The sequence below is a fragment of the Streptomyces sp. Root1304 genome (genome assembly GCF_001426405.1).
Taxonomy (GTDB): domain Bacteria; phylum Actinomycetota; class Actinomycetes; order Streptomycetales; family Streptomycetaceae; genus Streptomyces.
Genome location: NZ_LMEP01000024.1, coordinates 284,995 through 342,665, shown reverse-complemented (window position 1 = coordinate 342,665; position 57,671 = coordinate 284,995). Strand labels below are relative to the sequence as shown.

Below are 57,671 nucleotides of genomic sequence, written 5' to 3'. Positions count from 1 at the left end.
GGTCTCACTGGCGGTCACGTCGTCGCTCCCCCTGACGGTCACGTTGGCGCTCATGGAGTGATCCTCCCCGATGGGTTTTCCACAGGATCGACAGGCCCCCTTGTCCCGACCGATCGTTCGGTTACTCTAACTCCGTACGCGTCTCCCTGCCCAGCTCGACGAGGAGTTGGTCCATCCATGGCCACCGCTCAGCTGACCACCGACCGTCTGGCCGAGAAGCACCGGTCCACGCTCGACCAGGCGCTCGCCACCATCCGGACCCGTGCCTACTGGTCGCCGCACCCCGAGCACCCGAAGGCCTACGGCGCGGACGGCTCGCTCGACGCGGCCGCCGGCCTCGCCGCCCACCGGGCCACGCTGAACACCCGCTTCGAGCTGGACCAGCCCGGCACGGACGGCTGGACCGGCGGCGAGACCTCGCCCTACGGCCCCGCCCTCGGCATCGAGTACCCGCACGCCGACATCGACGTCCTGCTCCCCGCGATGCGCGCGGGCACGGGCGCGTGGCGGGACGCCGGGCCCGAGACCCGCGCCCTGGTCTGCCTGGAGATCCTCGCCCGGATCTCCGCCCGCACCCACGAGTTCTCCCACGCCGTCATGCACACCAGCGGACAGGCGTTCATGATGGCGTTCCAGGCCGGCGGGCCGCACGCCCAGGACCGCGGCCTCGAAGCCGTGGCGTACGCGTACGTGGAGCAGACCCGCACCCCCGCGGGCCGGGCCGACTGGTCCAAGCCCCAGGGCAAGCGCGACCCCCTGGAGCTGACCAAGGAGTTCACCCCGGTCGGCCGCGGCATCGCCCTGATGATCGGCTGCAACACCTTCCCCACCTGGAACGGCTACCCGGGCCTGTTCGCCTCCCTCGCCACCGGCAACCCCGTCCTGGTCAAGCCGCACCCGCGCGCGGTCCTGCCGCTCGCGCTCACCGTCCGGGTCGCCCGCGAGGTGCTGGCCGAGACCGGCTTCGACCCGAACCTGGTGGCGCTCGCCGTCGAGCGTCCGGGCGAGGGCATCGCCAAGACCCTGGCCGTGCGCCCCGAGATCCGGATCATCGACTACACCGGCTCCACCGCCTTCGGCGACTGGCTGGAGGCCAACGCGCGCCAGGCGCAGGTCTACACCGAGAAGGCCGGCGTCAACACGGTCGTGATCGACTCCACGGACGACTACAAGGGGATGCTCGCCAACCTGGCGTTCTCGCTCTCCCTGTACAGCGGCCAGATGTGCACCACCCCGCAGAACCTGCTGATCCCCCGCGAGGGCATCACCACCGACCAGGGCCCCAAGTCGTACGACGAGGTCGTCGCCGACCTCGCGGCGGCGGTCGGCGGCCTGCTCGGCGACGACGCGCGGGCGAACGGGCTGCTCGGCGCCCTGGTCAACCCGGACGTGAAGGCACGTCTGGAGGCCGCCGCCGGTCTCGGCGAGGTGGCGCTCGCCTCCCGCGAGGTGGTCAACCCGGAGTATCCGGACGCCGTGGTCCGCACGCCGGTCGTCGTGAAGCTGGACGGCTCGAAGCCCGACGCCCAGGCCGCGTACTTCTCGGAGTGCTTCGGCCCGGTCTCCTTCGCCGTCTCGGTGGACTCCACCGAGGACGCCCTGGAGCTGCTGCGGCGCACGGTCCGCGAGAAGGGCGCGATGACCGTCGGGGCGTACACGACCTCGGCGGACACCGAGCGCGCGGTGGAGGAGGTCTGCCTGGAGGAGTCGGCCCAGCTCTCGCTGAACCTCACGGGCGGGGTGTACGTGAACCAGACGGCCGCGTTCTCCGACTTCCACGGCTCCGGCGGGAACCCTGCGGCGAACGCCGCACTGTGCGACGGCGCCTTCGTCTCCAACCGCTTCCGGGTGGTGGAGGTCCGCCGCCAGGCCTGATCCACGGCCGCGTGGAGGCCCTCCGGGGCCTCCACGACGGCCAGGCCAGACCCCGCGAGCCCGGCCTGATCCAAAAGACAGGCCCTACGGCGCCTCGATCTCCGCGTACCGCTGCACCCACGCGTGCATGGCGATGGCGGCGGCGGCCCCCGCGTTGATCGAACGGGTCGAACCGAACTGGGCGATCGAGCAGACCATCTCCACGTGGGCGCGGGCCTCCTCGGTGAGCCCCGGGCCCTCCTGCCCGAACAGCAGCACACAGCGGCGGGGCAGCACGGTCCGCTCCAGCGGCACCGCGCCCGGCAGGTTGTCGATGCCGATCACGGGCAGCCCCTCGGCCGCCGCCCACGAGGTCAGCGACTCGGTGTCGGGGTGGTGCCGGACGTGCTGGTAGCGGTCGGTGACCATGGCGCCGCGCCGGTTCCAGCGCCGGCGGCCCACGATGTGGACCTCCTTCGCCAGGAAGGCGTTCGCGGTCCGCACCACCGAACCGATGTTGAAGTCGTGGCCCCAGTTCTCCACGGCCACGTGGAAGTCGTGCCGCCGCGTGTCGAGGTCGGCGACGACCGCCTCCCGCGTCCAGTACCGGTAGCGGTCGACGACATTGCGCCGGTCGCCGCCGGACAGCAGCTCGGGGTCGTACCGCTCGTCCTCGGGCCACGGCTCCGGGTGCGGTCCGACGCCGATCTCCGGGCCGAAACCCTCGTCGTACTGGACCGGCTCGGTCGCCTCGGCCGCTGACATCTCCTCGGTGGTGCTCACCCGACGAGGGTACGGGGACCGTGCTCCTCACCCGTACGGCGCTGCTCGGGCAGCGCCTCGGTGCCCGTCCGCCGCCGCAGCAGCCGGTCCCGTCCCCGTACCGCCCGGACGCCGAGCGCCACCAGGAACGGCGTCGGCAGGAACACTGCGTCGGCGGAGATCATCGCGAGCGAGAAGACCGGCAGCCCGAGGAGGACCGCGATCCCCGTGTGCTCCAGCATCATCGCGACGAGCAGGACGTTCTTGACCTTGCGGTGGAAGAGCGTGAACGGGAAGGCGACCTGCACGATCACCGTGCCGTAGGTCAGCAGCATCACCATGATCCCGCTGGTCCCGAGCAGCCCGGACAGCTCCGGCCAGGGCGTGAAGTAGTCGAGGTGGAGCGGGTAGAACAGCGCCGTGCCGTCCTGCCAGCGCGAGCCCTGGATCTTGTACCAGCCGGCCGTGGCGTAGATCAGACAGACCTCCGCCATGATCACGACGAGGGCCGCGTTGTGGGCGAGGTGGGCGAGGGCGTCGAGCAGCGTACGAGGCTCCCCCGGCGCGTACCGGCAGACCAGCCACCACAGGCCGTTCCCCAGCCACAGCACCCACAGCAGCACCGGCAGCCACCACTCGCCGCTGACCTCGCTGAACCAGGTCGTGGCGAGGAGGAAGCCGCCGAGCACGACCCACAGGAGCGGGCCGACGCGGTCCGGCCGCGGCGGCTCCCCGGCCCGCGCGGCGCGGGCCTCACGGGCCGCCCGCCGGGCGTCGAGGGACCACACCTGCGCGCAGCGCGTGAACACCAGATAGATCGCGGCGAGGTGGAGGACGTTGTCGCCGCCGTCGCTCACGAAGACGGAGCGGTTCAGCAGCGAGAGCACCCCGGCCATGAACACCACGGAGACCGCCCGGGTGCGCCAGCCCACCAGGAGCAGCACGGCGGAGAGCACCGCCAGCGCGTAGACGCACTCGAACCAGAGCCGGCCGTCCGACCACATGAGGACGGTGAAGGCCCGGTTGTCGGCGATCAGCCGGTGGGCCATCTCCCAGGACCAGGGGCCGTCGGGGCCGTACAGCTCGTGGCGGTGGGGCAGCTCCCGGAGCAGGAAGACCAGCCAGGTCAGCGAGAAGCCGATCCGGACGATCGCGCTCTGGTACGGGCCGAGGGAGCGGCCCGTGACGGCCTGGACGGCACGGGCGAGCCGACGGTCGAAGGGCTCCCTGGGCCCTTTCCCGTGCGTACGCGCGCGCGTGGCGGCAGCGGTGGGGGTGGGGCCGGGGGCGGCAGTCGGGTCGGGGGTGGGGGTGGGGGTGGGGGTGCTCATCGGCCCGCCTCCGTACGGCTCCGGTCGGCTGCGGCGGGACGGTCCTCGTCGGACACCGGCCACCAGGGGAAGTCCCGGTAGGAGGGGGCGGTGTCGGTCTTCTCGGTGCTCCACGCGGGCGCGGGGACGGGCCGGGTGACGGCGCGGAGCTGGACGCGCAGCACCTCGCCGTCGAGTACCCGTCCGTCGGCGCCCCGGAGGGCGGGGAGGGCGTCGATGCGGAGCATCGCGATCCGGCGCATGTACTGCTCCGAGAGCTCGCCGCGGAGCCCGTTGGGGCGGTTGTCGTCGGAGTGGGTGCTCAGATAGAAGTCCACGGCCCTGCGCAGTTCGTTCTGCTGGGTGTGGCTGGGCATCGGGTTGTGGCGGATCGCCTCGGCGTCCTGGGCGGTGAGGTCGGTCCAGCGGGTGGAGCGGCGGCCTCCGTCGGCGCCGGCGACCTCGGCGCGGACCTCGACGGAGACGTTCTGCTGGAGCGGGTTGGGCGCGAAGAGCTTCCAGTTCTGCTCGAACTCGGGATAGATCCAGTCGTCGACGGCCTGGCCGTGCCGTTTGGTCAGTGTGTTGGACGGCGCGACGTGCAGGAACACCATCGCGAGGTGGACGCAGGCGAAGACTCCGGCGACGGCGAGCGCCACCGCCAGGACGACCTGGTAGGGCAGCGACAGGGCCATGATTCCGCTGGTCGCGCGGTCCGCCGGGGGCTCCGGGTCCTGGCCGGTGGTGGGGGGTGCCGGACGGTCGTCGTCCACTCCGGCCGCGTCCTTCTCGACGTACGCGTCCATCCCGCCCCGATCCCGATCGGCCCACCTCGGTTATCCACAGGGTTGACACCATACGGGCCGTCGACTCACCATTGAAGTCATTCAACCGAACGATCGGTCGGTAGGGGGTCCGATGACCGCAGTGACGGCAGGGACGGCAGAGACCACGGGCGTGCCCGGCGTGTCGGACGCGGCCGTGGCGGCGGAGCAGGCCGCCCACGAGGCCGTGTTCGACGCAGCCGTGTCCGCCGACGAGCGGATCGAGCCGCGCGACTGGATGCCCGAGGCGTACCGCGCCTCGCTCGTCCGGCAGATCGCGCAGCACGCCCACTCCGAGATCATCGGCATGCAGCCGGAGGCGAACTGGATCACCCGCGCGCCCTCGCTGCGGCGCAAGGCGATCCTCATGGCCAAGGTGCAGGACGAGGCCGGCCACGGCCTGTACCTGTACAGCGCGGCGGAGACCCTCGGCACCAGCCGCGACGAGCTCCTCGACAAGCTCCACGCGGGCCGCCAGAAGTACTCCTCGATCTTCAACTACCCCACGCTGACCTGGGCCGACGTCGGCGCGATCGGCTGGCTGGTGGACGGCGCCGCGATCACCAACCAGGTCCCGCTGTGCCGCTGCTCCTACGGGCCGTACGCCCGCGCGATGGTCCGCGTCTGCAAGGAGGAGTCCTTCCACCAGCGCCAGGGGTACGAGGCGCTGCTCGCCCTCTCCCGCGGCACCGAGGCCCAGCACGCCATGGCGCAGGACGCCGTGGACCGCTGGTGGTGGCCCTCGCTGATGATGTTCGGTCCGCCCGACGACGAGTCCACCCACACGGCCCAGGCGATGGCGTGGAAGATCAAGCGCCACACCAACGACGAGCTGCGGCAGCGCTTCGTCGACATCGCCGTGCCCCAGGCCGAGGCACTCGGACTCACCCTCCCCGACCCCGACCTCCGGTGGAACGAGGAGCGCGGGCACTACGACTTCGGGCCGATCGACTGGACCGAGTTCTGGGACGTGCTCAAGGGCAACGGCCCGTGCAACGACCAGCGACTCAGCAGACGGCGCCAGGCCCACGAGGACGGCGCCTGGGTCAGGGAAGCCGCCGCAGCCCACGCGGAGAAGCACAAGAACACCGGCAAGCACGGGGAGGCACAGGGATGACGAGCGACGGTTGGCCGCTGTGGGAGGTGTTCGTGCGCTCCCGCCGCGGGCTGTCCCACACCCACGCGGGCAGTCTCCACGCACCCGACGCGGAGATGGCCCTGCGCAACGCCCGCGACCTGTACACCCGCAGGAGCGAGGGCGTGTCGATCTGGGTCGTCCCCTCCACGGAGATCACCGCCTCCTCGCCGGACGAGAAGGACCCGTTCTTCGAGCCGTCGGCGGACAAGCCCTACCGCCACCCGACGTTCTACGAGATCCCGGAGGGGGTGAAGCACCTGTGAGCACCACGGACACCCACGAGAACACCACCACCGGGACCGCCGGGGTCACGCCCGCCACCGCCGGGACCGCCTCCGCCGAGGCGGCGCTCGCGGGCGCCGCGCTCGCCCTCGGTGACGACGCCCTCGTCCTCTCCCACCGCCTGGGGGAGTGGGCCGGCTCCGCCCCCGTCCTGGAGGAGGAGGTCGCCCTCGCCAACATCGCGCTCGACCTCCTCGGCCAGGCCCGCGTCCTGCTCTCCCTCGTCGGCGACGAGGACGAACTGGCCTACCTGCGCGAGGAGCGTTCCTTCCGGAACGCCCAGCTCGTCGAGCAGCCCAACGGCGACTTCGCCCACACCATCGCCCGGCAGCTCTACTTCTCCACCTACCAGCGCCTCCTCTACGCCCGGCTCGCGACCGGCGAAGGCCCCTTCGCCGGCCTCGCGGCCAAGGCCGTCAAGGAGGTCGCCTACCACCAGGACCACGCCGAACACTGGACCCTCCGCCTCGGCGACGGCACCGCCGAGAGCCATGAGCGGATGCAGCGGGCGTGCGACGCCCTGTGGCGGTACACCGGCGAGCTGTTCCAGCCCGTCGACGGCCTCGACGTGGACCACGCGGCCATGGAGGCCGCCTGGCTGGCCTCGGTCACCGACGTCCTCGGCAGGGCCACCCTCACCGTCCCCTCCGGGCCGCGCACCGGCGCCTGGGCCGCGGGCGCCGGCCGGCAGGGCCTGCACACCGAGTCCTTCGGCCGGATGATCGCCGAGATGCAGCACCTGCACCGCAGCCACCCGGGGGCGACATGGTGACCATGACCGCCCTGGAGGAGGAGCTGAGCCGGATCGCCGGCGCCGTCCTCGACCCCGAGCTGCCCGTCCTCACCCTGGCCGAGCTGGGCGTGCTCCGCGGAGTCCAGGTCACCGGCCCCGGCCGGGTCGAGGTCTCCCTCACCCCCACGTACACGGGCTGCCCCGCCGTCGAGGCCATGTCCTCCGACATCGAGCGGGCACTCCACGCGCACGGCGTCCCCGACGTCTCCGTCGTCACCGTCCTCGCACCCGCCTGGTCCACCGACGACATCAGCGAGGAAGGACGGCGCAAGCTCGCCGAGTTCGGCGTCGCACCGCCGCGCCCCCAGGGCCCGGCCGGCGGCCCCGTGCCACTGACCCTGGCGATCCGCTGCCCCCACTGCGGCTCCACCGACACCGAACTCCTCAGCCGCTTCTCCTCGACCGCGTGCAAGGCACTGCGCCGCTGCACCGCCTGCCGCGAACCGTTCGACCACTTCAAGGAGCTGTAGATGGAGTCCTCAGGCGTGGGCGGCCCCGCCGCCGAACGGGCCGGGTTCCATCCCCTCACCGTGAGCGAGGTCGAGCGGCTCACCGACGACTCCGTGGCCGTCACCTTCGCGGTCCCGCCCGAACTCCACGAGACGTACCGGCACCACCCCGGCCAGCACCTCGCCCTACGGCGTACGGGCGAGCAGGGCGAGGAGATCCGCCGCACGTACTCGATCTGCGCCCCCGCCTCCCCGGCCGGCGAGGCCCCCGTCCTGCGCGTCGGCATCCGGCTCGTCGACGGCGGCTCGTTCTCGACGTACGCCCTGAAGGAACTCGCCGTCGGCGACCTCGTCGAGGTCATGGAGCCCCGAGGCCGCTTCTCCCTCACCCCGCGCCCCGGCCACTTCGCGGCCGTCGTCGGCGGCAGCGGCATCACCCCGGTCCTGTCGATCGCGGCCACCCTGCTCGCCCGCGAGCCCGAGGCCCGGTTCTGCCTGATCCGGAGCGACCGCACCGCCGCGTCCACGATGTTCCTCGACGAGGTCGCCGACCTGAAGGACCGCTACCCCGACCGCTTCCAGCTGGTCACCGTCCTCTCCCGGGAGGAGCAGCAGGCCGGGCTGCCGTCCGGGCGGCTCGACCGCGAGCGGCTCACCGCACTGCTGCCCGCGCTGCTGCCGGTCGGGACGATCGACGGCTGGTTCCTCTGCGGGCCCTTCGGCCTCGTCCAGGGCGCCGAGCAGGCTCTGCGCGGCCTCGGGGTCGACCGCGGCCGCGTCCACCAGGAGATCTTCCACGTCGACGACGGCTCCGCGCCCGCCCCGGTCCCGACCGCCGACACCCCCGCGCACGCCAGCCTGACCGCGACCCTGCACGGCCGCTCCGGCAGCTGGCCGGTGGAGCGGGGCGAGACGCTCCTCGACACGGTGCTCCGCGCCCGCGCGGACGCGCCGTACGCCTGCAAGGGCGGGGTGTGCGGCACCTGCCGCGCGTTCCTCGTCGGCGGAGAGGTCCGGATGGACCGCAACTTCGCGCTCGAACCGGAGGAGACGGAGGCCGGATACGTCCTGGCCTGTCAGTCCCACCCGGTGACCCCGGACGTGGAGCTGGACTTCGACCGCTGACGAAGACCGGGCGGCACCGCCCATTCCCTTCCACTAGAACCTGTTCTATGTTGACGGACCGTCAGCAGAAGCAGGGGCAGCAACGGGAGGGCAGGGCAGTGGACTTCACCTTCACCGAAGAGCAGCAGGCGGCCGTCGAAGCGGCCAAGGCGGTCTTCTCGGGCGTCGCGCCCGACGCGGTGCCGAGCCCCGCCCTCACCCCGGGGGCGGTGTCCGAGGACCTCGACCGACCGCTCTGGTCCCGGCTCGCAGCGGCCGACCTGCTGACCCTCACGGTCTCCCCGGAGCACGGCGGCGCCGGACTCGACCCCGTCGCCCTCTGCCTCGTCCTGCGCGAATCCGCCCGCGTCCTCGCCCGCGTCCCCCTCCTGGAGACCAGCGCCGTCGCGACGACCGTCGACCGGTACGCCTCCCCCGGGACCGCCGCCCGGCTCCTCCCGCGCGTCGGCCGCGGCGAGCTCGTCCTCACCGCCGCCTCCCAGGGGCGCACCGGCCACGACCCCGCCGAGCTGGCCGTCACCGCCCACCGCGACGACGCCGGCTGGACCCTCGACGGCGTACAGACCGCCGTCCCCTGGGCGCACGGCGCCGACCTCATCGCCGTACCCGCGCACACCGCCGACGGCGGCACCGTGCTCGCCCTGGTCCCCCGTACGCACGAAGGCCTGGGCCTGACCGCGCAGTACTCCACCAACGGCGAACTCCTCGCCGAGCTGCACCTCGACTCCGTGCACCTCGACGCCGACGTCATCGACGCCGAGGGCGCCTGGGAGCGGCTGCGCGGACTCCTCACCACCGGCACCTGCGCGCTCGCCCTCGGCCTCGGCGAGGCGGTTCTCGCCATGACCAGCGAGTACACGGGGAAACGCGAGCAGTTCGGCCACCCCGTGGCCACCTTCCAGGCCGTCGCCGTGCAGACCGCCGACCGCTACATCGACCTGCGCGCCATGGAGGCCACCCTCTGGCAGGCCGCCTGGCGTCTCTCCAGCGAAGCCGAAGCGCCGCTGCCGGCCGACGGCGACATCGCCGTCGCGAAGATCTGGGCCTCGGAAGGGGTACGCCGCGTGGTGCAGACCGCACAGCACCTGCACGGCGGCTTCGGGGCGGACACCGACTACCCGCTGCACCGCTACCACGCCTGGGCCAAACACCTGGAACTGTCGCTGGGCCCCGCCGCCGCCCACGAGGAGGCCCTCGGCGACCTCCTGGCCGCCCACCTCCTCGGCTGAAACCGGCGAAATGCCGGAAGCCCCGGGGGCCGGGCCCCGGGGCTTCCGATCCGCCGAGCCCCCGGGGGCTCGGAACGCTCAGAGGACGAAGGCGGGGCTGCCGTTCTCCGTCACCATCGGACGCCCGGCACCGTCCCAGGCGAGCATGCCGCCCTCGATGTTCACCGCGTCGAAGCCCTGCTGCACCAGATACTGCGTGACCTGCGCCGACCGGCCGCCGACCCGGCACATCACATGGGCGCGGCCGCGCTCGGCGACTACCTCGGTCACCTCACCGAAGCGGGCGACGAAGTCGCTCATCGGCACGTGCAGCGCACCCTCGACGTGCCCGGCGGCCCACTCGTCGTCCTCCCTGACGTCCAGCACCAGGGCATCGGCCGGCACGGAAGCCGCGTCCACCGAGGGCAGCGGGGAGAAATTCATGGGACCGGCCTTCTCTCGTCAGTACCGCCCGCGGGACAACGGGCGCACGGAAAAACCTACTGCACCAGCCCCGCCAGCTCGTCCTCACGCTCGGTGACCTGCGCGAGCAGCTGTTCCGCGATCTCCTCCAGGAGACGGTCCGGGTCCTCCGGCGCCATCCGCAGCATCGCGCCGATCGCGCTCTCCTCCAGCTCGCGCGCCAGCGCCGACAGCATGTCCTTGCGCTGCGCCAGCCACTCGAGGCGCGCGTACAGCTCCTCGCTCTCGCTGAGGCGCTCCTCGGCCGGCACGGGACCGGCCTCCCACTCGGCGGCCAGCTCACGGAGCAGCGCCTCGTCGCCGCGGGCGTAGGCGGCGTTGACGCGGGTGATGAACTCCTCGCGGCGCTTCCGCTCGTCCTCCTCGCGGGCGAGGTCGGGGTGCGCCTTACGGGCCAGCTCCCGGTAGAGCCTGCGGGCCTCCTCGGCGGGACGGACCCGCTTGGGCGGCTGCACCGGGCTGTCGGTGAGCATCGCGGCGGCCTCGGGGGACAGGCCGTCGGAGTCGATCCAGTCGTGGAACAGCTCGTCCACCCCGGGCATCGGCAGGACCGCGGCCCGCGCCTCCTCGGCCCGCCGCAGATCCTCGGGATCGCCACTACGTGCCGCCCGGGCCTCGGCGATCCGCGCGTCGAGCTCGTCGAGCCGCGCGTACATCGGACCGAGTTTCTGGTGGTGCAGCCGCGAGAAGTTGTCCACCTCGACGCGGAAGGTCTCGACGGCGATCTCGAACTCGATCAACGCCTGCTCGGCCACCCGCACAGCCCGCTCAAGCCGAGCCTCGGGCCGCTCGTCCCGAGGCGGCTCGGCCTCGGAACCCTCGTTCGCACCCTGGTGCACGCTCACGTCCACGCCCGCCTACGTCCTCGTTCCGGCTCGTCCCAACCAGCCTACGGTCCCACTGGGGGGCCTCCCCCCTCCCCTCCCCTCCCCTCCCCTCCCCCTCCCTCCCCTCCCCCCCTTGTGGGCATCAGCCCCCACGCAAGACGTGACGTGGGCACCGGTCCCGTCACCGCCGCGGGCCCTGGGCGCGCCACGGCAGCAGGCCCCTCATCACCGCCGCGACTCCCCGACGCACCGCGCGATCCGTCGTGGGCCGCGGCCTCCCGCCGCCGGGTTCGTTCAGACGCCCTGTTCCGCTGCTATGCGGCCTGCTCGGACGGCGGTGAGCAGGTCGGCGTGGTCGGCTGTGGTGCGGTCGGCGTACGAGACGGCGAAGGTGGCCACGGCCTCGTCGAATTCCTCGTTCTTGCCGCAGTAGCCGGCTATCAGGCGCGGGTCGGCGCTGTGGGCGTGGGCGCGGGCGAGCAGTGCGCCGGTCATGCGGCCGTAGTCGTCGACCTCGTCGGTGGTGAGTGTCGCCGGGTCGACGCTGCCCTTGCGGTTGCGGAACTGGCGCACCTGGAAGGGGCGCCCCTCGACCGTGGTCCAGCCGAGCAGGATGTCGCTGACGACCTGCATCCGCTTCTGCCCGAGCACCACCCGTCGTCCTTCGTGGCCGGGCTCGGGCACGGTGAAGCCCGCGGTCGGCAGGTGGGGCAGCAGGGCGGACGGTCTGGCTTCCTTCACCTGGAGCACCAGCGGCTCGCCCCGGTGGTCCAGGAGCAGCACGACGTAGGAGCGGGTACCGACGCTGCCGGTGCCGACGACCCGGAAGGCCACGTCGTGGACGGCGTATCGCGCGAGGAGCGGCAGACGGTCCTCCGAGACGGTCTTCAGGTACTCGCCGAGGGAGACGGCGACGGCCGCCGCCTCCGCGTCGGGGACCCTGCGCAGCACCGGGGGAGCGTCCACGAATCTGCGGCCGCCGCCCTCGATGTCGGTCACCGCTTCGGTGGAGCGGGCGGCGAACCGTGCGCTGGTGTTGTTGCGGGCCTTGGCGGAGACCCGTTCCAGGGTGCCGATGAGGTCACGCGCGTCGGTGTGCGAGACGAGTTCCTCGTCGGGTATCGCGTTCCACGCGTCGAGCGCGGGGAGCCGGGCGAGCAGGCGCATGGTGCGCCGGTAGGCGCCGACGGTGTCGAACGCCGCGGCCCGGCACACCTCCTCGCTCGCGCCGACCTCCCGGCCCGCGAGGACCAGGGAGGCGGCGAGCCGCTTGAGGTCCCATTCCCAGGGGCCGACGATCGTCTCGTCGAAGTCGTTGAGGTCCATGACGAGCCGGCCGCGGGCGTCGCCGTAGAGGCCGAAGTTGGCCGCGTGGGCGTCGCCGCACAGTTGGGCCGGGATCCCGGTGACGGGGGTGCCGGCGAGGTCCTGGGCCATCAGGCCCGCCGAACCGCGCAGGAACGCGAAGGGGCTGGCGGCCATCCGGCCGACCCTGATCGGGGCCAGCTCGGGGACCCGGCCGCGGTTCGACTCCTCGACGGCCCGCACGGCGTCCGGGCGGTCGGCGGCGAGGGCCGGGCGGCAGTGCGCGGAGCGTGGGACCCGCTCGCGCAGTTCCTTGCCCCGCGCCTTGGGAGACGCACCCGCGGCCCCGGACCCCGCGGCGGTTCCGGTGAACTCGGTCCCCGCGAGGGAACCCGCGAGGGAACCCGCGATGAGGGGTGTTCCGGCGGGGGAGGTTCCGGTGCCTACGGCAGCTCGGCGCGCGAAGCCCGGTACGTGCGGCACCCGTCCGCCGTCCGGTCCTCCGTCCGTACCGCGCTGTCCCGGCACCACGGCCTGGATCCCGTCCATGGCACGTCCTCCCCCGATGCGAATCCAACATCATCCGGCTCCGACGGTACCGCCGGACCGAAGAGGTCGTCTCCCCCTGTGGACAACCTCCGCCGGACCCTGTGGACAACTCCCGGAGGGGCGTCCTCAGACCGCTACCGCCTCCTCCATCTCCTCCTCCATCTCCTTCTCGACCTCGGCTTCGGCCTTCGCCCGCGCCGGCTCCGTCATGCCCTGGGCCTGCCCCTGCGTCTGTCCGGCCGCCTTCGCCCGCTTGGACTCCGTGAGTCCGGCGGCGACGACGAGGACCGCACCCGCGAGGAACCAGAGGGCGAGGACGAGGACGTGGCCGCCGACGGCGTGCCCGTCGAAGTACACATGGCCGCGTACACCCTCGACGAAGCCCGCGCCGTTCCAGAAGGAGTGCAGCGCACCGAAGAAGCCGGGCTGGAGTTCCGGCCGGTAGATGCCGCCGGAGCTCGTGAAGTTGAGCATCACGAAGAGCACCATCACGCCGAGCGTGGTCCAGCGGCGCAGGAAGGTGTGGAGCCCGACGCCGACCAGCAGGATGCCCGCCGCGTACAGCCAGGAGATCGCCCAGACCCCGCCGATCCCCTGGTCGACCAGGTGGAACACCGGCCCGGCGAACACCGTGCCGATCAGGCTGACGACGAGCGACATGCCGGCCGCGAGCAGGACCCTGATCCGCATGGGAAGTACGGCCCCGGCTCCGCCGATGACGGCGACCGAGGCGTACGCGCCGATGCTGAGCGCGACGAGCAGGAAGAAGACGCCCTGGCCCGTGGGGTCGCCGGAGGCGACGGGTGCGACGTCGGTGACCTCGAGCGGGGCGTCCTGCGCGGCGGCGACCTTCGTGAACACCTTCTCCACGGCCATGGCGCTGGTGTCGGAGGACGCCGAGGCCACCAGCAGTTCGGGCTTCTCCCCGGGAACGTAGGCGCCGAAGCTGTCCTGCTCGCGGAGTGCGGTGACGGCCGTGGCGCGGTCGGCGACCGTACGGACGTCCAGGGCGCCGTCGCCCTTGTCGTGGAGCGTCTGCGCGAGGACCTGGGCGGCGGGCCCCGAGCCGACGACGTCGACGCGCAGGGCGTGGGGTGCGGGGGCGTGGAAGGCGCCGAGGTAGGCGAGTCCCATGCCGACGCACATCAGCAACGGGGTGAGCAGATGCCCGAGGACATGCCGCAACGCGCCGGTGGTGTTCGGTCCTGCTGACACCGAGACCTCCATGGTTGGCTTTTACAACTAAAGAACCGTTGTACTATACAACTGAAAGCGCGTGACGGACGAACGGTGTCCGCACGACGACGAGGGAGCCCACCATGACCGGCGGCGCACAGCCACCCCGCGAGGCGTCCGTGGACGTCATCCAGCGCGAACTGACGGCCTTCGCCCGCCGCGCCCGTGCGGCGGCGGCCCGGGTCCACCCCGAGCTCCCGCTGGTCTCCTACACCCTGCTCGCCCACATCGAGGCGCAGCGCGGCTGCCGCGCCACCGATCTCGCGGCGCACTACCTGCTGGACAAGTCGACGGTCAGCCGTCAGGTCGCCGGCCTGGAGAAGCTGGGCCTGGTCGAGCGCCGGCCCGCGCCCGACGACCACCGGGTGCACGTCCTGCACCCCACCGAGGCGGGCACCGCCACCCTCGCCACGGCCCAGACGAGCCGCCTCGCGGCCTACCAGGAACGTTTGCAGGACTGGTCCGCCGAGGACCTCGCCCGCTTCGCCGCGTACCTCCTCCGCTACAACGCAGCGAGCACGATGGACGCAGCGGGCGCGGCGGGCACAGCAGGCACGGCGGGCACACAGCAGCACCCGTCCGGTCCGGGTGACGCTTCGGGCCCCGCCCCTCGCTGACCCTCCGGCGGCGCCGGGGCCCGCCCCGCCCTACAGCCCCGCGTCCCTCGCGAGCAGTGCCGCCTGGACCCTGTTGTCGCAGTCCAGCTTGGCCAGGATCCGGCTCACGTACGTCTTCACCGTGGCCTCGCTCATGTGCAGCCGTCTCCCCGCGTCCGCGTTGGAGAGGCCCTCCCCGAGCAGCGCCAGCACACCGCGCTCCTTCTCGCTGAGGCCCGCCACCCGCCCGCGGGCCGCCTCCGCGCGGGCCGCCTCCCGGCCCGAGGCGAGGCGCTCCACCACGTGTCGGGTCGCCGCCGGCGACAGGTACGCGTCCCCCGCCGCGGCCGCCCGCACCGCCCGGATCAGCTCCGCCGGGGCCGTGTCCTTGAGCAGGAACCCCGCCCCGCCGTGCTCCAGCGCCCGCAGCACGTTCTCCCGCTCACCGAACGTCGTCAGGACGATCACCCGGGCCGCCGGGGCCGCCCGGCGCAGCTCCGGCAGCGCGGAGAGGCCGTCCAGCACCGGCATCTGGATGTCCAGCAGCACCACGTCGGCCGCGTGCGCGCGGGCGGCCTCGACCGCCTCCCGGCCGTCGGCCGCCTCGCCGACGACCGCGATCTCCTCGTCCGAGTTGAGGATCATCCTGATCCCCGCCCTGATCAGAGGCTCGTCGTCGGCGATCACGACCCTGATGGGCTGCCCTGCCACAGCTGTTCCCCCACGCTCCGGTACGAGCCTGCGGGCGCTACCGCGCCTCGATCTCGTACGCCTTCTTCTCGATCAGCTTGCCGTCCTTGAAGCAGAACCGGTAGACGGGCTCCTTGTCCACGTCCTCGCTGAACTCCGTGGACATCAGCACCAGGCACTCCGCCCCCGCCGGCTGCGCGGGTCCCTTGCCCGCGAGGCCCGCCGTCGCGATGGTGTCACCCGAGGGAAGCAGCTCGCGCGCGTCCTTCTCCGCCATCCCGACGTCCACCGCGTCGTACTGCTCGGGCTCGATCATCCCCTTCTCCAGCGAACCCATCAGGAAGTAGAGGCCGAAGCCCGCCGCGACCACGAGCAGGACGAGCGCGGCGAACGCGATCCCGCACCCCAACGCGACCGAACCACCCGTGCTCCTGCCCCTGCCCCCACGCACCGCCATAGCGAGCTCCCGCTCCATGAACGTCCAGTCGGTCGGTCCGACCACGACCGGACGACCATCGCCCACCAGCGGCTTCGTGGTCTGCTGCCGGAAGTCGTCGGCCGCATCGACCAAAGGCGCCGCATCGGCGACGGGCGCCGCCCCGTACGGCAGCATCCCGGCGACCCGGAACCCGCCGCCGTCCGCCGGGCCCGCGTGACACATGCCGCCCACGAGACGGGCCCGCTCGGCGAGGCCGTCCAGCCCCTGCCCACCGCTCACCACGTCCTTCGACGGACCCTCCGTGGGCTGCTCGTTGACGACCTCCACGACGAAGGTGTCGGGCTCGTAGCGCAGTTCGACGGCGATCGGGGTTCCCGGCGCGTACTTGTAGGCGTTGGTCAGGGCCTCCTGCACGATCCGGTACGCGGCGTGGTCCGCCGCCGGCGCCAACGACCGCGCCTCCCCCGACCGCCGCAGATCCACCGCCGTACCGGCCGCCCGCGCCGACCCCACGAGCCCCTCGATGCCCGCGATGCCCCGGGCCGCCCGGCCCGTCTCGTCCCCGGCCCGCCCGGGCCCCCCGGAGGCCGCCGCCGGTCCGTCCGGGGCCCCGACGCCGTCGCGGAGTATCCCGACGACCTCCCGCAGCTCGTGCATCGCCGTCACCGAAGCGTTCCGCAGGACACCCACCACCTCGCGCTGCCGCTCGCTCAGCTCCCGGTCCACCTCGAGGGCTCCCGTGTGCACGGCTATCAGGGCCAGTTGGTGGCCGAGGCTGTCGTGCATGTCCTGGGCGATGCGCTGCCGCTCCCGCAGCCGCGCCTGCCAGACCACCATGGTCCGCTCCCGCAACAGCTGCGCGTTGCGCTCCTGGAGCGCGTGCAGCAGGGTCCGCCGCTGCGTCCAGTACCGGTGCGCGAGCCCCGGGGCCAGGGTGGTGCCCAGGTAGTACAGGGTCGCCATGAACGAGACGGTGAGCACCCGCTGTGGTTCCCAGACCCCCAGGAGCGTCCCGCCGACGTTCAGGACGAAGGCGGCGATGAAGGCGGCCAGGGCCCGCCCCGCGCCCGCGATGTACCGTCCCGACGACCAGCCGACCACGAGCAGCAGCGGGCCGAGGCCGGGCAGGAAGGGCGTGAGCCCGGCGGTCAGGACGAGCACGCTCGCGGGGAGTCTGCGCCGCACCAGGGACAGCGCGGCGGAGCAGGCGGCGACGCCGGCCAGCTGCCATCCCTCGCCGCCGAGGAGATCCTCGGTTCCGGCGCCGAGCAGCGCGAGCACGGCGGCGAGCGCCAGTTCACCGGTGGTCCTGCGGCCCGACCACTGCCCCGGCACGGCGAACCAGGCCCACGCCGCGCCGACCGCACCCCTCACCCCGGCGACCCGGCCCCGACCGCCGGACCCGAGCCCACGCCCGAGCCCACGCCCAAGCCCGAGCCGCCGCCCGAGCCCACGCCCAAGCCCGAGCCGCTGCCCGAGCCCACGCCCGATCCCAACCCGCCGCCCGATCCCGATCCCGAGCCCACCACTCTCCGACTCCCGCCGGGACCTCGACCCCTGCTCCTGCTCCTGCTCCTGCTCCGACTCCGGCTCCCGCTCCCCCTCCGACTCCGCCCCCAGCTCCAGCCCCGCACCCGGCCCGGTCCTCGGCCCCGACTTCGACATAGCGTCCACGCTCGCACCCTAGGCATCCACCCCACCGCCCGGCTTCCCCCTTTCGTCGCGCCCGGCGGCGACAAAAGTCGCAGGAGAGAGGCACCCCCGGGCGACCGAAGGCGCTGGCGGGCCGTCCGTCCCGACAGGCATGATGGGCACATCAGTTCCACACGTCCCGGAGCGAGCGGACGCTGCACGGCGAACGGACGCTGCACGGCGGAACGACATCGGGGCGCCCTGGAGGTCAGAACGTGTCACGCCAGCTGCTCACCGTCGCCCAGGACGGGACGGGCGACTGCCGCACCATCGCCGAGGCCCTCCGGGTGGCCCGTACCGGAGCCGTCATCAGCGTCGCTCCCGGGCGTTACGAGGAGAGCCTGACCCTCGCGACCTCCCTGACGCTGACCACGACGGAGGGCCGGGGCACCGTGGAGCTGGCGCCCCGGCGCGGCTCGGCGCTGACCCTGGCCTGCGACTCCGCCATGGTGAACTCCCTGGTGCTGCGCGGCCACGACGACGAACTCCCGGTCGTGGACGTACCGCGCGGGCAGCTCCTGCTCGACCGGTGCGACGTGTACGGGGCTTCGTGGGCCGCGCTGTTCGCGCGGGGGTCCGGTTCGCTCGCGGTGCGGCAGTGCCGGGTCGAGAACCCCAAGGGCGCCGGTGTGGTGACCACTTCGGCGACCGAGAGCCTCCTCGAGGAGTGCGTCGTCGAGCACCTCGGCACCTCCGCCGTCGTCGCCGGCGAGCAGGGCCGGGTGTCGGTGCGGTCGGGCCGGCTCCGGGACGCGCGCGGCAACGGCGTCCTGGCCAACGGGCGCGCGGACGTGCGCGTGGAGGAGTGCGAGATCTCGGCCTCCGACAAGCCGGGGGTCGCCGCCGAGGAGGAGAGCAGCGTCACCGTGACGCGGTCGACGGTGGCGGACTCGGTGGTGGGCGTGTTCGTGAACACCACGGGCACGACCCTCCTGGAAGACGTGACCGTGCGGAACACCACCGGGCACGGCTTCGTCGTCGGTTCCGGTGCCGCGCCCACCCTGCGCCGCTGCCGTACGGACCGGACCGCGGGGCACGGGCTGCTGGTGACGGAGCGGAGCCGCGGCCTGTTCGAGGAGTGCGTGTTCGGCTCCGCCCGGGACGCGGCGATCCGCGTCACCGACTTCTCGTCCCCGGTGCTCACCGGGACCACCGTCCGCGATCCGGAGCGGATCGGGGTGCTCCTCGAGGAGAACTCCGTCGCGGAGATCGACCGCCTGGAGGTGAGCGGCAGCGGCGGCAGCGGCGTGCTGGTCCGGGCGAGCGCCAACCCGCTGCTGCGCCGCGTCACGGTGACGCGTGCGGCGGGGCACGGGGTGGAGGTCGTCGCGGACGGCCGCGGCCGTCTCGAGGAGTGCCGGGTCGAGGAGTGCGAGGGCGCGGGTCTGCACGTGTCGGGGCACGCGAACCTGTACGTCGGCCAGGGCAAGGTGCGGGCCGCGAAGGGCTCCGGTGTGGTGGTGGGCGCGCTCGGCGCGGTGACCCTGCGCGACACCGAGGTGAGCGAGTGCCCGGCCGTGGGGTTGCGGGTCGAGGAGCAGGGTGACCTGACGGCGGCCCGGTCGCGGGTGTGGGACTCGGGCGAGTACGGGGTGCTGGTCGCGGCGGGCGCGAGGGCCTCGCTCAACTCCTGCGAGGTGACCGGTTCGGGTGCCGACGGGATACGGGTGGAGGGCCCCGATCCGGTGTCGGTGATCGGCTGTGTCGTACGGGACAACAAGGGCAGCGGGCTGCGGCAGTCGGTGGCCGGGGACCGGCTCGCGGTGGAGCAGCTGACGAGCGTCGACAACGGTGCGCCGGACGCCTGGGGCAGTGTCGCCGACGCGGAGGCGGCGGGCGACGGGCGGCTTCCGGGCGGGGCGGTCGTGGCGGGCGGCGGCGAGGACGGTGAGGGCGGCGCGGTCGCCGAACTGCAGTCGCTGATCGGCCTCGACGACGTCAAGGAGCAGGTCCTGACGCTGATCAACCTGAACCGGATGGCGCAGCGCAGGGCCGGTCTGGGGATGCCGGCGCCGCCGATGAGCCGGCATCTGGTGTTCGCGGGCCCGCCCGGTACCGGCAAGACGACGGTGGCCCGGCTGTACGGGTCGATCCTCGCCTCGCTCGGGGTGCTGCGTTCGGGGCATCTGGTGGAGGTGTCGCGGGCGGATCTGGTCGCGCAGATCGTCGGCGGCACGGCGATCAAGACGACGGAGACGTTCAAGAAGGCGCTCGGCGGGGTGCTTTTCGTCGACGAGGCGTACACGCTGTTGTCCGACTCGGCTGGTTCGGGTGCGGACTTCGGCCGTGAGGCCATCGACACGCTGGTGAAGCTGATGGAGGACCACCGCGAGGACGTCGTGGTGGTGGCGGCCGGATATCCGAAGGAGATGACGGACTTCCTGGCCTCCAACCCCGGTCTGGCCTCGCGTTTCACCCGCAGTGTGGAGTTCTCCGACTACACGTCGGGGGAGCTGGTCACCATCGTGGAGCGGATGTGTTCGGCGCACCGCTACGAGCTGGACGGGGAGGCCCGTTCGGCGCTGCACACCCATTTCGAGCGGATGCCGCGCGACGCCGGGTTCGGCAACGGCCGCACCGCGCGGAAGGTGTTCGAGGAGATGGTGGACCGGCAGGCGTCCCGGCTGGCCGCGCGCGGGGACGTCGACGAGCGTGATCTGACACTGCTGACCGCCGACGACGTGGGTCTCCCGCCGGCCGCGGCGGCGTCCGACGACGACCAGGACCCGCTGCTGCGGTTGGACGCGCTGACCGGTCTGACGGCGGTCAAGCGCGAGGTGAGCGACCTCGTCAACCTGCTCGCGACGGCCCGCCGCCGGGCCGCGGCGGGTCTTCCCGCGCCGCGCATCAGCAACCACCTGGTGTTCGCCGGTCCGCCCGGCACAGGCAAGACCACGGTGGCGCGGCTGTACGGCGAACTCCTCGCGTCCCTGGGGGTGCTGCCGCGCGGCCAGCTCGTCGAGGTGGCCAGGGCGGATCTCGTCGGGCGGTACGTGGGGCACACGGCGCAGCTGACGAAGGAGGTGTTCCAGCGGGCGCTGGGCGGGGTGCTGTTCGTCGACGAGGCGTACACGCTGACGCCGGGCGGCGCGGGCGGCTCCTCCGACTTCGGGCAGGAGGCGGTGGACACGCTCCTGAAGCTGATGGAGGACCACCGCGACGAGGTGGTGGTGATCGTCGCGGGCTACACGGAGGAGATGGACCGTTTCCTCAACTCCAATCCCGGTCTGGCCTCCCGCTTCACCCGGCACGTGGAGTTCCCGAACTACTCCTCGGACGAACTGGTCACGATCGTGCGCAGACACGCCGTGGACAACGGGTACGAGTGCGCTCCCGGTACGGCGTCCGAGCTGCGGGAGCACTTCGAGGCGATCCCGCGCGGCCGCACCTTCGGCAACGCCCGTCTGGCGCGCCAGACCCTGGAGGCGATGATGACCCGGCAGGCCCGCCGGCTCAGCTCGGTCGCGGCCCCGAGCCTGGACGACCTGCGCCTGCTGCTGCCGCAGGACCTCAGGGAACCCTGAGCCGGGGTGGCCCCGCCCCGGGGCATCCAGTGACCGCAGTCCCGCCCCTTGAGGGTGGCCCGAACCGAGGACCGAGGACGTCCATGCGTCGCCGTACGAGTCTGCGCACCGGCCTGCTCCTGTGCACCGCCCTCCTCGCCGCCGGGCCGGTGCCCCTCGCGGCCGCGGCCGGCGGTGACGGTGGTGGCACCGCGCTCCCCGGCGTGCCCGAGCGGCTCGCCCCGGACCAGGCCTGTACGACGGTACGGGGCACGGTGACGGCCGCCGCCCCCTGGACGCGTGACCTGCTGGGCCTCGACCAGGTCTGGCGTCTCTCCCGGGGGCGCGGCGTGACGGTGGCGGTCGTCGGCACGGGCGTCAGCGACGACGCGGCCGTCCTGCGCGGCCGGGTCCGGGCGCTGGGCGCGGCCGGGAAGGACTGTGTGGGCCGGGGGACGTTCCAGGCCGGGCTGGCGGCCGGGGCGGCGCTGCCCGGTCAGGGTTTCTCCGGGGTGGCCCCGGAGGCCCGTGTCCTGGCCGTACGGGGTACCGGTGAGCGCGGTGAACCCGATCCCGCCCGGCTGGCCGCCGGCATTCGGGAGGCGGCTGATGCGGGGGCGGACGTCATCACGGTGACGGCGCCCCTGGACGGCTCCGACCGGCGGGTGCGCGAGGCGATGGCCGCGGCACGCGCGCGGGACGCGCTGGTGGTCGTTCCCGCGGCGGCGGACAGCGTCCCGCGGGGCACCTCGTCCGCGCCGCCGCCCGCGCCGGTGGCCCCGGCGGAGGCGCTCGCGGTGCTCGACACCGGGCCGCAGGGCACCCGCCCGGCGACCGCGCCGCCGTTCCGGCACGCCGACCTGTCCGCGCCCGGCGGCGCCCTGATGGGCCCGGGGCCGGTGGGCGACGGCAAGTGGACGGCCTCGGGGTCGTCGCTGGCGGCCGCGGTCACGGCGGGCACGGCGGCGCTGGTCAGGGCGTACCACCCCGAGTTGAACGCCGCCGAGGTGCGCGTACGGCTGCTCAAGGGCGCCTATCCGGGCGACCTGCCCGCGCTCGACCCGTACGGGGCCGTCTCGGGGGTCTCCACCGGGGCGCGCCCGGTGCGGACGGACGGGGCGGCGGGAGCTGCGGGGCGGCCTGACCCGGTCCGGCTGCCGGAGCCGGCGGAGACGGCGGGCGCCCGTTCCACGGCGTATCTGGTGGCGGGGGTGGCGGCGGGAACGATCCTGCTCGTGGCCTTCCTCGCGGTCGTCCTGCCCAAGGGCCGCGCACGCCGCTGGCAACCGGGCCGCCTGGACGCCGAGGGGCGCCCGGCCGAGTGAGACGGGGTGGCGGCCGGCCGAGTGAGACGGGGTGGCGGTTGGGTGAGACCGGCGGGCGGCCCTGTGGGACCGGAAGCCGGCGGCGTGAGACCGGCGGCTGAGTGAGACCGGCGGACCCACCGCGTGGGACCGCGGACCGGCCGCTCGGCCGCCCGAACCCCGGGCGCCCGGCCGTCGGCGGCGCGCGCGGCCCCAGGTCCGCCCCACGTCCGCCCCTACTCCTCCCCCTCTCCCTCCTCCGGAACCGGTTCCGGCAGGGCCAGGTGGACCAGGCGGGTCTTGCGGCGGACGACGCTCTGGGCGCGGCCCGGGGGCAGGATGCGGGGCTTGACGTTGTCGAGGAGGTAGCCCTCCGACGGCGGGCAGGACAGCAGCAGTGCCGAGGAGTTGACCTCGCCCATCTTGCGGACGAGGGGGTCGGCCCGGCCCGCGCCCGTGGAGGCCCGGGCGACGATCATGTGCAGGCCGATCTCGTAGCCGAGGGGCAGGTGCGGGACCAGCGGTTCGAAGGGGCCGTCGAAGGGCGAGCCGACCATCTCGTAGTCGTCGACGAGGACGAAGAGCCGGGGCCCGTTCCACCAGTCGGCGCGGCGCATCCGGGCCGGGGAGATGTCCTCCCCGGGCAGCCGGGCGGCCATGGCGCGCGCGGCGCCGTCGACGTACTCGCGGAGCGGGTCGGCGGAGACGGCGTGCCCGAGCCGGTACTCCTCCGGGATGGCCTCGATGAGTTCGCGGCGGTAGTCGGCGACGAGGAAGCTGGCCTCGTCCGGGCCGTGGGTCGCCATGATCTGCTGGGCGATGAGCTTGAGCGCGCTGGTCTTGCCGCTCTCGGTGTCGCCGACGAGGTAGAGGTGCGGGCTCTGGGAGAAGTCGTGCCAGACCGGCGCGAGTTCGGCCTCGTCGAGCCCGATCGCGATCCGCAGCGGGTGCTCGGAGGCGGGGAGTTCGGAGGAGGCCAGTTCGGTGGGCAGCATGCGCACGGCGGGGGCGGGCGGTGCGTCCCAGCTCTCGGCGACGGCTTCGACGAGGTCGGCGAGCGCCTCCGCCAGGTCCTCGGCGCGTTCCTGCCCGTCGATGCGGGGGAGGGCGGCGAGGAAGTGCATCTTGTCGGGGCTCAGGCCCCGGCCGGGGGAGACGGGGACGGTGGCGGCCTTGCGGACGTCGACGGCGGAGTCCATGGGGTCGCCCATGCGGAGTTCGAGGCGGGTGCCGATCTGGTCGCGGAGGGCGGCGGAGACCTCCACCCAGCGGGACGTGGCGATGATCAGGTGGACGCCGTAGTTGAGGCCCCGGGAGGCGATCTCGGAGAAGACGCCCATGTCGTCGAAGAAGTCGCTGCGGACGGTGGACCAGCCGTCCACCACGAGGAAGACGTCACCGAAGGGCTGGTCGGCGAACTCGCCGGCCGCCCGCCGCTTCCGGTAGGTGGTCATCGAGTCGATGCCCTGTTCCTGGAAGAACAGTTCGCGGCGGTTGAGCAGCGAGACGACCTCGGCGAAGGTACGGGCGATCCGCTCCCGGTCGAGCCGGCCCGCGACGCCGCCGACGTGCGGCAGTCCGGCGAGCGCGCCGAGCGCGCCGCCGCCGAAGTCCAGGCAGTAGAACTGCACTTCGCGGGGCGAGTGGGTGAGGGCGAGGGAGCAGATCAGGGTACGGAGCAGGGTGCTCTTGCCGCTCTGCGGGCCGCCCGCGACGGCGACGTGACCGCCGGCGGCGGAGAGGTCGACGGTGAGGAGGTCCCGTACCTGCTCGAAGGGGCGGTCCACCAGGCCGACGGGCACGCGGAGCCGTCCGCGCTCGGCGGACCCGGCCGTGGTGAGCCCGAGGTCGGGGTCCGGGGTCAGCGGCGGCAGCAGGGCGTCGAGGCTGGGCGCGGTGTCGAGCGGCGGGAGCCACACCTGGTGGGCGGGGGGACCGCTGTCGCGCAGCCGCTCCAGGGCGAGACCGAGCAGGCTCTCCTCCGCGGCGGAACCGGAACCAGCGCCGGAGCCGACGCCAGAGACAGAGCCAGAGCCCGCACCGGCACCAGCACCAGCACCAGTCCCCGAACCGCCCTCCGTCCCCCCGTCGGGACCGTCTTCCTCCAGCTCCAGCTCCGGATCCGGCGCCGCGGGCAGCGTGTGGGGCACGACCCATTCGGTGCCCCACGGGACCACCTGGCGGGCGATCTGCTCCCGCCGGGCGCCGCGCCGGGGCGCCTTGTACGCCCCCGACACATAGGCGGCGCGGAACCGGGTCAGGGCCTCGACGCCGCTCTTCAGATAGCCGCTGCCGGGCTGCGAGGGCAGGTGGTAGGCGTCGGGGACGCCGAGGACGCCCCGGCTCTCGATGGCCGAGAAGGTACGCAGGCCGATGCGGTACGAGAGGTGCCCCTCCAGGGCGTTCATCCGGCCCTCCTCCAGCCGCTGGGAGGCGAGGAGGAGATGGACGCCGAGCGAGCGGCCGAGCCGGCCGATCATGACGAACAGTTCCATGAAGTCGCGGTGCGCGGCCAGCAGTTCGCTGAACTCGTCGACGACGACGAACAGGCTGGGCAGCGGTGCGAGCGGGACGCCGGCGGCGCGGGCGCGCTCGTACTCCAGGACCGAGGCGTAGTTGCCGGCCTTGCGCAACAGCTCCTGGCGGCGGATGAGTTCGCCGTGCAGGGCGTCCTGCATGCGGCCGACGAGCGCGACCTCGTCGGCGAGGTTGGTGATGACGGCGGAGGTGTGCGGCAGCTCGTCCATGCCGAGGAAGGTCGCGCCGCCCTTGAAGTCCACGAGGACGAGGTTGAGCGTCTCGGAGGAGTGGGTGAGCGCCAGGCCGAGGACGAGGGTGCGCAGCAGCTCGCTCTTGCCGGAGCCGGTGGCGCCGATGAGCATGCCGTGCGGTCCCATGCCGCCCTGCGCGGACTCCTTGATGTCGAGCTCGACGGGGGTGCCGTCCTCGCCGACGGCGATGGGCACCCGCAGCCGGCCGCGGCCCTCGACGGGGTGCTTCCAGAGCCGGGCGGGTTCGTGCCGCCGCAGGTCGGGGATGCCGAGGAGGCTGGTCAGTTCGGTGTCGGTGACGAAGGGCTCGGAGGCGGTGACGCCGCCGCCGAGCCGGTACGGGGAGAGGCGGGCGGCCAGGGAGCGGGCGGCGGCCGGGCCGAGCGCGTCCGGGCGCCCGAGGAAGGTGGCCTGTTCGCGTCGCTCGCGGTCGGTACGGACGAGGTGCAGGCCGGCGGTGTCGAGGCGGAGCCGGAGGGTGCCGCGGGCGGCCTTCCAGGCGAGCGCCCCGCCGAGGTCGACGAGCACGGTGTTGCGGTAGCCGGCCCCGGTGACGCGGTGGCCGGCGGGCACGGTGCCGCCGTCCACCACGACGAGGGTGAAGGGCTCGTCGCGGCCCGGCGGGGTCTCCGGGTCGAAGGGCGGCCGCTGGGTGAAGTCGACGCCGAGGAGTTCTTCGAGGGACTGGAAGTCGGCGGCGGCGAGCCGGACCTGACCGGCGCCGTCGCGCTGGTAGCCGTGCTGGGCGTGGGGGAGCCATTTCAGCCATTCCCAGGCGGCTCGGCGTTCGTCGCTCACGCAGAGCGCGATGTTGAGTTCCTCGGGGGCGTGGAAGGTGACGAGCTGGGCGATGAGGGAGCGCAGCAGGGCGCGGGAGCGCTCACCGTCCGTGTCGGCCGGGCCCTCGGGGCGGTCCGGTCCCTCCGGAGCCGACCCCTGCGCCTGCCCCTCCTCCGGCCTCCGTTCCGGCCCCTCCTCGCGGATCACCACGCGCGACCACGCCCGCAGGTACAGCGCGATCGGCTGGTCGGGCACGGTGCCGTACGCGCGGATGAAGCTGCGCAGGGCGTGCGCGGCCAGCGGTTCGAGGTCCTCGACCGGCTTGGTGGAGAGGGGCGCGAGCCGGACCGCGAGTTTCTGGTCGCCGACGGCCACCCGTACCTCGGCGAAGTCCTCGTCGGAGGGCCGCCGTTCCCACTGCCGGCTGGTGCCGACCAGGGCCCACAGGGCGTCCGGGGCGGGGTGGCGCCAGGACAGGGCCTTCTGCTGGGCGCCGACCGTGACCCTGATGCGGCGGCGCATCTGTGTCAGGTAGCGCAGGTAGTCGCGCCGCTCGCCCTTGAGCTTCCGCTTGCGTTCGCCGGCGGTGCGGATCAGCTGGGCGAGGATCATCGCCACGGACGAGAACAGCATGAGTCCGATGGCGATGTAGCTGAAGGCGGTGGCCTGGCCGGGGCGCAGGAACATCATGAGCATCGCGAGCGAGGTGAGACCCATCGGCAGATAGGTCCACATCGCCGAGGTGTTGGGTTCCGCTTCCGGCAGCGTCGGCGGTTCCTGGAGCGCGAGTTCGCCCTCGGGCATGTCGGGACCGCGCCGGCGGGCGGGCCTGCGGAAGAGGACGGTGCTCACGCTGGATGTCTCCTCGGGCTGATCGCGTCCGGGGCGTCGGTTCTACGTCTCTACGTCCTCCGGCCCGCTCCGGTTCCGTTCGCAGAGCCGTGCGGCGTTCCGTTCCCGGAGTCGTACGGTCCCGTTCCCGAAGCCGTACGCTTCCGTTTCCGCAACCGTACGGTTCCGTTTCCGGTGCCCCGTGCGGGGCCGGGCCCGTCCGGCCACGCGGGCGCGGCGCAGGCGCCAACTGGCCCGGGGGCCCTGTGACCTGACGTGTTGACCAAGGTAATGTGCGCTACCCAGCTTCGGTACCCCGGCCCCTCGGAGAGGTGCGGCCACCCGTCATGACAGAAACATCGGGCATATCCAGCCCCGGTCTGTGCCGGCTCGCGGTCAGGACCCCCCGGCGTCTGCTGGACCTCGCGGTCCCCGTGGACGTACCGCTGGCGGATCTCCTGCCGACCCTCCTCGACCACGCGGGCGAGGAGCTGGCGGAGCAGGGCATCGAGCACGGGGGCTGGGTCCTCCAGCGGCTCGGCGAGGAGCCGCTGGACGAGGAGGGGACGCCCGAGTCGCTGTCCCTCCGCGATGGAGAAACGCTTCATCTGCGGCCTCGTGTCGAGGCCCTGCCCGCGCTCCACTTCGACGACCTCGTCGACGGCGTCGCGGGCAGCATGCGGGAACGCCCGCACGGCTGGACCGCCCGCACCGGCCGCTGGACCCTGCGCGCCACGGCCGTCCTGCTGCTCGCCGCGGCCTGGGTGGTCTGCGCGCTGCCCGGCGGCGACGCCCCGACCCGGGCCGCCGTCGCGGGCGCCATCGGCCTCCTCGTGCTGTTCGGCGCGGCCGCGGCCTCCCGGGCGGTCGGCGACTCCGCCGCCGGAGCCGCGCTCGGCGTGTTCGTGGCGCCCTTCCTGGCCCTGGCCGGGGTCCTCCTCCCGGCCGGTGAGGCCGACGGCGGCGGGCAGTTGACCGGGGCCCGGATCCTCGCCGCGTCCGCCGCCGCCGCGGGCGGCGCCGTGCTGTCGGTCGCCGCGGTCGCCGCCTTCGTGCCGCTGCTGCTCTCGGTCGCGGTGATCGCCCTGGCCGGGGCGGTCGGCGGCACCCTGATGCTGACCCTGGACCTCACCCCCGGGCCCGCGGCGGCCGTCGTCGCCGTGCTCGCGGTCGCCGTCGGCGGTCTCGTCCCCGGCATCTCCTTCCGGCTCTCCGGGCTGCGGCTGCCCGCCCTGCCCTCGAACGCCGAGGAGCTGCAGGAGGGCATCGACCCGCACCCGCACGCGCACGTCGTGAGCCGCACCGCGCACGCCGAGCAGTGGATGACCGCGCTGTACGCGGCCGTCGGCCTGGTCTGCGTCGCCGTGCTCACCGCACTGCTCCTGGACGACCCGGGCACCCCGGCGCTCGTCACCGCGGGAACCCTCTGCCTGCTCCTGCTGCTGCACTCCCGCACCATCGGCAACGTCTTCCAGCGCCCGGCGGTCTTCCTGCCCGGCCTGTACGGGCTGCTGCTCGCCGCGCTCACCGTGGGGGCCGGGATCGACCCCGGCGACCGGCCGGTGCTGCTGGCCGTCCTGCTCACCCTGGCCGGTTCCACGGCCGTCGCGTCCTGGACGGTGCCGGGCCGCCGGGTCCTGCCGCACTGGGGCCGGGCCGGGGACATCCTGCACACCTGCGCGGCGGTGGCGCTGATCCCGCTCGTGCTCTGGGTGCTCGGCGTCTACGGCGCCCTGCGCGCCGTGTCCGGCTGACGGCGGAGGGGAAAGCGCCATGCAGTCGAGGAAAGACCAGGTCCAGGCCCATATGTTCGTCATGGGCCGGCTCGTCGGCGGGATGCTGCGGCAGGATCCGGACGCCCCGGAGAGCCCCGTCGGACGCACCAACCGGGGCCTCGCGTGGGGCATCGGCCTCGGCGTGGTCCTCGTCGTCGGCTTCCTGCTCTTCGGGATGATCTCCCCGGCGGGCACCAAGTCGTGGCGGACGACGAACGCGCTGATCGTGCAGAAGGAGACGGGCACCCGCTACCTGTACCTCGACGGCCGGCTCCGTCCGGTCCTCAACTACGCCTCGGCCCGGCTGGTCTCCCGTACGGCTCCGGCGCCCGTGATCGTGTCCACGGAGTCCCTGCGCGGCGAGCCCCACGGCACGCCCATCGGCATCCCCGGCGCCCCGGACACCCTGCCCGGCCCCGGCGACCTGGAGCAGGGCGCCTGGCAGGTGTGCGCCGAGCCGCCGCTGGCCACCGGCCCGGACGGCAGCGGCCGGACGGCCCGTACCTCGCTGCGGATCGGTTACGCGACCGGCGGCGCGTTCCCCGGGAAGCGGGAGGGCGTGCTCGTCGCGGGCCCCGACGGCAGCACGTACCTGCTGTGGGGCGACCACCGGATGCGGATCGGCGGCCACGGCGCGCTCCAGGCCCTCGGCTGGTCCGGTACGGCCACCGTCCCCGTGACGGCCGCGCTCCTGGACAGCCTGCCCGCGGGCGCCGATCTGGTGGCCCCCGAGGTCGACGGCCGGGGTACGGAGTCGGGGCGGATCGGCGGGGCACCGGCCCGGGTGGGCCAGGTCTTCGCCCTGTCGTCGCCCGGGACGGACCGGCAGTACTTCCTCCTGGAGAAGGCCGGGCTGCGGCCGCTCACCCCGCTGGCGGCGGCGCTCGTCCTCGGCGACGACCGCACCGGCCGCCAGGCCTACCGGGGCGGCGCCCCGACGGCCCTCACGCTGACCGCCGACGAACTGACCCGCCGCCAGGCCGCGGCGCAGGGCTCCCCGGCGGGAACGTCACCGGCCGGGAAGTCCCCGACCGGAACGTCCTCGGCCGGAACCTCCCCGACCGCTTCCTCCACCGTCCCCGTGGACTGGCCGGCCACCCCGCCGCCCGCGCGGGCCGTCGCCGGGTCGGCGCTGTGCGCCCAGATCCAGCCCGAGGGTCTCGTGCCCCTGGTCCGGCTCGCCCTGGTGCGCGAGGCCGGGACGCTCCCCGATCCGGCCTCCGGTCCCGGGATCGCGCCCGCCTGCCTGCCGGTGGACGGCATCGCCGTACGGCCGGGCGGCGGCGCCCTCGTCCAGGCGCTCGGCGCCGGTGGCGGGGTGCGCGGCACCACGACGTACCTGGTCACGGACGTCGGCGTGAAGTACCGGCTGACGGACGCGACTTCGGTGGAGCGGCTGGGGCTGAAGGGCGGCCACGCCCAGGCCGTGCCGTCACGGCTCCTGGACATGCTGCCCACGGGTCCGCGGCTGGACGTGGCGGCGGCACTCGGCGGCGGTTCACCGGCATCGGATGCGAACTGCGGGTGAACCCCGGAGGGTTGTCCGGCATCTTCCCTCGGGAAGAGCCGGTCGAATCCGGTCAGGAACATCAGAAGAAGCTCAGAAGACACCGGAAGTCGTTGCACGCGTCACAAAACTCTCCCTAGCATCGGGGATTGCCTAGACGAGTGTTCGACTCACCTTTCTCGTCAGTCGATTCAGGCCCCTCAGGTTCACCGTCCGCGCCTCAGACAAGGACTCCATCCATGGCGACTCCGCCGCCCCCCGGCAGCACCCAGACTTCGAGCCAGAGCGAGAACCAGCGCGGCTACAACGCCCTCTTCCAGGCCAAGGAGGGTGTGCAGCGGGCCCAGGAGGACGTCAAGACCGTCATGGGCGGCCTGATCAGGGCCTACGGCGGCAGCGACGGCACCGCCTTCCAGAGCCTGCTCAACGAGTGGAGCGGTCAGGTGGACGTCATCACCCGCAGCATGGGCGAGATGATGCAGACGCTGACCGAGACCGGCCAGGCGCAGTCGCGCACGCAGGGCGAGATCAACGACTTCATCGAGGCCGCCCGCCGCTCCTCGATCTCCGTGGGCGCCGAGAACAAGCTCAACCCCTGAGCCTGTCACCGCCGTTCCCTCTCCCCTCCACCCCGTCGAGGAGCCTCAGATGTCCAATTTCTACGCCGACAAGTCCGACGGCGTCATCCATGTCGAGTACCAGCACGTCGACCGCGCCGCCGAGGACATGCGGATGCAGACGAAGGCGATCCAGAACACCGTGCAGGCGCTGAACGAGGAGCTCGCCGGGCTCCGCGTCGCCTGGCAGGGTTCGGACGCCGCCACGTACGGCGGGAAGCAGGACGCGTGGAACGCGGCCTCGCAGGAGCTCGGCCGCATCCTGGACCGCCACTCCGCGCTCCTGAACCAGATCAGCGAGATCTACAAGAAGCACGAGAACCGCAGCGCGGACCAATGGGCGAACGTCCGCGTCCCCTGACCGGACCCACCCCAGACAGGCCCCAGCGGCGCCGCCGGCCCAGTGCCCGCGGCGCCGTGACCGTCGGCACCACCGCGGTGACCGCTTCGCACCGACCGAGGGAGAGAGAGCATGGCCGAGGGTACGGATCTGTCCCACCTCGACAAGGAGGGCCTGACCAGGTTCCTCACGGTCGATGGCCAGGGCATCCCGATGTTCCTCAAGAAGCTGGAGGAGATCGCGAGCACCTCGCCGACCGCCCCGGCACCGACGATGCCCCTGCTCGCCAGGAAGCTCAAGTTCCCCGGCGAGAACATCACCTCGCAGGGGCCGAAGCTGGGCCGGCTGGCCCTGGACGACACCAAGCCCGAATCCCCGGCCATGGGCAACCTCTTCGTCGCCTACATGCAGACGAACTCCGAGAAGCTCGGTGAGATCCTCACGAACCAGCTGAAGCTCTTCAAGGAAATCAAGCAGGAGCTCGGCTTCACCATCGCGGACATGGCGCAGACCGAGGAGGACAACCTCGACAGCATCGAGGGGCAGAAGGTCCTGGAGGACTGGAAGGACATCTCGGATCTGATCTCGCCCAAGCCGGCGGCGTAACCGCTTTTCTTCTCATTCCCCTCCTCCCCCGCTCGTCCTCCCGAAGGAATCGACTCCCGTATGGCCGCGTCCGAAGAAGACAAGAAGAAGTGGGCCGAGTACCTCGCCGCTCAGCTGACCGGATTCGCCGGTCCGACGCGCGAGGAAGTGGGAAAGATCGGCGCCACGGGGGACCAGGCGGGCGAGGGCGCCGGATGGCTGCGGGCCTCGGTCAAGAAGAAAGGCGGTCACGAGGCAGCGGACAACGTCACGCCGGGGCCGCTGGAGAGAATCATCCGGTTCTACGACTTCAACAAAGAAGTCACCGAGGTGACCGGATATTTCGAGGTCACCCTCACCGTCCCCTGGAACGAGGGCGGGAACGACTTCAGCGACAACGGAAAGGCCGGCGCGTACGACGGCGGCTACCGTGACGCCCTCTACGCCCTCGTCACGAAGCACACGACGGTCGGATACACCCACCAGTTCCCGACCGTGCCGAAGATCCTGGAGTCGGACGAGGTCGACCTGACGAGCCTGGTCACCACGGCGAAGGCCTTCGACGAGGTGCAGAAGTTCTTCACGGACTACGGCGCGGAACTGGAGAAGTGGGTCAAGGACCTCGGGGGCGAGGACGCCGCCTGGCAGGGCTCGGCCGCCGACGTGTTCCGCATGCTGCTCGACGGCCTGGCCTACGGGTACAAGGACCTCAAGAAGGACCTGACCCCGACGGGCACGACGGTCTCCCTGGCCTTCGGCGACACCTACAACCCCACCTCCTCCATCGGCATGGAGATCGCCCGGTGCGCGCAGGCGATCCACGACGCCGCCAACGCCCTCATGGAGGCCTGGAACACCTGGCTCCAGGCCAAGGTGACCATCGACGCCGCGACGCCGGGGGAGAAGCTGACGTACAACACGTACCTCCCCACCTACCACCTCAACGCAGAGGTGAACAAGGTCGCCCTTTACCTCAACGAGAACAATCTCGACAGGGTCTTCATGATCACCGGGAGCAAGAAGCTCTACATCGGCGGGGGCTTCACGATCTACCACCCGCTCTACGGTGACCTCACCCAGAAACCGGCCTGGGAGAAGGTCGCCCAGGAGGCCTACAAGCACTGGGTCGAGACCATCGTGGCGACCCTGGACACGGCTTCCAACACCCAGACCCAGAAACTCAACGAGGTCTTCAACAACCTGGCGAACGCGACCGGGAACCTCAGCTTCAGCACGGGATTCAGCGATCTGAAGGCCAAATTCGTCGAGGAGTCGACGAAGAAGCAGAAGGAAGACCTCGACAAGGAGAAGAAGGACCTGGAGGACGAGGCCAACAAGAAGAAGGACGAGCTGGAGGAGAAGCTCGGCGGCAACGGCGACAAGCCGCCGCCGACGCTCGACCCGAACTCCGTCGGCGGCAATCTGGGCGGCGACGGCGGGCTCGGCGGGAAGAAGCCGCCCGGCCTCGACACCGGTACGCCCCCGCCGATCCTGAACCCCAACGCACCGAACGGGACCAACGGCGGCAACGTCGTCCGCACCCCCGACGGCACCACGATCGTCCGCAACCCCGACGGCTCGTACACCACGACCTACCCCGACGGGCGGAAGGAGATCACCCCGCCCGGCGCGACCCCGCCGCTGCTCGGCCTGAACCCGCCGCCCGGCCTCGGCGGCACCCCGAGCAAGCCGGTCCCGCTCAAGACCACCAAGGGCCCGGACGGCTCGACCACCTCGTACAACCAGGACGGCTCCCGCACCACCACCCACAAGGACGGGACCACCACCACCGTCGCCCGCGACGGCACGACCACCACGGTCAACCCCGACGGCTCCACCACCGTGCTGCACAGGGACGGCAGCGAGACGATCACCTATCCGGACGGCACGAGGACGACGATCCGCCCGGACGGCAGCAGCATCACGCAGTACAAGGACGGCACGGTGCAGAGCCGCGCCGCCGACGGCACCCTCACCACGACCGACGCCGAGGGCAACAAGAAGGTCACCCACCCGGAGCCGGGCTCCACCGTCCACAACCCGGACCGCTCGACGACCACCTTCAACAAGGACGGTTCGACGACGACGGTCCACCCCAACGGCACCAGGACCACGGTCAGCCCCCAGGGAACGGTCACCACGATCGACCCGGACGGCACCAAGACCGTGTCCCAGCTGGGGAAGAACACCTCGACGATCGAGTACGCCGACGGGTCGGTGGCCAAGGTCGACAAGGACGGCACCGTCGTCACCACGTACAAGGACGGCTCCTCCACCCGGCTCGCCCCGGACGGCACGTACACCACCACCGAGGCCGACGGGCAGAAGAAGACCGAGCACCTCAACCCGCTCGGCGGGAACGCGGGCGCGGAGACCAAGCACAACGCGGACGGCTCGACGACCACCCGCTACCCGGACGGCACCGTCGACCAGAAGCTCAGGGACGGCGGCCACAAGATCACCTTCCCGGACGGGCGGACGGTCACCACGGACGCCGACGGCCGCACCCTCTCGGTGACCGGCGGCCCGTCCTCCCTCGACCGCAACAACACCAACAGGCGTCTCGGGGACGACTACTACGACTACCCGGACGAGAAGAAGAAGACCACCAGTCTGACCAACAGCGGCTACGGCGGGTACGGGAACTACGGCTCCGGTGGCTCCGGCGGCCCCCGCATGCCCCTGCTCTCCAACAACCCCCTCGGGCACGGCTTCGGGGCACCCGGCACGCCCGGCGGGGGCGGCGCGACGGGGGCCGAGCGCCTGCGGACCACCGCCGTCGGCGAGACGACGGCCGGCCGCGCCCGCGCCGCCCAGCTGGCCGCCGAGGAGGCGGCCGCCATGCGCCGCCCGGCGACCTCCTCCGGCGGCATGCCGATGGTGCCGCCCATGGGCGGCGGAGGCATGGGCGGCGGCCAGAGCACGCAGAGCGACGAGCGCGAGCGCGCCACCTGGATCAGCGAGGACGAGGACGTCTGGGGCACGGACGAGGGCGGCGTCGCCGGCGTGATCGGCCGGTGACCGTCCGGGCGAGCGGGCCCGGACACGGCCCTGGCGCCGGCAACAGCAGCAGCGGACACGGACCACGTGTCGGACCACGGAGAGGAAGAGGTGCCGGGCGATGAACAATCCCCTGGAGGAACGGCTCGCGGAAGCGCTGGCGGAGTTCGAGGAGACCCGGGCCCGCCTCGACGAGGCCGCCGCCGAGGCCGCACGGATATCCGTGACGGTCACGGCCAAGGACCGCACGGTCGAGGCGACCGTCGGGGCGCAGGGCGAGCTGACCCAGCTGCGCTTCCCCACGAACCGCTACCGGACGATGGCCCCCGCCGAGCTGGCGAGCGTCGTGATGGGCACGATCGCCGCAGCCCGCGCCCAGGCGTCCTCCCAACTGCTCGACGTGTACCGCCCGTTCGGGCCGATCCCGGGACTCGACGCGGACGCCGAGGGCGGCTTCTCCCCCGTCGAGTGGGACGAGCTGTTCGCCCCGCTGCGCCAGGACCCGGACCTCGTGGTGCCGTCCTCCCGTTCCTCCGCCACCTCCGGCGGGGCCCTCCTCGACGAGCTGGTGGACGACGAGGACGGGACCGCGGGCGGTACGGGAGAGGGTGGCGCGCGATGAGCGAACTCGACGTCGACAGCGAGGGCCTCGACCGGGGCGGCGAGGCCGTGAAGAACATCGGCCATGAGCTGAAGGTCGCCCGCGACGAGTACGTGGACAAGATCACCAGCTATCGCGGCTGCTGGGGCACGGGGGAGTTCGGCGAGGCCTTCGCCAAGAAGTACTACCAGGGCCTGGGTTACGTCGTGGACGGGAGCGAGGCGCTGGTCAAGGCCCTGGAGTCCAGCGGCCAGAGCCTCGGCGACACCTCCGGCAAGTTCAAGAAGACCCAGCAGGACATCATCGACAACCTCAACACCCACACGAAGAAGCGCTGACCGGCCATGTCCCTGCACTTTCCGCCCGAATGCGCCTGGCTGTTCGCGGCCCTGACCGGCGAGATCCCGCCGGACGGCGACGAGGACAAGATGTTCGCCCTCGCCGAGGCGCACAAGGGGCTGCACGGAAAGCTCAAGGGGGACATCCAGAAGCAGGTCGCGGACGCCCTCGGCTACACGAGGAAGAACTTCGACGGTACCGCCGCCGAGATGTACCAGGAGGCGATGAAGGCCTTCCTCGGCGGGCAGGAAGGGCTCGACTACTTCAACTCGGTCACCGACCAGGCCCAGTTGATCGCGGACTTCACGCGCAAGAGCGCCACCCAGCTCCAGTACACGAAGTACATGATCATCGCGCAGCTGGTGGAGCTGCTCGTCGAGGCCGCCGTGGCGGCGGCGCTCTCCTTCTTCTTCGGCGCCTCGATCGCCGCGTACCTCCAGAAGCAGGCCATCGTCCGGCTGATCATCCGCACCCGGCTGGGCCGGCTGCTGGTGGCCCTGCTCATGCACGAGATCATCAACGTCGGCATGGGCGTCGTCATGGACAGCCTCAGCCAGTGGATCCAGCTCAACCAGGGCACCCGCGACGAGTGGGACCACGACCTCACGAAGGCGGCGGCGCTCTCCGGGGCGATCCAGGGCCTCCTGGCCGGCCCCTTCCAGGCGCTGGGCAAGGTCTTCAACAAGTTCCTCTCGAACCTGTTCGGCAAGGACGCGGGCAAGCTGCTCGGCAAGGGCCTCGACGACGCGCTGCCGCCGCCGAAGAAGCTCGGCGACGACGTCCCCGTCCCGTCGCCGAAGAAGAAGGTGGGCGACGACGTGGGTCCCACGCCGCCGCCGAAGAACAAGGCCGGTGACGACCTGGGTCCGACGCCGCCGCCGAAGAACAAGGCCGGTGACGACCTCGGTCCCACCCCGCCGCCGAAGGGGAAGCCGGGCGACGACCTCGGCCCCACGCCCCCGCCCAAGAACAAGGCCGGCGACGGGGAGACCCCTCCGCCGTCGAAGGGCGGCGGCGACGGCCCGAAGCCGAAGGGCGGCGACACCCCGCCCCCGCCGAAGTCCTTCGGCCAGGACATGAGCGACATCTTCAAGAAGCACCTCCCGGGCACGGCGGGCCCCCACCCGGAGAAGGCCGCGCGGGACTTCGTCAAGGAGGTCGGCGACGCGTTCGAGCGCCGGTTCGGCGGCGCCGAGGCCCGCGACGCGGGCCGGAACTGGGCGCAGACCCTGCTCTCGGAGACCGGCCGGAAGGGCCTGCCCGACGCGCTCGGGGACGCGCTGAAGCCGCTGGCCGGTCAGCTCGACGACAAGGCGATGGACGTCCTGACCAAGGGGACCGCCGACGCGATGGGCTCCAGCATCCTCAAGTCGATGCGCGAGTTCGGCGTGAAGGGCCTGTTCGAGGGCGCCCACGCGGCCGTCTCGGAGGGCTCGTACAACCTGATCTTCTCGGAGGAACACACCTTCAAGACCTCCGGTCTCACCTTCGGCTCCGGCATCGTCGAGGGCCGGGTCGGCCACCTCATGGAGACGGGCGGCGAGAAGCTGGGACTGGGCCTGCGTGGCCAACTCGGCCTGGGGACACCGGACTTCGGCACCCCTGGGGGCGGGAGCACCGGGGACGGCGGTACGGCCTCCAGTACGCCGGAGAGCGGCAGCCTCACGGCCGACATGTCCGACCTCGGTCTGGACGAACTCTTCGCCGAGAAGGACGACGACGGGACGACCACGACGAACACGGACGGGAGCGAGGACCAGGACGCTCCGGGGGCGCCGATCGCCACGACGTCCGGCTCGCCGTCACCGTCGGGTACGTCGTCGAGTACGGCGTCGAACACGTCCTCCAGCAGCAACACGAACACGCAGAGCACGACCACGACGTCGAACCAGAATCAGGGGCAGGGCCAGGGGCAGAATCAGGGCCAGAATCAGGGGCAGGGGCAGAATCAGGGCCAGCGGACCGGTTCCGAGACCACCACCAAGACCGGGAACGACGCGACCGGCCCCGTACAGCCGACGGGCCTCTCCACCGAGAGCAACACGCCCGCGGACACGAGCGGGAACACGTCCACGGACACGTCCAAGTCCGACGAGGACACCAACGCCTCCGAGAAGCCGCCCACGACCTCGGTCTCGGACACGTCGTCCCCCTCCACGCCGCCGATCTCGCTGGTCTCCGAGACGCAGACGGGGCCCGAGACGGTGAACGTCCCCCAGACCGGGCCCGAGACGGTCGTCACGGAATCCGTGGTCACGGAATCCATGGTCACGGAGTCGGTCGTCACGGAATCGGTCACCGAACCCGTCGTCACGGAGTCCGTCACGGAGACGGTCGTCACCGAGACCGTCACCACCGAGCCCGTCGTCACGGAGTCCGTCACCGAGACCGTCGTCACCGAAGGCCAACTCGCCCCCTCGCCCGACTCCCCCCTGTTCCCCCCGTCCCAGGCGGACGTCCCCCAGACGACCAACACCACGACCACGACCGACATCACCACCGAGACCGAGACCGAGACCGAGACCAACGCCAACGCCAACACCGTCTCCCTCACCCAGCAGCCCCCTCCCCTCCCGCACCGCCACATCCGCGACTTCGGCGGACCGCGCCACACCGGGCTCGGCGGCGTGCAGCTGTCCCCCTTCTCCGACGCCGTCGTCGACGCCCTGCACACCGAGGTCCTGACGACCCTCGGCATCCCGGAGAGCCGGCGGAGCGCGGCACGGGAGCAGCTGCGGACGAGCCTCACCTCGCAGTCGCTCGTGGACAACCGGCACATGCTGATGAGCCCCGACGGCCATCGGGTGACGGTCGACGACGACGGGACCGCGCGGACGCTCCAGCTGCGGCTGAGCCTCTCCGACCCCCGCGCGTCGCTGATGTCCGACGTACCGGGCGGGGTGCCGTCCCGTAACAACGAGCAGCGTCAGACGGGCACGTTCACCCAGAGCCGGCAGTCCGGATCGACCCGCTACCGCGGGATCTCCGTGCCCGTCTCGACCACGATCCCGGCCAAGGCCTCGCCCGTCGTCACCGGGTATCCGGTGGGCGGCACGCTGAGCCTCACCCGCCATCAGGTGACGACGAGCAGCACGCAGACGGTGAGCGTCAACAGCACGAGCCTGCACCGGAGTTCGGAGGCGACGCACCCGTACCACTACCAGGGCGCGTGGACGCTGAGGCAGTCGGAGGCCGACGACTGGTCCGGTCCGGTGGACCTGGGCACGGTCACGGCCTGGTTCCCCGACCATCTCGTGGCCGACCGGGCGGCGCCCGCGGGCGTCACTCCCTTCTGGAACGACCGGGCCACGCTGAACGACCACCTCGACGTGACTCCCGTGTGGGCGCTCGACTCGCTCGCCGACCCCGGCGGTCTGCTCCGCGGGGTGAAAGGCCGGTTCGCCACCCAGCTCGCCTCCCTGTCACCGGAGTCGATGAACGAGGTGGAGCAGTTCTTCGGGATCGAGCACCAGCTCGGCGCCCTGCCCCTCCACCGCGTCCGGGAGGGGGACGACACGTCCGCCACCGGCACCCCCTCCACCTTCTCGCCGGTGCTCGTCGACACGGCGGGCAACGTGGTCGGCATGTTCCGGGTCGTCGCGGACGTACGGCCCCCGGCGACGCCGGGCAGGGAGGTCTGGGTCTCCGACAGCTACAGCTTCGAGCGGTACGTGGAGCGCCAGACGAAGCAGGACACCCTTCGCAAGTTCACGTCCGGTGTCTCCGTCGAGCTGTTCGGCGGCGTCGGCCTCAACTCCGACGCCACTCCGGAGAACAAGGCGCGCCGTGACCTGACCCCCGGCGGGCAGATCGTGTTCAAGGGCGGTCTGGGCTGGCAGAAGGACAACTCCCTGGGTACGGGTGCGGCGCACAGCACCAACCGCAACATGCGGGCGTCCGCGGCGAACGTCCTGTTCCCGGTCCAGGTCGTCCATCACGTGGAGTTCATCGCCGCGGACGGAAGCACGCGCGGGACCTTCGCCATGGACCCGGCGGACGGTCGCCTGAGGGCCCTGGGCGTGCCGCCGGCCCCCGTCGGTGACGTGTCCCCCGAGAGCCTGCCGAACAACCTCAAGGAGCTGCGGGGCGTAGGGCTGTCCGTCACTCCGCTGCGTCTGCGCGGCGAGGGTCTGACGGCCGTGCTCGGCCAGGCGCGGGCCTGGCTCGACGCGAACGGCTTCCTCCCGAAGCCGGGGCTCACCACACCGGAGAACGCCCGGGCCCGCATGGACAACCTGCGCACGCTCCGGCTGCTCACGAGCGAGGCGGCGCTGCTGTCCTCCGTCGACGAGCTGACGGACGGCGGACTCCGACTGCCGTTCAACAGCGTCGGCGTCGACGGGCGGGTCCGGCAGGTCGATCTCGTCCTGCACCTGGAGCGCGCCGCCGACCGGCCCGTCACCCACCACACCACGCTCTCGAACGTGTTCGTCTCCAACGCCGGCGGCCTCGCGGACACCAGCAGCAACCAGCGGGCGAGCACGCTGTCCGGAAGCCTCGGGGTCAGCGGCGACCTGTCCGTGGGCATCCCGGCCGTCACCGGCGCCGTCGGCGTGAAGACGAGCCCGCAGATCGTCTGGACCGACAGCCCGACCACGTCGCTGGGCCACTCCCAGACCATCCGGACCGGCAACCACGACACGGAGGTCTTCCGCGTCCCGGCCCGGCTGAGGATGGAGGTCCTGGAGAACAACCAGGTGGCCGTGTCGTCACCGCAGCCCCGGACGACGCCCCTCGCACCACCCCAGACCCAGCCCCGGACGCAGACGCAGACGCAGGTCCTGACCGAGAGCCGGATCCAGAGCCACACCCAGCCCCAGACGCAGACGCAGGCACAGATCCAGCCCGAGACCACGGTCCCGGTACCGCCGCCCCCGCCCCCCTTGCCCCCCGACCACCTGGTGGAGCTCGACCTCGCCGTTCCGCAGAGCCGGCTCGGGCGGCCGGACACCATGCCGCCCGTCGGCGGGACGCCGGTCGTCCTTCCCGACGGCGCCCAGGTCGACGTACTCCTCGGCAGTGACGTCCTCCAGCGGGCCCTGACCGAGTTCCTGGCCACCGACGGCCGGCCTTCCGACGATCCGAACCAGCTGTCGACGACCCGCCCGCTGGCCCCCGCGTCCCAGCAGGGCCAGGGTCTGCCCCTGCACACGGGCGACCTCAGGCCGGCGCCGCCGTCCTCGACGCTCGGCCGGCTCGCGGCACTGGCGACGTCCACGCTCCAGCAGCTGGGCCTCACCCCGACGCCGGACCGGGCCACCCCGCCGGCCACCCCGCCCTCACCCGCCCCGTCCGTCGCCTCCGACCACAGCAGGACCCTGAACCCCCAGATCAGCCCGTCCGCGCTGCTCGCCAGGGCGCACCAGATGAGCAAGGGCGTGTACGTCGTCGACGGCCTGTCCGTCCCGGGGGCGTTCAGCGGCTCCGAAGCGGTCGTCGAAGTGCACATGGTGATCAGCGACCCCATCAGCCTGGGGGACGCCAAGCAGTTCGGCGAGACGGACCTCGCGGTCGGCGAGGGCGGCAGCAGGCAGAAGAGCACGGCGAAGCTGCCCTGGGAGCTGACCGCCGAGCTGGGCGGCAAGTTCGGTGCGAACCAGCCTCCCGAGGGCAACGCTGCTCCGCTCCCCACCCCTCTGACCGGCGGTTTCGCGGTGAAGGGGGGCTACGGCCGGGGCACGGCCCGGGCGACCACGGACACGTCCTCCCTGCAGATCACCCGGGTCGCGGCCGAGAACAGCGCGCAGCACCGCATCCGGGCCAACGTGGAGTTCCACGTGACCGTCCGCCGCGGCACGAACGGTCTCGGCCGCTTCGCGCCGGGCACCACGACCTCGCTGCCGCCGATCACCGTCCCCGGGGGCATCGAGTTCATCGCCACCACCGAGCAGCTGCGGCGCGGCAACGGGGACCTGGCCGGCCTGGTCGCCCCGCCGACCACCCCTGCCCCGGCGGCGACCGTCCCGCTGCCGGCCCGTTTCGTACGGTACGGAGCGCTGGGCACGGACTCCGTCCTGGCGGTGGTCCCGTTCACCCCCACCGCACCGACGACCACCCCGCCGAACACCACCACCACCGACCAGGCGATCACCCCGCCGGCCACCCCGCCGGCCGTCCCGCCCGCGACGTCCCGGGACGCGTACGTCCGGCTGAACACCCAACTGACCGCGCTGGTCGACGAGCACGCTCCCGGCGCCCTCGACCCCGGCGACGACCGCCATGTCCCCGGGCTCCAGCGCAAGATCGCCGAGTACACGACGACCGCCGCCCTCGCCGAGCTCGTCGGCCGCGGCGCGAACCCGGGCACGCGGACGGACACGGAACCCGGCTGGTCCTCGCTGCCGCCGCTCCGCTTCCCGTACAAGGGAGTGCTCGGGACCACCACGCTGACCCTTCTCGTCCAGGGCCGACCGGACCTGAGCACGGCGGAGCTGGCCGCGCTGCGCGGCCGTCCCGCCTCGGCGAACACGGAACTGGAGTTCTACTCCCAGCACCGTCCCCTGGACACCTCGGTGAGCACCGCGCGCACCACGAAGTGGTCCGCCGCGCTGGCCGGGAACCTGAGCGTCCCGACCGCGGGCACCCCCGTGAAGGGCTCGCTCACGCCCGGTCTCGCGGTCTCGCAGGCCACCACCGTGTCCTCGTCGACGGTCGCCGAGGACCGCGCCTGGCAGCGTACGAAGGGCGGCAACGAGTACGACCTGCCGTACCGTTTCACCGCCGTCCTCCAGGCCCCCGGCTTCGTGCCCGGCACGACCGTCACGCACGAGATCGGCGAGCCCGTCCACGCCACGGTCACCCTGCGGCTCGGCGGCGACCGGAACCCCGCGAACGACCAGCAGGTCGAGACCCCTCTCCCTCCGGAGATCCACCGATCCGGCCTGCCGACGGCGATCGACGACCGGCTCTTCGTCCAGCACCCGCCGCTGCGGTTCCAGGAGACCACCGCCGTCACGGCCGTCACCAACGGTCCCCAGCTGCAGCAGGCCGTCGACGAGGTCGCGCCCGGCCTGCTCGGCCCCGTCAGGGAGGACGGACCGGTCCCGGAGGCCCTCGCGACCCTCCTCACGGACGCCTTCCGCAAGGGGGTCTCCCACCTCGGCCCCACCGGCGCCGCCGCCACCCTCGGCGGTACGGTCACCGGTGGCCGGCAGCGGGTCGACGTCCGCCTCCGGATGAGCAATCCGCGCCTCGTCGACGACACCCGGGGCATGACGGTGGACCAGGCCCGCGTCACCGGCACGACCACGGCGACGTCCTCGGCCACCTCCCGTACCGTCTCCGCGCCGCTCGCCGTCTCCGGCCAGGCCAAACTGCAGAACGCCACGCCCCCGGTCGACCTCGGCCTCGGCGTGACCGTGCCGACCGTGCACTACCAGTCGGTCCCCGGCGGGCAGGGCAGCGGCGTCGGGACGACGGCCCGCCTCTGGACCAAGATCGGGTCGGCCGGACTGCCGGGGGCGACCTCGGGTCCGAAGACCCACGAGGTGGAGGTGGACACGCTCGTCACGGTGACCAACGCCGAGGGCGAGACCCGGCAGGTCACCGGTACGGCGATCGTCCGCGTACCCGAGCAGTCGCTGCTCGGACTCGGCATCCTGACCCGTGCGGACCTGAGCGAAGGCGTCTGGGACCTGTCCGCCCCCACCGACGACGCGCTGATCACGCTGATCAGCGCCTCGCTCCAGAATTCGGCGGTCGACCCTCAGCTCTGGCTGCACCCCGACACGAGGCCGAACCCCGGGGAAACCCGCGCGGAGGCGCACGCCTTCGCGCGGCAGATCGCCGTCGACCACCAGCGCACCGTGCACCTGATCGTCCAGGAGGAGGACGGCCCTCAGGTGACGACGTACGGCCCGGACGGCACCCGGGTGGTCCCGCCGGTGATCGCGACGGACGAGACGACGACCACGGCGCCCCCGAACACGACCACGACCACGTCGACCACGACGACGAACACGACGCCCCCGAACACCTCCGCCGCCCCGATCACCGACGACACGAACACGGACACGGCCGGTACGACCCCCCAGCCCCCTCCCCGCAAGAAGGGGCAGCTGGTCGCAACCCCCGTCCGCCTGGACGAGCTGCGTTCCTTCCACGGTACGAAGACGGCCGCGGTGCACACCGAGCGCTTCGACCCCAAGCTGCGCCAGCTCCATCCGCAGCCCGGCCGTCTCGACGGCTCCATGACCCTGATCCGCAACCACGTGCGCCGTGAGCAGCTCGCCGACGGCCGCACGGTGCGCCGCTTCTTCGTCACGCTGCCCTTCAAGCTCGCCGACGGCCTCACCGAGGCCGACCTCCGCGCCCACCAGGACCGTATGCGGAAGGTCCTGGACACCCACGTCAACCGCGGCTACCGACTGCCCGGTTCCGGCGACCAGTTGCACGTCACGGCGGAGTTCGTCCATTCCCCCGGGCACGGGGAAGCCGTCACCCTCTCCCGTACGCCGTCGCCGGGCCGCGCCGACCAACTCCACTGGGACGTGGGCGACAACGACGCCACGATCACCCACGAGCTGCTCCACTACCTGGGCCTGGCCGACGAGTACTCGGACGCCGGCTCCCAGGACCCGCACCTCTTCCGCCGCAACGACCGGGCGAGCGGGGTACGGACCGAGGGCCTGATGGTCCGGACCCGCGAGGACAACCTGCGGGAGCTGCCCGAGGACTACCTCACGACGATCGAGCGGGTCAGCGACAACGCGGTCGTCCCCCTCCACACGACCACCGTCCCCACCTCCGGGGACGACAGCCGGCTCTCCCCCGACCAGCGGGTGGACGGGACGACGAACCAGGCTCCGGAGGGCAGCGAGGAGACGCCCACCCCACCGCGCGCGGTGGACGAGACCAAGGTCACGTACCTCAAGCAGCCGTACTACGCCTCCGGCGACCAGTTCGGCATCGCCGCCGCGCTCATCGCCGACGAGAACCTGCACGTGGTCCTCATCTACGGCGAGGAGGGCGACGAGACCGCGACGCTCACGCCCAAGGAGCAGGAGAAGCGCGCCAGGGACAGGGCGACCGCCGAGAAGGTCAAGGCGTTCTACGACGCCTCGCACCTCCAGGGCCGTTCCGTCGTCGTGAGCGCCGCCGAGGCGAAGCGGAAGTTCGATTCCTTCGCCTCGAACCAGAATCTGAGCAGCAAGGCGAAGAAGGAACGCATTCTCGGCGTCGGTGACGCCACCCAGCGCATCGGCAAGTCCTTCAGTGCCGATCTCCGCGAGAAGATCCTCACGGCGTGGGACCTTCCGCTGGAGAAGGCGCCGAACCCCGCGATCAAGGAATGGCTCGACGGGCACGGCATCAGCCTGGCGGACGGGGACAAGGTCGCGGTCCTGTGGTCGCGCTTCAGCGGCAAGAAGGGCGAGGTGCACATCGAGCACGACACCAGCTATTTCGGTGTCGCGCAGCTCATCGCGGGCCTCGGGGACATGAAGGCCGTCATCGTCGTGGGCGACTCCGGCTATCCGGAGCCGGTGGCACGCGACGCCTCGGGAGAGCCCCTGCCGAAGGTCGTGGAGCTCGACGAATCCGGCCTGCCCAAGCCGAAGCCAAAAGCGAAGTACCAGGTGATTGCCGACTATTTCAACAAGGGTGAGCTCCCCGGGAAGAACGGCACTACGGAAAAGATCACACAGCCCGAGGAATTCCATGCCCGGGTCGCGGACCTCACGGAATTCTGGAACGACCCGAAGGCGGCGGCGTGGAAGGGAAACACGCGCACGGGTCAGTTCCAGCTCTTCCACTACCTCCACCACCACGCCGAGACCCGGCACCTCGGTTTCCGCAGCGGAAACCTGGAGGCGATGGCGCTCATGGGCTTCAAGGTCCGCTATCTCGAAGAGCCCAACAGCGAGATGGGCGGCGACCGGATGACCGTCTGGCACGCGATCCCGGGAAGGGAAGACGACGCGCAGGAATCGCTCGGCGGCGGCCTCCCGCCGGGTTATGAACGCCTCATCGTCACCCATTCCCCGACCCGCTCCGGCCAGTACCAGAAGGACCTGTCGCTGGACGTCCGGAAGGACGAGCAGAAGCACGCGGCATGGCACGAGGCCCCGCACCACGAGGACCTGAAGAAGCTCGTTTCGGAGGACGGCGAGGGAAAGACGTCCCGGCCCAAGGGCTTCACGGACGAGGACCTGGCCAACATCGACGCGTACCTCCGGCACGACGACCCCGGCCACGGCCTCGACCCCGAGCTGACGAAGACGGTCGTCACCCTCGCCGACCGCGCGAAGCGCGCCCTGGACGACATCAACAAGACGACGAAGGACCTCGCGTCCACCAACAGCAGCATCACGAAGAAGGGCGCGCTCGACCAGTTGGTCAGGAGAAGGGACACCCTGACCAGGACGCTGGAGACCTCGCGCACGGCATTCGACACCGCCCAGCAGGAATTCGCCCGGCTCTTCGCTCAGGACTCCCCGCACGAGCGCATCGACGTCCTCCGCGCCCGCAACATCCACGCCCAGTACGTGGCCCACCTGCTCACGCCTCCCGCGGAGCAGACGGGGCAGACGGGGCAGACGTCGAGCACGGAACCCACAGAGCCCATAGAGCCCACAGAGCCCACGGCGCAGACGACCAGCACGGAATCCACACGGCTCACAGAGCCCACGGTGCAGACGACCGACGCCGAGAACGCGAACGCGCGCCTGAGCCCGAACGTGCCGTTCGAAGGCGAGAGCAGCAAGGCCCCCCGTACCCCCCGCACCCCGAACACCGCCAACACCAACACCAACACCAACACCACCAACCAGCCCGCTCCGCCCACTCCTCCCGCGGCGACCGCCCCTCCCGCCACCACCGTCTACCGGAACAACCTCTTCACGGCCCTCACGGAGAACGTCACCGCCGACCAGGCCCTCACGCCCGACGCGTACCGCGCCCGCGTGCGCACGAGCGTCGAGCGCGGGGACAGGCTCTCCTACGTCGTGAACGCGATCGTCGACTACGGAACGCTCACCAGCGACACCCACCTCCGGGATTTCGTCGCCTCGGTCGTCGAGAACCTCCCCCCGGACATGCGCAGTCGGGTCGCGATCGTCATCGGGGTGAACGACCAGACGCTCAACAACGGCCATGCCCAGGAGATCGCGTCGATGCGGCAGACGATCGCCACCCGCGTCGCGACCATCGATTCCCCGGTCGCACTCGCCGTGGTCACCACGCCGCTGATACGCCCGGACGGAACGCCGTTCCCCCACGGGCAGGCCCGTAACGCGACCCTGACGAGCGCGGCCACCCAGCAGGCGATCGGCGGCATGCTCCGGGCCTCCACCCACCCGTATGTGTCCTTCATGGACTTCGACGCCTATCCGCACCTGACTCCCAGCGGCCGGCACGTCTTCGACTACTTCGACAGGCGACTCGCCTTCGCCCATGCCGAAGGCCTCGGCCAGAACCAGGTCACCGCGCCGCTGCGCCCCTTGCTCATCGGGGGCGGATACCGCATTCCCGCCGAGGGGGACCCCCGCCGCGGCACTCTGGCCGCCGAGACGAAGAAAAGGTGGGAATCCCACAACCTGAAGGCCGCGGAGCAGGCGGCGCAGAAGGTGAAGGTCCGGAAGAGCGACCAGGTGAAGCCTCTCGGCCCGGTCCCGCAAGACCTCGTCGCCACGGTCACCGATTTCGAGGACGAGATCCGGCACGACATGGACGTACGGGACAGAATGGGCGACATCGCCACGTTCATCCCCTATTCACCGGAGCCGAATCTCTTCGTCGACGCCCTGGCGACGCTGCTGGTCCCCGAGGGCGACCGCCCCGCGGTCCGGTTCAGCGAGAGGGGCGCGGAGTTCAACGGGCTCGCGGACAGCCTGATGAGCCTGGCGTCCTGGGAGATCACCCGGGACGCACCCGTACTGCCCCCGCTCTCGCCGACGAGCACCGAGGAAGCGAGGAATGCCAGGGTCGAGGCCGAGGAACACTTCCGGATCGCCGCGGAAACCCTGCGCCCCGCCGTACGCGGAACGGCCTTCTTCACGGAATACCAGCGGGCCGCCACCCAGACGGATCTGTCCCGCCTCCACTTCGGCATGCTCGAATCCCGGCAGACCACCGCGGCGAAGCGCAAAGTGGATGTGAGTCAGGTGCCCCGGCACGAACTCCGCATACCCCAGAGCCACATCAACCCCACCCCGTACGGAAAGCTCTTCGACGAGACGGGTCCCAAGAGCGAGAAGAACGGTTACCTCGCCACCCTGCAGAACGACGGACGGCTCCTCCACGCCGACTTCCTGGCCGACGATCCGTGGCGAACGGTTCCCCTGGACAGTCCCGTCCGCGACGCGAGAAACCTCCTGGACTCCGTCACGTCGCTGCCGCTCCTGGACAGGGTGTCGCACACGCCCGTCCCCGGCGGAACGGTCTTCGGTCTGCAGACGGACGGCAGCCGGACGTCCCTGCACGCCATGAACCTCCTGTACGTCACCGATCACGGCGTCATCCAGCGCACCTTCCACGAGATCGCGGAGACCTACCTCTCCCCGAGCGTCGCGCCGACGCTCCCCCAGTCGCTGACCGCCCGCCCGGGTTCCTTCTTCGCGGCACTCACCGAGGCGTTCACCGGGACCTCCTCGGAGCACAACCCGGCGAGACCGCAGGACCGCGTCCCGACCGCTGACGCGGTGGTGCGGATGCTCACCGTCCTCCACCGGAACAACCTCACCACCGACGCCGCCCGGCAGCTCGCCGCGAACGCGGCGGCGCACGGGCTGACGGTGACGGACCTCGCCACCCGCCTCTTCACCGGGCGCGTCCATCCGATGTCCCACACCCTCGACGACTACCGGGACACGTCCGTGGACAACCCGCCGGACCCCTTCCGCATCGACCCCGCCGCGCGGTTCCTGCTGGAGCTCTACGCGGAAGGCTTCGGGCTCACCCTGGAGGTCACGGCCCCCGGCGGAACCCCGCAGAGGTACGGCCCGGACAACACCTCCGCCGAGCCGATCCGGGTCCGGTGGGAGAACGGCGTGGGCTGGCGCGGCACCCAGGTGTCGCCGGGCACGCGCACCCTCGACCCGCCGGCCCACACGCCGCACGTCCCCGTCAGCTCCGCGTCGCGCCCCCCGGTGCCCCCGTCCGACAACCAGGGTCCGAGCAGGCAAGGCCCGAGCAAGCAGGGGTCGAGCAGCCAGGGTTCGAGCAGTCAGGGTTCGAGCAGTCAGGGTTCGAGCAGTCAGCCCCCGAAGAAGCAGGGCGGGAGCACCTCAGGGACCTCTGCGAACACCTCCGCGAACACCTCCCGGAACAACCCGCCCCGCAACACGCCTCCCCAAACGGGCGGCGGCAACCGTGGTGGTGGCAGCGGCAGTTCCAGCCTGGCCGACTCCGCCTTCAACCGGCTCTCGGGTAACGGAAACCGGCCGAACAACTCCAACAGGCGCCCGAACAACACCAATAACGCGAACCCCAACCCGAACCCGAACCCCAGCACGGCCACGAACCGGCCGAACAACCCCCGCAATCCCAGTAACCCCAACTCCAACGCCCCCAACAGGTCCAACAGGCCCGGTCAGTCCGGCCAGTCCGGCCAGCCCGGTGGAGGGCGTCCCCGTCCGGACAATCGCTCATGATCGAATCGGGGCGACCGAACAGGGGAGGGCACGTGCGACAGGGTGACGAGGACCGGGCGGAAAGAGCCTCGGAAGGGGGCAGGTCCAGGCGGCTGCTGCGGCGGTTCAGCCGCCACCGCGGCGCTCCCGCACCGGCCGGTACGGCTCCGGAGGCCACCCCCTCCACCGACGCCGGCGCACCCGGCACGGCGGCGTCACCGGCACCGCACACGGTCCGCGACGACTTCCCCCACCGCCACCTCCTGCGCTCCTCGGCGGCCCCGGACTCGCCCGTCCGCGCCCTCGTGCAGGCCCTGCCCGCCGATCCCCGGCGCCCCGTCGTGGTGGTCGACGTACCGCAGTCGGCGGCGGGCAACCTCGGCGAGGAACTCGGCGCCCTGCTGGCTCGGTTGCGGGAGGACGAACCCCTCTCCCTCCGCCTCGTGCTGTCCGGCGCGGCCGCCCCGGCAGGCGAGGACGGGCCGCTGGCCCAGCGTCTCGCCGACGCCTGGGACATGACCCTGGAAGCCCCGGACGCCCCCGCCGTCCTCGCTCCCGGCGGCCTGCTCCACGTCACGGAACCCGCCACTCCCGGCGGCGGCTGGTGGCGCTTCGTACCCGGGGAGGCCCCCGAACCCCTCGGCACCCGGCTGCCCGCACCCCGCTGGCAGCGCGCCCTGGCCCGGGTTCCGCTGGGCCCGGTCGGGGCCGGTGTCGTACGGGCCGTCCCGGCCGGTCTCGCGCTCGGTCCGGCGGACGCCGCCGCGCCGCGCCCCGACGGACCGGCGTACGCCGTCGCCGTCGACCCCGAGCGGCCGGCCGTGCTGCTGGGCGCCCCGCGCGCGGACCCGGTCACGGCCGAGGACCTGGCGACGCTGCTCGCCTCACTGCCCTCCGAGATCCGCCGCTCCCTGCGGCTCGTCCCGGTGGACGGGCGGGACGCGACCGCCCTGGCCGAGGAGGTGTGCGACCTCCTCGGCACGGAACTGGAAGTGACCCTCGGCCTCCCGCTCGCCGCCGAGACGGAGGAAGCGGAACCGGGGGAGGACGCGGAGGAGGAAGCGGAGGGACAGGAATCCGGGCGGACGGCGGCCTCGTCCGTCCGACTGATCTCCCCCGAGGGCGAGTTCACCTGGCCGGCACCGCTCGCCTCCCTCCTCTGCTCCCCGACCGGCGACGACGGGTCCCGGCCGGCCCCCCGCCCGACCGCCTGGCACCTCCCGGCGTCGGCGGGAACACCCGGCGCCGTACCGGCGACCCTTCGTCTCCCCTCAGGGGCCTGGGCGGTGGCCGTGCGGTCGGGCCTCTGGATCGGTGCCGCGGACGTGCCGCCGTCCGCCGTTCGGGACCGGGCCGGCGAGGCCCGCGCCCTGCGGGTGGAGGTCGCGGCGGAGTGCCTGGCCGAGGAGTCGGTCCGCGAGGCGACCCTGCGGGACCTGTCCTCGCTCCTCGCCACCCTCGAACCGGCCGCCCGCACCCATGCCGAACTCGCGGTCTCCGAGGAGACGACCCCGGAAGCCGCCGCCGCCCTGCGCCGTTTCGCGGTCCGCACGGGCCTGCCCCTGGCGGCACCCCCGAGAACGACCATCGATCCGGAACCCGACCCCGAACCGGAACCGACTCCAGAACCGGAACCGGAACCGAATCGGGAGCCGGAGCCGGAGCAAGAACCAGAACCGGCACGGGAATCCGAGCCGCGTCCGGAACCGCCCGCCCCCGCCCCGCCGAAGCCCGCGGCACCCGAACCGGCACCCGCGCCCCCACTCCCCGCACCCTCCGCGCCCTCCGCACCGCCCACCGCGGTCCGCCGCGCTCCCGAAGAGTTCAGCGGTGAGGCCGACCGCCGGGCGTTCCGCGAGCTGGCGGCGGCCGTCTGGGAGGAGCACAGCGGCCCCGTCGGGCAGGCGCTGATCAGGATGCCGGCGCTGCGCGGGTCGGGGGAGGACGCGGTGCGGGCCGATCTGATCGCCGTACGGCTGTACCTGTCGTCCGCGCCCGAGGACCCGTTCGGCGCCCGCGCCCTGGCCGGAGGGGCGGAGGAGCTGCGCCCGTACGCGGCCTGCCTGGCCTCCGGGCTGCGGCGGCTGCCCGCGCTGCGGGGCACGCTGGTCCGCTCGGTGGCGCAGCCGTCCGTACCGGACGAGGTGGTGCCGGGCGCGGTGCTCGTGTGCGACGCCCCGCTGGACGTGGTCCATCTGGAGGCGCCGGACGCGCCCGTACCGCCCCTGTCCCACGTCCGCTACGCCGTGCGGCCCATGACCGCCCGGCGCACGTCGGTGCTGTCCCGGGACGGAAGCGGCGCCCAGGCCCTCTTCGCCGCCGGGACGGCCTTCGCCGTCGTCGCCCGCCACGAGGCGGACGGCGAGCTGCCCGCCCGTGTCCTGCTGGCCGAACTCCCGGCGGACGCGGGCAGATTCCGCGAACCGTCCCCCGAAGCCCTGGAACGGCTGGACGCGGCGGCCCGCCGCTCCGGCACGGCCCCCTGGCCGGCCCGGTGCACCGGCCCGTTCCTCCACGCCCCGCAGGCGCTCTGAGTGAGTGCCCCACAAAGCTCTTCCCCCGTCGAGAAAGGCAGACCAGCCATGGCAAGCAGAGAGTCCACCCCGGCAGCGGAGAGCACCGGGGACTCTTCGGTGCGACGCGCGGCGGCCCTCGCCGTCCTGAGCGAGGAACCGTCCGCAGGCCTGTTCCCCGCCACCGCCCCGACCACCCCGGAGACGGCCGCGGCGGTGTCCACCACTGCCGCCACGGCGACGGCGACGGCCGCAGCGACAGCCACGGCGCCCGCCGCCACGGCCCCCGCACCGAGCAGGCCGGAAGCAGAAACAGAACCGGAACCGGAGGCGAAGCCGGAAGCAGCGGCAGAAGAACCGGAACCGGAATCCACCCCGGCCACCACAGCCACCCCCGCAACCGCGACGACCACCGCCACGACCTCCGCGACCTCCACACCCGCAACCTCCACCGCCGCCACGGCCGCAGCCGCATCCACAGCCACAGCCACGGCCACGGCCACGGCCACGGCCACCCGAACAACCACCTCCCCCGCCACCGCCACCGCCACGTCCCCCTCCCCCTCCGCCTCGGCCTCCGCCTCCCCGCCCGTCGGCCGTCCCAACAAGCCGATGATCGCGGCCGCCGTCCTCGGCGGCCTGGTCCTGATCGGTGTGCCGTTCCTCGTCTCGGGCCCCGACGACAAGCCCAGCTCCTCGGCCGCCGGGGCTCCTCCGGGCAGCTCGATGCACCCCGGGGGTCCGGGCCCCGGGATCGTCCCCAGCGAGCAGCAGCTCGCCGCTCCGGGCACGGACCGGGGGAAGGGCGGGAGCGGGGCGCCGGTGAAGGCGCCGGGCCCCGACGGAGGCACGGGCAAGGGCCTGGGCCCGATCGGCGGGATCCACGAGTCCGGCACGGGCCTCGCGTCCGGGAAGGGCGGTTCCGGCACGGCGCCGGACCCGCGGTCCCCGGGGACCGGCACGAGCCGGCAGACCGCGCCTCCTGCCCCGGGCGGCGTCACCGGCGGGACCTCGCAGAGCGGCGGGACGAAGGCGACGACTCCGCCGGCGACGAAGGCGCCCGCCCAGAACCAGCCGGTCGCCCCGACGCAGCCGCCGGCGACGACCGCGCCCCGGCCGGCCACGTACGGGCATCTGATCGGCCTCGGCTGCGGGACGCCGGGATTCGCGGTCGGGGACATGTACACCGACGGGAAGGAGGGCTGGCTGAAGAACTGGGGAAGCACGAAGTCGTACGGCTGCAACGGCCTCTTCTACAGCATGCCGATGTCGGGCAGCTCCCGCTCGGACGGCATCTGGGCGCAGTGGAAGTTCACGACGGGCTCGGTGACGAAGGGCACGTGCGCGGTGCAGGTCTTCATACCGAACGTGCGGGACCTGGCGTACGTGGGCGGCAGCCCGGCGCACTACACGGTCTACCGGGCCTTCACGCAGAGCTCGTCCAACAGCGTCGGGAGCTTCGAGATCAACCAGGCCTCGCACCTGGGCCAGTGGGTGTCGGCGGGCCGGTTCCCCGTCTCGGACAACAAGATCTCCGTCGTCCTCGACAACCGCGGCAGCGGCGCGGACAACCGCCACGCGGCGGCGGCCCCGGTCCGCGTCGACTGCACGGCGTCCTGACCGACCGCCGAACGCCCGGCCCCGCCGCTCTTCCCGCACCGAGGAGCGGCGGGCCTCTGTGTACTACCTCACATCACCGCCGACAGCGGACCCGTCCGCCATCGGAAACCGAAGAAGGCCGACACCGTCTTCACGGTGCCGACCTTCTGATCGGTACTACGGGAGCGATGCTCCTGGTGCGCGAGGGGGGAGTTGAACCCCCACGCCCTTTCGGGCACTGGAACCTGAATCCAGCGCGTCTGCCTATTCCGCCACCCGCGCATTGGGTGTGCTCCGGGCTCCCTCACCTTTCGGTGCGAGCGCCTGGCGACATCAGAAGATTAGCACGTCGCAGACCGTGGATTCACATCCGTTGTTTCGGCTCCGCTCGCGCAGAACAAGGTGAGGAGGGGGAAGAGGAAGGGACCCCGCCACGGACCGCCCGGATCATCACGGACCACCCCGGACCACCCCGGACCGACCCGGGACGCACCCCGAAGCGACCCCGACCCGACCGCCGACCGACCCCGGAGCCCGCCCCACCGACCCACCTCCGACCCACCTCCGACCCACCTCTCTCCCGTTCTCTCCAGCCGGGTGCGGGACACTGTCCACAGGCCGCCTCTACGATCCGTGGGGAACGCCTGTGAGAGGTGACACTCGTCCACAGGGCAGAGAAGGGGAACCAGCCGATTTCCCGACGCGTGGATACGATCAGTAAGCAGTACCAGGACCACAACGACCGAGGAGGTGCCCCATGGGAGTCATGAAGCGTTTCGAGCAGCGTCTCGAAGGTCTGGTCAACGGCACCTTCGCCAAGGTCTTCAAGTCCGAGGTCCAGCCGGTCGAGATCGCCGGCGCGCTCCAGCGCGAGTGCGACAACAACGCGCAGATCTGGAACCGCGAGCGGACCGTCGTCCCCAACGACTTCATCGTGGAGCTGAGCGCGCCGGACTACGAGCGCCTCAGCCCCTACTCGGGCCAGCTCGGCGACGAGCTCGCCGGCCTGGTCAGGGACTACGCGAAGCAGCAGCGGTACACCTTCATGGGCCCGATCAAGGTCCACCTGGAGAAGGCCGAGGACCTCGACACCGGCCTGTACCGCGTCCGCAGCCGCACGCTGGCGTCGAGTACGTCACAGCCGCAGCCGCCCTCGGGCGGCCCGCAGCAGCACGGCCAGCCCCACCAGCAGCAGGGCCCCGGGCAGGGCCGCGGCGGTTACGGGTACCCCCCGGCCGGCGCCCCGCCCATGCCCGCCGCGCCGCCGCCCGGCGCCGCCGGCCACCGGCCGACGGCAGGGGCCCCCGGCCCCGCAACGCACGGCGGAGCGGGCAGTCAGCCGCGCCGCTGGATCGAGATCAACGGCACCCGCCACCAGATCTCGCGCCCGACCCTGGTCCTCGGCCGCAGCACCGACGCGGACGTGAGGATCGACGATCCCGGCGTCTCCCGCCGGCACTGCGAGATCCGGACCGGAACGCCCTCGACGATCCAGGATCTGGGATCCACCAACGGCATCGTGGTGGACGGGCAGCACACCACCCGCGCTACGCTCCGCGACGGCTCGCGGATCGTCGTGGGCAGCACCACCATCGTTTACCGGCAAGCCGAAGGGTGAAGCGGGGGCAATGTCAGAGCTGACCCTGACGGTCATGCGGTTGGGTTTCCTGGCCGTTCTGTGGCTGTTCGTCATCGTGGCCGTGCAGGTCATCCGCAGCGACCTCTTCGGTACGCGGGTCACCCAGCGCGGTTCGCGGCGCCAGGAGGCGCGACCTCAGCAGCAGCAGGCGCGGCAGACCGCCGCGCCACCGCAGCAGCGCGGCCAGCAGAGCGCGGGCGGCGGGCGGCAGCGCCGTGGCGCCCCGACCAAGCTGGTCGTCTCCGAGGGCACCCTCACCGGCACGACCGTCGCCCTCCAGGGGCAGACGATCACGCTGGGCCGGGCGCACGACTCGACGATCGTCCTCGACGACGACTACGCCTCCAGCAGGCACGCCAGGATCTACCCGGACCGGGACGGTCAGTGGATCGTCGAGGATCTCGGGTCCACCAACGGCACGTATCTCGACCGGACCCGCCTCACCACCGCGACACCGATTCCGCTGGGCGCGCCGATCCGCATCGGCAAGACCGTCATCGAGCTGCGGAAGTAGTGCGACATCATGAATAGGCGCGAGCGGAGCGAGCGAGTCGGGACGGTCCCCGGCACAGGCCGTGCCGTGCTCCTGACCGGAGCGACTGAAGCGACCGGTGTGACCGGAGCGACCGGAGGGTGGGCAGTGTGGGTCGAGACCGGCCGTACCCCGATGCGGCGTCGACAGGGCAGGTGCGCATGAGTCTGTCCCTGCGATTCGCCGCGGGCTCGCACAAGGGCATGATCCGCGAGGGCAACGAGGACTCGGGCTACGCCGGTCCCCGGCTGCTCGCCATCGCCGACGGCATGGGCGGCCAGGCCGCCGGTGAGGTCGCCTCCTCCGAGGTGATCTCCACCCTCGTCACGCTCGACGACGACGTCCCGGGCTCCGACATCCTCACCTCGCTCGGTACGGCGGTGCAGCGCGCCAACGACCAGCTCCGGATGATGGTCGAGGAGGACCCGCAGCTCGAGGGCATGGGCACCACGCTCACCGCCCTGCTGTGGACCGGCCAGCGGCTCGGTCTGGTGCACGTCGGCGACTCCCGCGCGTACCTGCTCCGTGACGGCCTCCTGACGCAGATCACGCAGGACCACACCTGGGTCCAGCGCCTCGTCGACGAGGGCCGGATCACCGAGGAAGAGGCCACCACCCACCCGCAGCGCTCGCTCCTGATGCGGGCGCTCGGCAGCGGCGACCACGTCGAACCCGATCTCTCCATCCGTGAGGTCCGGGCCGGCGACCGCTATCTGATCTGCTCCGACGGGCTGTCCGGCGTGGTCTCGCACCAGACGCTCGAGGACACCCTCGCCAGCTACCAGGGCCCGCAGGAGACCGTGCAGGAGCTGATCCAGCTCGCGCTGCGCGGCGGCGGCCCCGACAACATCACGGTGATCGTCGCCGACGTCCTCGACGTCGACGGCGGCGACACCCTCGCCGGCCACCTCAGCGACACCCCGGTCATCGTGGGCGCCGTCGCGGAGAACCAGGCGCAGCTCAACGACGGCGGGGCGATGCAGACCCCGGCCGGCCGCGCCTCCGGGCTCGGCCGTACGGCTCCGCACCAGCAGCCGCCCGCGGGCGGCTTCGGCCCGCCCGGCAGCGGTGACGGCCACGGTTACGGCGGCATGCCCCCGCAGGGCTCGTTCGAGTCGTACACGGACGACGACTTCGAGAAGCCGCGGACCGGCCGCAAGTGGCTCAAGCGCTCCTTCCTGCTGGTCCTCGTCCTCGCGGTCGTGGGCGGCGGGCTGTACGGCGGCTGGCGCTGGACGCAGACGCAGTACTTCGTCGGTTCCAAGGACCAGCACGTGGCGCTGTACCAGGGCATCAGCCAGGACCTGGCGTGGATCTCGCTGTCGAAGGTCGAGAAGGACCACCCCGAGATCGAACTCAAGTACCTCCCCGCGTACCAGCGGAAGCAGGTCGAGGACACGATCACGGGCGGCAGCCTCGGCAAGGCCGAGACGAAGATCTCCGAGCTGGCCCTGCAGGCCTCGGCGTGCAAGAAGACCGAGCAGCGCCGTGCCGCCGCCGAGAAGGCCGCCGACCAGGCGAGCAAGCCGCCGGCCCAGAAGCCGGACGGCACCGCCACCCCTGACTCCAAGCCCACCACAGCCGCTCCGTCGCCGGGTCCCGCCCTCACCGCGGAGGAGCAGAAGCTGGCCTCGAACTGCGGCAAGCAGTAAGCACCCGTAGGGGGCCTTTCACCACCATGAGCGTTGTCACCAACACGACCACCATCGGCGCGATCGAGGCGCCGAGCCGCCGCAACACCGAGCTGGCGCTGCTCGCGTTCGCCGTCGTCATCCCGGTGTTCGCGTACCTCAACGTGGGCCTGGCGATCGACGGCAAGGTCCCGGCCGGCATGCTCGGGTACGGACTCGGCCTCGCCCTGCTCGCCGGTGTCGCCCACCTCGTGGTGCGCAAGTGGGCCCCGTACGCGGACCCGCTGCTGCTGCCCCTGGCGACCCTGCTCAACGGCATGGGCCTGGTGCTGATCTGGCGTCTGGACCAGTCGCCGCGGCTGATCGCGAAGTCCATCCGGGACTTCGGAAGCTTCAGCCCGGACGCTCCGAAGCAGATGCTGTACTCGGCGATCGGCATCGCCATGTTCGTGGGCGTGCTGCTGCTGTTGAAGGACCACCGCGTCCTCCAGCGCTACACGTACATCTCCATGGCGGCGGCCCTCGTCCTGCTGCTGCTGCCCCTGGTCCCCGGCCTCGGCACCCCCGTCTACGGCGCCAAGATCTGGATCAACGTCGCAGGTTTCTCCATCCAGCCCGGTGAGTTCGCAAAGATCGTGCTTGCGGTCTTCTTCTCCGGCTATCTCATGGTGAAG

General features: G+C 72.2%; 36 protein-coding genes and 1 tRNA gene (2 of these 37 only partly in view). 25 read left to right on the top strand and 12 right to left on the bottom strand.

The genetic code is table 11. The features are described 5' to 3' along the window. On the bottom strand, positions 1 to 54 hold the start of the coding sequence (locus ASD33_RS26130) for a 3-hydroxyacyl-CoA dehydrogenase (RefSeq protein WP_079045027.1). Its footprint begins 1,620 nt before the window's first position; 54 of the gene's 1,674 nt are visible here — the first part of the coding sequence; it begins with the start codon at positions 52 to 54; the stop codon falls past the left edge of the window. Positions 55 to 177: 123 nt separating this feature from the next. Between ASD33_RS26130 and paaN the strand changes: the two genes are divergently transcribed. After that, positions 178 to 1,875 carry a phenylacetic acid degradation protein PaaN gene (gene paaN, locus ASD33_RS26125; RefSeq protein WP_056565332.1) on the top strand — a complete coding sequence of 566 codons (1,698 nt, stop codon included), beginning with the start codon at positions 178 to 180 and terminating at the stop codon, positions 1,873 to 1,875. Positions 1,876 to 1,959: 84 nt separating this feature from the next. Here paaN and ASD33_RS26120 read toward each other — a convergent pair whose 3' ends face one another. Genes ASD33_RS26120 through ASD33_RS26110 form a run of 3 tightly spaced genes read right to left on the bottom strand, consistent with a single transcriptional unit; the run spans position 1,960 to position 4,732 of the window. Further along, positions 1,960 to 2,619 (bottom strand): TrmH family RNA methyltransferase, encoded by a 660-nt coding sequence (locus ASD33_RS26120; RefSeq protein ID WP_056565720.1) that lies wholly within the window; start codon positions 2,617 to 2,619, stop codon positions 1,960 to 1,962. A 14-nt stretch (positions 2,620 to 2,633) separates the two neighbouring features. Beyond that, positions 2,634 to 3,947 carry an HTTM domain-containing protein gene (locus tag ASD33_RS26115; protein WP_056565330.1) on the bottom strand — a complete coding sequence of 438 codons (1,314 nt, stop codon included), beginning with the start codon at positions 3,945 to 3,947 and terminating at the stop codon, positions 2,634 to 2,636. Beyond that, positions 3,944 to 4,732, bottom strand: coding sequence for a DUF5819 family protein (locus tag ASD33_RS26110; protein ID WP_056565326.1), 789 nt, complete (start codon positions 4,730 to 4,732; stop codon positions 3,944 to 3,946). Before ASD33_RS26110 ends, ASD33_RS26115 begins: the two co-directional genes overlap by 4 nt. A 112-nt stretch (positions 4,733 to 4,844) precedes the next feature. Here ASD33_RS26110 and paaA point away from each other — a divergent pair, with 112 nt between their 5' ends. The 6 genes from paaA (at position 4,845) to ASD33_RS26080 (ending at position 9,766) form a co-directional block, all read left to right on the top strand. After that, positions 4,845 to 5,867: a 1,2-phenylacetyl-CoA epoxidase subunit PaaA gene (paaA, locus tag ASD33_RS26105; RefSeq protein ID WP_242427269.1), complete on the top strand. Its 1,023-nt coding sequence runs from the start codon at positions 4,845 to 4,847 to the stop codon at positions 5,865 to 5,867. Further along, complete coding sequence (gene paaB / locus ASD33_RS26100) at positions 5,864 to 6,151, top strand: 1,2-phenylacetyl-CoA epoxidase subunit PaaB (RefSeq protein WP_024760355.1); 288 nt, start codon at positions 5,864 to 5,866, stop codon at positions 6,149 to 6,151. The genes paaA and paaB overlap by 4 nt, the downstream gene beginning before the upstream one ends. Then, a complete protein-coding gene (paaC, locus tag ASD33_RS26095) occupies positions 6,148 to 6,942 on the top strand; it encodes a 1,2-phenylacetyl-CoA epoxidase subunit PaaC (protein ID WP_079045026.1) in 795 nt (264 codons plus the stop codon). The genes paaB and paaC overlap by 4 nt, the downstream gene beginning before the upstream one ends. Beyond that, positions 6,936 to 7,433: a 1,2-phenylacetyl-CoA epoxidase subunit PaaD gene (paaD, locus tag ASD33_RS26090; protein WP_056565317.1), complete on the top strand. Its 498-nt coding sequence runs from the start codon at positions 6,936 to 6,938 to the stop codon at positions 7,431 to 7,433. The genes paaC and paaD overlap by 7 nt, the downstream gene beginning before the upstream one ends. Next, positions 7,434 to 8,537, top strand: a complete 1,104-nt coding sequence (locus ASD33_RS26085; RefSeq protein ID WP_056565315.1) for a 2Fe-2S iron-sulfur cluster-binding protein — start codon at positions 7,434 to 7,436, stop codon at positions 8,535 to 8,537. Between the two features lie 98 nt (positions 8,538 to 8,635). Next, positions 8,636 to 9,766, top strand: a complete 1,131-nt coding sequence (locus tag ASD33_RS26080; RefSeq protein WP_056565311.1) for an acyl-CoA dehydrogenase family protein — start codon at positions 8,636 to 8,638, stop codon at positions 9,764 to 9,766. Between the two features lie 78 nt (positions 9,767 to 9,844). Here ASD33_RS26080 and ASD33_RS26075 read toward each other — a convergent pair whose 3' ends face one another. From ASD33_RS26075 to ASD33_RS26060, 4 genes are all read right to left on the bottom strand, one after another. Further along, complete coding sequence (locus ASD33_RS26075) at positions 9,845 to 10,189, bottom strand: rhodanese-like domain-containing protein (RefSeq protein ID WP_056565308.1); 345 nt, start codon at positions 10,187 to 10,189, stop codon at positions 9,845 to 9,847. 56 nt (positions 10,190 to 10,245) lie between these two features. Further along, a complete protein-coding gene (locus ASD33_RS26070; RefSeq protein ID WP_242427281.1) occupies positions 10,246 to 11,067 on the bottom strand; it encodes a hypothetical protein in 822 nt (273 codons plus the stop codon). Between the two features lie 282 nt (positions 11,068 to 11,349). Beyond that, positions 11,350 to 12,909, bottom strand: coding sequence for a DUF2252 domain-containing protein (locus tag ASD33_RS26065; protein ID WP_063992035.1), 1,560 nt, complete (start codon positions 12,907 to 12,909; stop codon positions 11,350 to 11,352). Between the two features lie 126 nt (positions 12,910 to 13,035). Then, positions 13,036 to 14,136 (bottom strand): hypothetical protein, encoded by a 1,101-nt coding sequence (locus ASD33_RS26060; RefSeq protein WP_107103838.1) that lies wholly within the window; start codon positions 14,134 to 14,136, stop codon positions 13,036 to 13,038. Positions 14,137 to 14,228: 92 nt separating this feature from the next. Here ASD33_RS26060 and ASD33_RS26055 point away from each other — a divergent pair, with 92 nt between their 5' ends. Beyond that, entirely contained in the window at positions 14,229 to 14,762 is a 534-nt protein-coding gene (locus tag ASD33_RS26055; RefSeq protein WP_347232314.1) for a MarR family winged helix-turn-helix transcriptional regulator, read from the top strand. Positions 14,763 to 14,792: 30 nt separating this feature from the next. On the opposite strand, the gene ASD33_RS26050 is transcribed toward ASD33_RS26055, so the two are convergent. Together ASD33_RS26050 and ASD33_RS26045 are read right to left on the bottom strand one after the other, a co-directional pair. Next, complete coding sequence (locus tag ASD33_RS26050; protein ID WP_056565300.1) at positions 14,793 to 15,452, bottom strand: response regulator transcription factor; 660 nt, start codon at positions 15,450 to 15,452, stop codon at positions 14,793 to 14,795. Positions 15,453 to 15,489: 37 nt separating this feature from the next. Further along, a complete protein-coding gene (locus ASD33_RS26045) occupies positions 15,490 to 17,244 on the bottom strand; it encodes a histidine kinase (protein WP_056565712.1) in 1,755 nt (584 codons plus the stop codon). Positions 17,245 to 17,777: 533 nt separating this feature from the next. On the opposite strand from ASD33_RS26045, the gene ASD33_RS26040 reads away from it, so the two are divergent. Continuing rightward, positions 17,778 to 21,086 carry a right-handed parallel beta-helix repeat-containing protein gene (locus ASD33_RS26040; protein WP_056565297.1) on the top strand — a complete coding sequence of 1,103 codons (3,309 nt, stop codon included), beginning with the start codon at positions 17,778 to 17,780 and terminating at the stop codon, positions 21,084 to 21,086. Positions 21,087 to 21,169: 83 nt separating this feature from the next. Continuing rightward, positions 21,170 to 22,390, top strand: coding sequence for a S8 family serine peptidase (locus ASD33_RS26035; RefSeq protein WP_056565293.1), 1,221 nt, complete (start codon positions 21,170 to 21,172; stop codon positions 22,388 to 22,390). Positions 22,391 to 22,605: 215 nt separating this feature from the next. Here ASD33_RS26035 and eccCa read toward each other — a convergent pair whose 3' ends face one another. Then, positions 22,606 to 26,772 (bottom strand): type VII secretion protein EccCa, encoded by a 4,167-nt coding sequence (eccCa, locus tag ASD33_RS26030; RefSeq protein WP_056565290.1) that lies wholly within the window; start codon positions 26,770 to 26,772, stop codon positions 22,606 to 22,608. 326 nt (positions 26,773 to 27,098) lie between these two features. On the opposite strand from eccCa, the gene eccD reads away from it, so the two are divergent. From eccD to ASD33_RS35585, 11 genes are all read left to right on the top strand, one after another. Continuing rightward, on the top strand, positions 27,099 to 28,505 hold the full coding sequence (gene eccD / locus ASD33_RS26025) for a type VII secretion integral membrane protein EccD (protein ID WP_056565287.1): 1,407 nt from the start codon (positions 27,099 to 27,101) through the stop codon (positions 28,503 to 28,505). 19 nt (positions 28,506 to 28,524) lie between these two features. Then, entirely contained in the window at positions 28,525 to 30,054 is a 1,530-nt protein-coding gene (eccB, locus tag ASD33_RS26020; RefSeq protein ID WP_056565284.1) for a type VII secretion protein EccB, read from the top strand. Positions 30,055 to 30,272: 218 nt separating this feature from the next. After that, positions 30,273 to 30,632 carry a hypothetical protein gene (locus ASD33_RS26015; RefSeq protein WP_056565281.1) on the top strand — a complete coding sequence of 120 codons (360 nt, stop codon included), beginning with the start codon at positions 30,273 to 30,275 and terminating at the stop codon, positions 30,630 to 30,632. A 49-nt stretch (positions 30,633 to 30,681) separates the two neighbouring features. Next, positions 30,682 to 31,011, top strand: a complete 330-nt coding sequence (locus ASD33_RS26010; RefSeq protein ID WP_056565278.1) for a WXG100 family type VII secretion target — start codon at positions 30,682 to 30,684, stop codon at positions 31,009 to 31,011. 111 nt (positions 31,012 to 31,122) lie between these two features. Then, positions 31,123 to 31,596, top strand: a complete 474-nt coding sequence (locus ASD33_RS26005) for a type VII secretion system-associated protein (RefSeq protein WP_056565275.1) — start codon at positions 31,123 to 31,125, stop codon at positions 31,594 to 31,596. A 60-nt stretch (positions 31,597 to 31,656) separates the two neighbouring features. Continuing rightward, entirely contained in the window at positions 31,657 to 34,596 is a 2,940-nt protein-coding gene (locus tag ASD33_RS26000) for an AAWKG family protein (RefSeq protein WP_056565271.1), read from the top strand. Positions 34,597 to 34,696: 100 nt separating this feature from the next. Next, positions 34,697 to 35,197: a YbaB/EbfC family nucleoid-associated protein gene (locus ASD33_RS25995; protein WP_056565269.1), complete on the top strand. Its 501-nt coding sequence runs from the start codon at positions 34,697 to 34,699 to the stop codon at positions 35,195 to 35,197. Beyond that, positions 35,194 to 35,514, top strand: coding sequence for a hypothetical protein (locus ASD33_RS25990; protein WP_056565266.1), 321 nt, complete (start codon positions 35,194 to 35,196; stop codon positions 35,512 to 35,514). The genes ASD33_RS25995 and ASD33_RS25990 overlap by 4 nt, the downstream gene beginning before the upstream one ends. Positions 35,515 to 35,520: 6 nt before the next feature. Then, a complete protein-coding gene (locus ASD33_RS25985) occupies positions 35,521 to 49,104 on the top strand; it encodes an SGNH/GDSL hydrolase family protein (protein ID WP_056565263.1) in 13,584 nt (4,527 codons plus the stop codon). Between the two features lie 32 nt (positions 49,105 to 49,136). After that, positions 49,137 to 51,617, top strand: coding sequence for a hypothetical protein (locus ASD33_RS25980; RefSeq protein ID WP_056565260.1), 2,481 nt, complete (start codon positions 49,137 to 49,139; stop codon positions 51,615 to 51,617). Between the two features lie 48 nt (positions 51,618 to 51,665). Beyond that, positions 51,666 to 53,216 carry a hypothetical protein gene (locus ASD33_RS35585; protein WP_056565257.1) on the top strand — a complete coding sequence of 517 codons (1,551 nt, stop codon included), beginning with the start codon at positions 51,666 to 51,668 and terminating at the stop codon, positions 53,214 to 53,216. 174 nt (positions 53,217 to 53,390) lie between these two features. Here the strand turns inward: ASD33_RS35585 and ASD33_RS25970 are convergent. Beyond that, a tRNA-Leu gene (locus ASD33_RS25970) sits at positions 53,391 to 53,477 on the bottom strand. A 475-nt stretch (positions 53,478 to 53,952) separates the two neighbouring features. Here ASD33_RS25970 and ASD33_RS25965 point away from each other — a divergent pair. The 4 genes from ASD33_RS25965 to ASD33_RS25950 form a co-directional block, all read left to right on the top strand. Continuing rightward, positions 53,953 to 54,813, top strand: a complete 861-nt coding sequence (locus ASD33_RS25965; protein WP_056565253.1) for a DUF3662 and FHA domain-containing protein — start codon at positions 53,953 to 53,955, stop codon at positions 54,811 to 54,813. Positions 54,814 to 54,823: 10 nt separating this feature from the next. After that, positions 54,824 to 55,348 (top strand): FHA domain-containing protein, encoded by a 525-nt coding sequence (locus tag ASD33_RS25960; RefSeq protein WP_056565249.1) that lies wholly within the window; start codon positions 54,824 to 54,826, stop codon positions 55,346 to 55,348. Positions 55,349 to 55,527: 179 nt separating this feature from the next. Further along, entirely contained in the window at positions 55,528 to 57,018 is a 1,491-nt protein-coding gene (locus ASD33_RS25955; RefSeq protein ID WP_056565245.1) for a Stp1/IreP family PP2C-type Ser/Thr phosphatase, read from the top strand. Positions 57,019 to 57,044: 26 nt separating this feature from the next. After that, positions 57,045 to 57,671, top strand: the beginning of a protein-coding gene (locus ASD33_RS25950; protein ID WP_056565242.1) for an FtsW/RodA/SpoVE family cell cycle protein. 795 nt of this gene lie beyond the right edge of the window; 627 of the gene's 1,422 nt are visible here — the first part of the coding sequence; it begins with the start codon at positions 57,045 to 57,047; the stop codon falls past the right edge of the window.

Coding starts and splice junctions, on each gene's coding strand:
- ASD33_RS26005 (WP_056565275.1), top strand. CDS start 31,123: ATGGCCGAGGGTACGGATCTGTCCCACCTCGACAAGGAGGGCCTGACC.
- ASD33_RS35585 (WP_056565257.1), top strand. CDS start 51,666: ATGGCAAGCAGAGAGTCCACCCCGGCAGCGGAGAGCACCGGGGACTCT.
- ASD33_RS26115 (WP_056565330.1), bottom strand. CDS start 3,947: ATGAGCACCCCCACCCCCACCCCCACCCCCGACCCGACTGCCGCCCCC.
- ASD33_RS25955 (WP_056565245.1), top strand. CDS start 55,528: ATGAGTCTGTCCCTGCGATTCGCCGCGGGCTCGCACAAGGGCATGATC.
- ASD33_RS26015 (WP_056565281.1), top strand. CDS start 30,273: ATGGCGACTCCGCCGCCCCCCGGCAGCACCCAGACTTCGAGCCAGAGC.
- ASD33_RS25990 (WP_056565266.1), top strand. CDS start 35,194: ATGAGCGAACTCGACGTCGACAGCGAGGGCCTCGACCGGGGCGGCGAG.
- ASD33_RS25985 (WP_056565263.1), top strand. CDS start 35,521: ATGTCCCTGCACTTTCCGCCCGAATGCGCCTGGCTGTTCGCGGCCCTG.
- paaN (WP_056565332.1), top strand. CDS start 178: ATGGCCACCGCTCAGCTGACCACCGACCGTCTGGCCGAGAAGCACCGG.
- ASD33_RS26075 (WP_056565308.1), bottom strand. CDS start 10,189: ATGAATTTCTCCCCGCTGCCCTCGGTGGACGCGGCTTCCGTGCCGGCC.
- ASD33_RS26110 (WP_056565326.1), bottom strand. CDS start 4,732: ATGGACGCGTACGTCGAGAAGGACGCGGCCGGAGTGGACGACGACCGT.
- ASD33_RS26120 (WP_056565720.1), bottom strand. CDS start 2,619: ATGTCAGCGGCCGAGGCGACCGAGCCGGTCCAGTACGACGAGGGTTTC.
- eccD (WP_056565287.1), top strand. CDS start 27,099: ATGACAGAAACATCGGGCATATCCAGCCCCGGTCTGTGCCGGCTCGCG.
- ASD33_RS26000 (WP_056565271.1), top strand. CDS start 31,657: ATGGCCGCGTCCGAAGAAGACAAGAAGAAGTGGGCCGAGTACCTCGCC.
- ASD33_RS25960 (WP_056565249.1), top strand. CDS start 54,824: ATGTCAGAGCTGACCCTGACGGTCATGCGGTTGGGTTTCCTGGCCGTT.
- ASD33_RS26055 (WP_347232314.1), top strand. CDS start 14,229: ATGACCGGCGGCGCACAGCCACCCCGCGAGGCGTCCGTGGACGTCATC.
- ASD33_RS26035 (WP_056565293.1), top strand. CDS start 21,170: ATGCGTCGCCGTACGAGTCTGCGCACCGGCCTGCTCCTGTGCACCGCC.
- paaD (WP_056565317.1), top strand. CDS start 6,936: ATGGTGACCATGACCGCCCTGGAGGAGGAGCTGAGCCGGATCGCCGGC.
- ASD33_RS25995 (WP_056565269.1), top strand. CDS start 34,697: ATGAACAATCCCCTGGAGGAACGGCTCGCGGAAGCGCTGGCGGAGTTC.
- ASD33_RS26085 (WP_056565315.1), top strand. CDS start 7,434: ATGGAGTCCTCAGGCGTGGGCGGCCCCGCCGCCGAACGGGCCGGGTTC.
- ASD33_RS26010 (WP_056565278.1), top strand. CDS start 30,682: ATGTCCAATTTCTACGCCGACAAGTCCGACGGCGTCATCCATGTCGAG.
- paaB (WP_024760355.1), top strand. CDS start 5,864: ATGACGAGCGACGGTTGGCCGCTGTGGGAGGTGTTCGTGCGCTCCCGC.
- eccB (WP_056565284.1), top strand. CDS start 28,525: ATGCAGTCGAGGAAAGACCAGGTCCAGGCCCATATGTTCGTCATGGGC.
- ASD33_RS26060 (WP_107103838.1), bottom strand. CDS start 14,136: ATGGAGGTCTCGGTGTCAGCAGGACCGAACACCACCGGCGCGTTGCGG.
- ASD33_RS26065 (WP_063992035.1), bottom strand. CDS start 12,909: ATGGACGGGATCCAGGCCGTGGTGCCGGGACAGCGCGGTACGGACGGA.
- paaA (WP_242427269.1), top strand. CDS start 4,845: ATGACCGCAGTGACGGCAGGGACGGCAGAGACCACGGGCGTGCCCGGC.
- ASD33_RS25965 (WP_056565253.1), top strand. CDS start 53,953: ATGGGAGTCATGAAGCGTTTCGAGCAGCGTCTCGAAGGTCTGGTCAAC.